Origin of the sequence: Brucella sp. BE17, from assembly GCF_039545455.1 — a bacterium.
Taxonomy (GTDB): Bacteria; Pseudomonadota; Alphaproteobacteria; order Rhizobiales; family Rhizobiaceae; genus Brucella.
This window is the reverse complement of record NZ_CP154468.1, coordinates 1,432,501-1,490,171: the sequence shown is the minus strand read 5'-3', so window position 1 is coordinate 1,490,171 and position 57,671 is coordinate 1,432,501. Positions and strand designations below refer to the sequence as shown.

Here is a 57,671-nt window from a genome sequence, read left to right as displayed (position 1 = left end):
CTCAAGAGATGGATCAGATGCTTTCTGAGCACTTACAGAATATGAGAAAGCTCTTTGCATCATTGGCAACTGCCATATGGAGAACCCGGCAATTGCCAAAAGGACAAGCGCTCCTGAAAACAGAATAGCAGATTTCATTCGCTTCAATTTCTTCTTCTCTTCTTCTGATTCAGGCGTCATTTCTTCATGCCCCTCACGGGACATGATCCTGTCATATATGGATTTGCGAATCATTTGTGATTACCGTTCAGTTGATCACTGCCAGAGCCTGATCAAGCCCCTTCAATGACGTTTTGACCTTAATGATAGTCCCTGATGTGTCCGGATAAGAAACATGGGGCTCCTGTCAACGGCGGACTAAAAACAGGCCAAATGGCGGCGTAAAATTAGTGACGTTGCCCCCAAGTTTTATTCAGTTTTGAGTTTGCTCCAGCGGTTTTGGGTTGCTGTATTTGGGGCGGTAGCGGCGGGTTGGGGTGCGGAGTCGTTCCGGCTGCGCAGCACCGCATCCGCTCGCGAAGGTCATGGTCATCGCTGCGCCTGGTTTCGTAACGGATCGTCATACGGCAAAAGCCCATGGCTTTACACGCCCGCCGTTCGCTCATCTGGTGGTAATCCATCACATGAGCGACAGCTTTACGCCTTGCTGCGGGCGTCACCACTTCTTTCCCAAAAGGTCTTTCAAAGCGGCGTTGTCGAGCATCGCATCGGCCAGGAGCCGTTTCAGCTTCGTGTTTTCGTCTTCCAGCGTCTTCAACCGCTTTGCCTCGGACACGTCCATGCCGCCGAACTTGGCTTTCCATTTATAGATACTGGCATCGCTGACGCCGTGCTTGCGACAAAGCTCCGCGACAGGCGTGCCCGTCTCGTGCTTCTTCAGAATGCCGATGATCTGTTCGTCTGTAAAACGGTTGCGCTTCATTCTCTGGGCCTCTCAATGAGCCAGAGCTTACTTCAAAATGAATTATTTCAACGGGGCAAGGTCATTAGGCCAGTTTACGCCGCAATCGGGGAACGTCGGAAGGGCGTAGCCCGACCAGAGTTAGCCGATTGCGGCGGCGATAATTTTGTGTGTGTTTTAGCGGTGCTTTTTGGCTCGGCTTTGAGCGAGGCGATAGCTGTCGCCGTTCATTTCAAGAATGTTGACGTGGTGGGTGATGCGATCCAGTTGTGTAGCGGTCAACCGCTCGGATCCGAGTGTTTCCGTCCATTCGTCAAATGGCAGATTGCTGGTGATGAGAGTTGCGCCTCGCTCATAGCGTTGCGAGATCAGCTCGAACAGCAATTCCGCTCCAGTCTTTGACAACGGCACGAAGCCCAGTTCGGCAATGATCAGCAACCTATAGGCCGCCATCTGCTTCTGGAACCGCAACAGTCGCCGTTTATCACGCGCTTCCATCATCTCGCTGACCAGGGCAGCTGCCGTGTTGAAACCGACGGATAGGCCCTTTTGGCATGCGGCCAAACCAAGCCCAAGCGCCACATGAGTTTTGCCCGTGCCACTGGGACCAAGCGCGATGACGTTCTCACGCCGTTCGATCCATTCGCAGCGTGCCAGTTCCAGTACCTGGATCTTATTGAGCTTCGGGATGGCTGAGAAGTCAAAGCTGTCGAGACTTTTGACTGTTGGGAACCGTGCTGCCCTGATGCGGCGTTCGACTTTGCGGCGCTCCCGCTCGATCATCTCGCGTTCAGCAAGACGACTGAGATATCCGACATGATCGACCCCTTCGGGGGGCGCATAATCTGGCCAGCTTCTGGTACTCGCGCTGGAAGGTCGGCAGCTTCAAGGTCTTGAGATAATGGGACAGCAGGATCTCTGGTGCTTCAATGTTCATGCCGCTTCTCCTGCATCCGACGACAAGAGGCGCATGTAGGCTTTCGCCGACGTCTTCTCGACCGTTGCTTTGGGTAGGTAAGGATAGATCGACAGATCAAGCCGTGGCGGCCGACGCTCCACCCGACACAGGACAAGATGTTTGACAGCGTCGAAGCCTATTGGCTCCAAGCTGCAGGGCCTGCTTCACCGCTGCATGCAGGTCGGCGAGATCGAAACTTTCCAGCAGGCGCAATATCTGCACATATTCCCGTTTCCCATGCTTTGCCATGCGGCCTTCCATCAACCGACGCAACGTAGCGAACTCTTCGGGCAGAGCCCATCCTTGAAGAGGAGCTGCCTGATCCAGCGCATTGATCTTCTTCTCAATCAGCGGCAGGTAATGTAGCGGATCAAAAACGACATCTTCCCGCCCCCAATTGCGCACATGGCGCGCGATAGTCTCACCGCCGCAGCTGATCACCACCTCATCGACATAGCCCCGTATCCAGACCTGCCTGTGGCCGTAGGCAACCGGTACGGAATAGTCGTTCGTCTTGTAGCGAACCAGAGCTTGAGCCGTTACTGTGCCGCTGGCCTGATCACAGGTGTCGAATGGCGAAGCCGGCAATGGACGCATGGCAGCCAGATCCCGTTGCAGTCGCTCACCGATAGTCTCATTCTCACCGCGCAGCCTGTCTTGTTGACGCTTGCGGCATTGCTCTTCCAGCCAGATGTTGAACGCAGCCCATGTCGCAAACTGCGGAATGGGAACCATGAAGTTCCGCCGTGCATAACCCACAAGGCCCTCAACGTTCCCCTTTTCGTTGCCTTTCCCCGGACGCGCATAACGATCCCGGATTAAGTAATGGGACAGGAAGCCGCTGAACAGCGTCGCGCGCTGACGCGTGCCATCGGGCAATATCTTCGATACCAGGCAACGATCATTGTCATAGACAATTGACTGCGGTACAGCTCCGAAAAAAGCAAAGGCGTGAATGTGGCCATCGACCCAAGCCTCCGCCACGGCCGCCGGATAGGCCCGCACGTAGCCGCTGTCGCTATGTGGTAAATCCAGCACGAAGAAATGCGCCTTCTGTTCAACACCACCAATCTCCACCATCGCCTCACCGAAATCTGCTTGCGCATGGCAGGGCTCATGCGGCAAAGGCACAAACACCTCCTGTCGGCGCTGCTCGCGTTCGCGGATATAGTCCTTGATAATCGTGTAGCCGCCGGTGAAACCGCATTCCGCGCGAAGACGCTCGAACACACGTTTGGCCGTATGGCGCTGTTTGCGCGGAACCTTCACGTCCTCATCAAGCCAGTGATCAATCGTCGCTGTAAAGGCATCAAGCTTCGGACGACGGATCACAGCTTTGCGACGATAACCTGGCGGAACCGAATAGGAAATCATCTTATCAACCGTCGAGCGGGAAAGGTTGAAATGCTTCGCTGCTTGCCGACGGGTCATCCCTTCAGAACAAGCAAGTCGAACCTTCAAATATAAGTCCACGGTGTAAATCCTCTAACCCTCCCGCAATCATCGCAGAAGGATAAATAGGTGGCCGGATTTTACTCCGTCCTCGACAGAAATATTCCGCCGATTTCGTGGACTAATTTTGCACCGCCGTTCTCATTGCGGTCTGACCTCTCGCCCAGGAGATGGCTTCGCCGACGACATCGCGTCCTTCGGCGATGGCATCGACATCGATCTGCAGGTTCGGCCAGAGCGTTCGGGCGCGGACGAGCTGCTGGCGCGTGATTGCCGAGCAACTGCCGGCCAGGATGGCGGTGCGGACGCCGGCGGCTTTGCCGGTTTCGCCGGTATCCTTGTCATTGCGAGCGATGCCGAAGTTGGAGGGTAAGCCCATGGCGACGGCTGAACCGCCGGTGATTAGCGGATGTGTGGCCGCAGCTTTACCAATGGCACGCAGGTCCGCCTCCGACGAGGCATCAACCACGCGATAATGCACACCGTCGCCGGCAACTGCATCACCGATTGCATCGGCGTCAGCGGATGATCCTTCATCGGCGAATCCTGTAGCAACTGCCGGCCGACGAAGAGGTGGCCGTTGAACACGGTACGGCCATTGGCAGGAAAGGCAGGGCAGACGATGACCGCCTTCGCGCCGAGCGCATCGCTCAGGGCGTCTGCGACCGGCCCAATATTACCCTCTGGTGTCGAATCGAAGGTCGAGCAGTATTTGAAGAATATCTGCCGCGCGCCATGGCCCTGCAGCCACTGGAGCGCCGCAAGAGACTGGGTAACGGCATCGGTCGTTGTGACGGTGCGCGATTTTAGCGCGACAACGACGGTATCCGCCTCCTCGATCACTATTGACGACGAGGATAATTACATCCCGAGATAAAATAACTTTAGCAAAGCAACCATTTCGGTGTGACAGACTTGCTGCATTTGAAGGTCAATCGGGTGCTTGCGTAACGAGCGAGCAGTCTCGTTTCTACCGATTGCACACAGTTCTGAAAGCGACAGGTGACGCGTCTTCGAGGATAATCCGAATTAATCTACTCGCTCTGGAACTTCTCCTTCTGCGCCTTTCTAATGACATCGACAAACGTACGCACGGCAGTTGATGGGGAGGAGAACCGTTCACTTCCACGCCGCCAGAAAACGACATATTCGTAGGTTAGGTCAGGTACGAAGGGTATGATCATCAGGCCGAATATGCTGTAGTGTTGTGCTATAAAGCTATTGTCTAGAGCGTGTCCGCTTTACTGGGGGTCATATCCGCACGATTTGAAGTAATTGGCGCATTCTTGTGGTTCGAACAGCGTAACGATTTGGCCAACGGTATTCCATAAGCCGTCGACCGTTCGCTCGGCTTTTGCGCGCAAGACGGCCTTGAGCTTCGCGAATGCCTTCTCGATTGGGTTGAAGTCGGGACTGTATGGAGGAAGGTAAAGCAACCGGCATCCGGCGTCTTCGATTGCGTGACGTACTCCTTCCGCTTTGTGTGCAGGCAGATTATCCATGATGACGATGTCGCCCGGCACCAAGGTTGGAATGAGAACCTGCTGGACATAGGCCTGGAATGCTACCCCGTTCATCGCGCCGTCCAAAACCATGGGTGCGGTCATTCCAGATAGCCTGAGGGCTCCGGTAAACGTCGTCGTCTTCCAATGGCCGTGCGGGACCGGTGAGCGGCATCTATCTCCGCAAGGGGCCCGTCCACGAAGCCGGGACATCTTCGTGCTCAGGCCGGTTTCATCGATGAAGACGAGCCGCGCCGGATCGAGATCGAGTTGGTCGTCGAACCAATCCTGACGACGTTTCAGCAGGTCAGGACGCTCCTGCTCCAGTGCATGCGCGGTCTTTTTTTGAAAGTCCAACCGCGCTTTCGCAGCCAGACGTCAAGCGCGCTGCGGCCGATCGATACGGCTCTGTCCTCGCGCAATCGCAGAACCATCTCGTTGAGCGTGATATCCTTTTCCTCTTCGATTATGCGGATGATGAAGTCCTCGTGAGCATCGAGGCGTGAACCACCGCGTCGGCCCTGCTTGGCAGGCGTCAACTGGGCCGCCCGTGCGCTGGCAATCCAGGCGATGGCCGTTGAAATGCCAATTCCAAATCTGGCTGCCGCCGATCTCGCCGACATGCCATCGCGTGACGCAGCCAGAACGCGGCTACGCAAATCATCACTGAAAGCTCGGGTCATATTGCCTCCGACCAAATCACCAGTCGAAGCGATAGAATCAGAATTCGGAAGCCAGGGGAATCCTCAACCCGATTCCGCGTTCAATGGACGTGCTCTAGTGCGAGACCGATGCCTTGTGCCACAAAGGAAGCATCCAGGCCGATAGATTCGGTATAGATCTTGTAGTTCAACGACACCCCCCGGCGACTAAATGTCAAAACGCCGCCTTTCCTCGATGCGTATCACGCTCCAAAGCGACTATCGGCTGACCTGCTATGTCATCGACGGTGATCACATGTTTGCGGGCAAGGGGATGATCAGTGCGCAGTACGCAGACGCTGCTGGCTTTCGACACCACCTCCCACTCGAAGAAGCGCTCGTCGAGAGGCAGGGGAGAGATTCCGATATCAGCTTCCCCCGTCAGAATACTCTGAACCATTTGATCGTAGCGTTGCGCCTTTAGATGAAACTCATAGGATGGATCGTTTTCAATCAGCACTGAAACGATCCGAGGCAAGAGATTCAATGACAAGACGTGCGGTGCGGTGATGCTGAGCGTGTTTCGTTTGGTCCGAAAAGAGTCAGCCAGTTCTGTTTCGATTTTCCGAGAATCTCCAGATATCTACCCACCCCCAACTTCTTTACAGGAGCGCACAATTTCCACTCCCCGTTCGAATTTCTGCCGATAAACGCGTTCGGGTCGTCGTATAACGTCGCTCTCCGGATTTGTGAGTTAGCTGCCTTATCGGTGAAATAGTCATGGAGCTTTGAATTCAGGTACAGCTGCGAATTCTGCGGTTCGAGTTTATTCTTGATGATATCTGGCTTGCCGCAACAAACTGCCGAGCTCAAACGGCTCCGTCGAGAAAACGAGAGATTGCACGAGAGGGATATCCTTAAGAAGGTGACGGATTTTTTCGTTGGAGAGAAAAATTGATGACGTTTCGTTTCATCAATCAGGCGAAGAAAGAATTCGCTGTATATTGTGTTTACAATGTCGTGAGCGTCAGCCAGAGCGGCTATTTTGCCCGGAAGGGCCGGCTGGCCAGCCGACCTCAGCGCGATGATATGGTCATACTGAGCATGTGCGCAAGGCCCGGTCTTTCTTGAATAAACCTATGACAGCCGCCTCAATAACTAGCAGCATTTTATCAAGATGGTGAAGCCGGAGACCAAGCTTTGGCTGCGGTTGTCGGATGGAAGCGCATCTAAATCTCATACCTTCGAAATAGTCCTCACAACAAGCGTCCAATAGAAAATCTCCGATTGCAATCGAAGGTCATGTTGCCCTGTGAATCAGGGGCCAGTTTGGGCGCCGATAATCCCTGAAATGGGTTCTTATTCCATGCTTAATGACACAAGGCAGTCTCCCAGGGGCTGACCAGTACGAAAGTATTTGTCATAAGGTAACAAATTGCTATTCGCGGACCTCGGTTTGCGTGATGTTGTATACTATGAGGTCCGAGCATGAATGAGATTAAAAAAAAACGAGCGCCACGGTTCAGTCGGGAGTTGCCGGCTGTACGCCGGCGAATGCTGGTCGAGGCTGCGACACGCTGCCTTGCCCGCGGTGGAATTACAGCGTTAACAACAGATAATATCCGCAAGGAAGCAAAAGTCTCTATTGGCCTTGTGGCACATCATTTTTCGGGAAAAGATGAAATCCTTTCCGAGGTTTATCAGGTTTCGCTCTATGATGATGTTCATCGTCAGATAATTGAGGCCCGCGAGAGCCGTGATAATGCCTCCAGCAACCCTGAACAGCGGCTGTGTGCTCTCATCCAGGCACAGTTTTCCGAGAAGCATTTTTCAAAGGACAACCTCCACATCTGGTTATCCCTTTGGGGTGAAATCGACAAGAACGAAACGTTGAGAACCCAGCACCGGCAGCTGTGGCGCGCATATCGTGAAGCGCTTCAGCTGGATATAGCTGCGCTTGCCACTGAACGTGTCCTCGATGTTAATTCTGAGCAGCTTGCAATAAATTTTATTGCACTTTTTGATGGGCTTTGGCTCGAATGGTGCCTAGATCCGACGGCAGTCTCACGAGAGGACGCCATAGAAGGGTGCTATTCTCTTCTGGAAGCGCAACTCGGTCCACTGAACCGCCAAACCATGAGCCGCAAAACCGGTTCCGAAGATGTTAGTCAGTCTCAGGATGCAGCTGCAGACAAATCGATCTGACAGCTATGCTTCGTCCGGCGTGTTTCCGGAGTGAGCTGAGGCAAACTAAAAAATGCTCAATTTCACTCTAACTTTCCTGTCTCAACCCCTGCTGACGCTTAATGATAGGTTCCCTTTTCGGGGGAACCCAGGCAGCGGGCAATTGGCTCCATCTCCCTCGGATATTGCGTTATTTAACGTTGGGTATCGTCATAAACTACCCAAATATCTGAAATTAATGAGCAATATATACATAATCCTGATCTGTATTACCACGAAGGCGTGTCCGCAAGCGCAACAGTAAATTCTTATTGAAAAAATTTTCAATAAGGGATATGTGTTGATCAAGAACAGCGAAAAGCAGGCGCCTGGGAGTATCATAATGGCATATCAAACACCGAAATCCGTGTCGTAAACGCTGAGCGTTTTGCTGCGGGTTCAGTCTGCGTGAAACAAAAGAATGAACATCGCAGAGCTCAAGGTCAGCCGTTTCAGGTTCTACTAAAAATTAAACATTATAGCGAGATGCTGTATTATGATGGCCAATTCTTCACCATTGAACATTCCTTTTGATGAGGCATCACGTTTACTGCCGATGGCAGAGTTGATTGAGCGTTTGCGAAATGCTTTCGTCCGCGGATGTGAAGCACCGCAAAGACATCATCATACAATTTCGGTTCAGGATGAACCAGACGCTACATTGCTCTTGATGCCATCGTGGCAAAAGAATTCAGGCTGTGACGGTTATCTCGGTGTTAAGATCGTAACGGTGTTTCCCGGCAATGTTCGGCGTGGGATTCCCGGTCTCACATCCTGCTATCTGCTGTTTGACAGCGGTAGTGGAATTCAGCTCGCGACGATCGACGGCAATGCCATAACAACCCGGAGAACTGTTGCTGTATCAGCATTGGCCGCATCTTATCTCGCGAGAGAGGACGCAGATAACTTACTGGTTCTCGGTTCCGGCCGTGTAGCAAGTCTCTTGCCAGAAGCTTATGCGGCGGTGCGAAATATCCGGCGTGTAAGCGTCTGGGATATCAATGCTGAAAGTGCGGCGATAATGGTTAGCCGGCTACAGGAGGCTGGGTTTGACGCCTATGTGGCATCTGATCTGGAGAGGGGCATCCGTGAAGCCGACATTGTAACATCTGCAACTTTGGCGACTTCACCGCTTATCCGGGGGGAGTGGCTGCGACCCGGCACGCACGTTGACCTGATCGGTGCTTTTACGCCAACAATGCGGGAGGCAGATGACGAAACGCTCGCACGCTCAGCTGTTTATGTCGATACAAAAGAGGCCTTGCATGAGGCTGGCGACTTTACGCAACCAATAGCAAGTGGTGCCTTTGTGCCATCCAGCCTGAAAGGCCCCCTGAGAGAACTATGTGCCGGACGGTTGGAGGGGCGAAGCTCACCCGCGCAAATTACAACCTTTAAGGCTGTTGGAACGGCTCTGGCCGATCTTGCCGCAGCGGGTATGGCATATGAGCTATTCCGTTCTTCTGATGATCGCTGCTAGCCAGTCAAGCTGCTTAAACATTCAGCCAAATTTAACAGAAAGAGATCGTGCGGATCTCGAATAAGGGGAAGTTGAAATGAGAATATCTAAAATTGTCACGCTATCGGTTATGGCGATCGGTCTGGCTTTATCTTCCGTCACGGCAAAGGCTGATGACCTTGAGAAAATTCAGTCTTCGGGAAAACTATCAAATGCTGTATCTGGTGTGTTCCCACCGTTCAGCTTTGTGGATGAAACGAATACACTGGTTGGATTTGACGTTGATATCGCTGCGGAAATCGCACGGCGTCTGAATGTAGAGGCCAATACTATCACGACATCTTGGGATGGAATTATCGCTGGTCTGGTCACGGGTCGATATGACACGGTTATTGGTTCGATGGGGATTACAGAAGAGCGCAAGAAAGCAGTTGACTTCGTTGGACCTTACTATCGAACGGGACTGGGTATATTCGTTCGCAAAGGTTCAGAGGCAAACAAAGCAGCGGATCTTGAGGGAAAAACTGTCGGCGTAACGCTTGGCGAAGCCGCTGAGAAGTGGGCTCGCGAGCAGAATAAGTTCAACATCCGTACGTATAAAGGTCTTCCCGAACTGCTTCTTGACCTGAGCGCTGGCCGGGTTGAAGCGATCGTTGCCGATGACATTCCAGTGTACGTGGCAATTTCCAAAAGCAACGCGCCTGTTGAGCAACTCAAGGACGAAAACCTGCCTCGCTTCGATGTTGGCTTCGCTATTCGCAAGAATAACCCGGAGCTCGCGGCTGCCATGAAAAAGGCGCTCGACGAGATGGTTGCTGATGGCACTTATGATGCTATCGCGAAGAAATGGGTCGGTAGAGATATTCGATAATCGGCATTCAGGGCGACTGATTAGGGCCGCCCTGATCCTTCTTTCAGCAATATATGAAGGCGTAGTGCGATGATCGTAAGTTCGATACTGTTCGCGTCTCATATCGGGAAAGCCTGTAAATGGATATTGCACTGGTTGGACGGATACTCCCGTTCATAGCTGAAGCTGCCCTTGTCACGATTGGTCTTACAATCGTTTCACTGCTTATCGGTCTGGCGGTGGCTATCTTTCTGACGTGGTCGCGATTTTCAGGGGCCTCCGTGATCCGGTGGTTTGCTACTGCGTATGTCAGTGTCGTACGCGGTACACCGCTTCTTGTGCAGCTGTTTCTCGTGTTTTTTGGCGGACCGCAAATCGGCCTTGAAATGTCTCCCTTCTTAGCCGCCGTGCTGACAATGGGCTTTAACATTGGCGCTTACATGTCCGAAGGTATGAAAGGCGCCATACTCGCCGTTGAGCGGGGCCAAAGTGAAGCGGCGCGGTCTCTGGGGTTCAGTCGCTTTGATACCATGAGATTGTTTGTCCTGCCTCAGGCTGCTCCTTTGATGATCCGGTCACTCGGCGTCAACACCATCATTCTGGCTAAAGGAACAGCATTGGTTTCAACGATCGGTGTGGTGGAGCTGACCTATAGTGCACAGCGGTTCGTCACATCTACTTATAAGCCTTTTGAGGTATTTGCTCTCGCTGGCTCAGCATACCTTATCATCATTGCTCTCATCTCAATCATCGTCCGCTTTACAGAAAGCAGATTTGATGTACAGCGAGGAGCGAACGCATGAGTCTCGATTTTGGCGTCGTCCCATCATATTGGGGCATATTGTTCACAGGGCTGATGTGGACTGTTCTCATCACCGTTCTGGCGGGGACGCTGAGTATTGTTCTGGGAATCCTGGTCGCCCTTGTGACGCTTTATGCGCCAAAAATTGTCGGCTTGCCGGTTCGGGGCGTTGTGTTTCTGTTCATGGGAACTCCGCTGCTTTTGCAGCTCTACCTGCTCTATTATGGCCTCTCACAAATTGGCATCCTGCTCCCAGCATTCTGGACCGGAGTCATTGGTCTTGGCATACACTATGCCGCGTATAATGCGGATATTTTCCGCGCATCCCTACAGGGTGTTGATCCGGGCCAGACGGAAGCGGCGCGGACACTTGGGTTTGGTAAAATTTCAACTTTACGTCACTTCATTGTTCCTCAAGCTATTCTGACTGCTTTGCCGCAGGTCGGTAACAACAGCATCATCCTTCTCAAAGACACAGCCGTCCTCTCAGTTTTGGGAATCACCGAACTGGTCCTTACTGCCCAGCGCGGTATCAGTGAAACCTATCGACCATTTGAATTCTACTTTGCCGCCGCCGTTCTGTACTACATTGTGAACCTCGCAATGGAGTTTGGACTGAGCAGGGTCGCCAAGAAAGCGGAAGCTATTCGATGAAGCAGCAAACTCCCATGATTGAACTGCGGAAAATTCGCAAATCTTACGGGCAGCATGAAGTGCTCAAGGGTATCGACCTGAGCGTCGCGCGCGGGAAGATCGTATCCATTATCGGGCCAAGTGGGTCAGGTAAGAGCACGCTTCTGCGATCAATTAATATGCTTGAAGAAATCTCAGGCGGCGAAATATGGCTTGATGGAGCGCAGGTAAACCGTCCCCTGAAGGGACGCGCCTTTGAAAGACATATCAATCACATCCGTCAGGAGATGGGTATGGTATTTCAGCAGTTTAATCTCTTTCCTCATCTCAGCGTTCTTCAGAATATCGTCATAGGGCCGATGCGGCTCAAAGGTTTGAGCAAGGCGGATGCGCTTGACCGTGCCAACGACCTCCTTGAAAAAGTCGGTCTTGCCGATAAGGGAAACGCTTATCCCGCTCGTTTGTCAGGCGGTCAGAAGCAGCGTGTCGCAATCGCGCGTGCACTTGCTATGCAGCCTAAAGTCATGCTGTTTGATGAAGCAACATCGGCACTGGACCCGGAACTCGTCGATGAAGTTAACCTGGTCATGAAGCAGCTTGCTGCCGAGCATATGACAATGCTTATTGTGACCCACGAGATGCGTTTTGCAGCTGAGGTTTCAGATAACGTAATGTTCATGGACGGCGGGGTTGTGGTGGAACAAGGCCCTCCCGCTCAAGTGCTTGCTGATCCGCTGGAGGAACGAACGCGATCGTTCTTGCGTAAGCATTTGTCGCAATAAACGACGCCCGAACATCACATCACGGTCCGACTTTTGGATGCAGCTTCATTGAAGCAGGGAACCATCATGTTTTTAAATGCCGATCAGTTATCCGATATTGTTGCGTTTCGCCACGCGTTGCACCGCCGACCTGAAGTCTCAGGCGAGGAGGCTGAGACAGCGGACGCGATCGTTTCACAGTTGAGGAAAACCGGTGCTGATGAAATAATTTCCGGGTTGGGTGGCCACGGTGTAGCTGCAGTTTACCGAGGGCTGCAAGAGGGGCCGACGGTGATGATCCGCTCAGAACTGGACGCGCTTCCTATACAGGAAATTTCCGAACTGCATTACCGATCGGAAATCCCAGGAAAAGGCCATCTTTGCGGTCACGATGGGCACAGCGCTACTCTTGTTGCACTGGGCGTTGGACTTGGTGAGAACCGCCCTGCGCGGGGCCGGGTTGTTTTGCTGTTTCAACCTTCTGAGGAGAACGGTGCAGGTGCTGCGGCAGTGATTGCTGACCCAAAATTTGCATCCATCGCACCCGATATGGTGCTTTCGCAGCATAATTTTCCTGGACTGCCTTTGGGGTTTGTTGCGCTCAAGGATGGTGCTGTGAATTGTGCAACGCGCGGCATGAAAATTACGTTCTCGGGTAAGACAGCCCACGCAGCGTCGCCTGAGGAGGGTATCGCACCAACGTTGGCAATCGCACGACTGCTTGGCGCACTGTCCGCAGTGGGTAATGGAACTGTTGTGAATGAGGACTTCCGCCAGGCGACGGTCACACATGCTTTCATTGGCGACGAAAATTTTGGGATCAGTCCGGGCCATGGTGAAATCTGGGTCACCCTGCGCACCATGACTGACGAGAAAATGGATGAGTTGATGGCGGCGACCGAAGAGCTTGTGCAGGAGCAGGCAAAGGCCGCAGTTCTTGAGGCTCGCGTGTCATACCATCAGATATTCCGCCAGTGTTTCAATGCAGCGGAGCCAGTTGCGGCTCTCCGTGAGGCGTTGGATGAGCTTGGAATTGAGCATGGTGAAAGGAAGGATATTCTTCCGATACGACCGGGAGAAGATTTTGGTCTTTTCAGAAGCGTGGCACCGTCAGCAATGTTTTTCCTTGGGGCAGGGGAAGGGCATTCGGGTCTGCATAACCCGGATTACGACTATCCAGATGCACTGATTGACGTTGGCGCTCGTATTTTTATGCAAACCATCCGCAACATTGTCGGATGATTGTGTAGCGAGACAAGAACACCGTCCATTTGCAGACAAGCAAGCGTCCGAATTGGCTCGGCATGTCTGATTATGCCTGCGGCCATAGATATTGGAGAAAACGTTGAAGATGGCACCCAAATACAAGTCCGGATCAGGCTGGAACGCGCTCTTGCCATCAAGAGTCACAAAAACGCTTCTCCCAACCTCCCGGCGGTTTCGAAACATCGTTATCGGAGCTGGGTACACTGGCCTTGCCACCGCACGGCGTCTCGCTGAGCTTCATCCCGATGAGCCGATACTCTTGCTGGAAGCCTCAACTATTGGCGAGGGCGCTTCAGGCCGAAATTCTGGCTTCTTGTTGATCAATCCGGGTGAACCCAGTGCAAATGCTGAGGGTTTCGCCGAGGATTGGGCCGCACGACAGATGAACATTGTTCAGGCTGGTCTGGATGAGCTGAAAATGCACGTTGATCGTTACGCGATTAATTGCGATTGGGACGAAAACCCATTGGCAATCACCGCTGCAGCGACCCCGCGCGTCGAAAAGAGCGCTCGGGCTACAGTTTCCACCTACCTTAAATGGGGTATGAACCCTCGGGAATACTCGCAGAGCGAACTGACAAGCATTATTGGCAGCGACTACTATCGATACGGGCTGGAGTCACTAACGAAAGTTCTTATCCAGCCCGCAGCGTTGCACAGAGGACTGGCAGACAATCTTCCCTCGTCAGTGCATTTGGTTGAGAACATCGTCGTTCAGTCCGTATCAAAGAGTTCACCGTTCCGCGTCCAGACGAACGAGGGTGATTTCATTGCTGATCGTGTATTTATCACGAACAACCTGCACGCTCGGGAATTGGGGATTGTTCGCAACCGGATGATAGGCATCCTGACATATGGCGCTTTCACGCCTGAATTGGATGATAGTGAGTTGGCACGCTTAGGTGAAGAACCCAAGTGGGGCATACTCCCCGCTCACCGTATGGGCACCACCATGAGAAAGACGAACAGACGATTGCTCATTCGGAGCGGAGATTCTTACGAGAACGAGCTTGACCCCAAAAAAGCGCGGGCAATGCTGACTGATCTTTATCGAAATCGATTCCCCCATATGCGAAATCATGAATTTGAGTTTGTATGGGGCGGATTTACAGCAGTCACACACAATGGTGGTTTCTATTTTGGTGAAGCACGCCCAGGGATGTTTGTCTCGGTCGGCTGTGGTGGTGCCGGCGTGCTTCGTGGTACGAGCCAGGGGAGACTCCTTGCAGAGCTGGCTTCAGGCGTGGAATCTCAGTTGCTCACGGACCGACAGAGTATGGCCGGTCCTAGCTGGATACCGCCCGAACCCTTTTCGATGATCGGCGCGAAATTGCAGATTGCCTTTGAACAACTCCAGGCAGGAAGAGAGAGGTAATTGCTGACGATAAGTCTGATTTCATTGATGCAAAGATGGTAAGCGTACGCTGATCCTCACCTTCCAATTACGGTTCTGATTGTCGCATTAGTCTTTTGAGATAATTAGGACGGAGTTTCTCCATGGACACTCCATTGGAGGTTCTACGAGTTGGTGGCGGGAGCTGCGGGAACCGAAAGTGGCCGGATGAGGTGAAGGCGCGGATTGTAGCAGAGACGCTGCTGCCTGGCGCTACGGTGAGTTCTGTTGCGCGTTGGCACGGTTTGCTTGCAAATCATGTATCGACGTGGCGGACTCTTGCGAAAAAGGGGCAGCTTGTGTTGCCTGCGCCAGAGGATCCGGTGGAGTTTGCAACCTTAATGGTTGGGTCGACCACTAGGTCAGCGTGCATTGATGTTGATGTTCCCTCGCGCCCGGAAATCGTGGTAGGCGCAGTGGTCATTCGTCTGACGGCTGGTGCTTCGGCGCACCTGATCTCCGGTGGTCTGCCCACGGAAGCAACGCTGGCCCATGTCCTGGTCAGCAAGTATGCGGATCATTTGCCATTGTATCGCCAGAGCCAAATACTGGCACGGGCAGGCCTTGATCTGCACCGCGCCGTTCTGGCTGATTGGGTCGGCAAGGCTGCGTTCCACCTGAAACCGGTGGTCGACCGACTGGCCGCTCATCTGAAGCGGTCTGGCAAGCTGTTTATGGATGAAACCACCGCCCCGGTGCTGGATCCGGGGCGTGGGACAACGAAGAACGGATATTTGTGGGCACTGGCCCGCGATGACAGGCCATGGGGCGGCGAGGACCCGCCGGGTGTAGTCTATTTCTACGCCCCAGGTCGCGCGGGCGAGAATGCCGAAGTCTTCCTGAGCGGTTTTGACGGCATTCTGCAGGTCGATGGCTATCAGGGGTACAATCGGCTGACCAAACCTTCTCGAAAGGGTGGCAGTCCCATTCGGGTGGCCTATTGCTGGGCGCAAGCTGAAGGAGGTCTTCGACCGCGACGGCTCTGAAATCGCCGCCGAAGGCCTGCGCCGGATTGCGGAGTTCTACGCTATCGAGGCTGATATACGCGGCATCTCACCTGGCCAGCGCCTGTCTGCCCGCCAGACCCGCACCGCGCCCCTGGTCGCCGCCTTCGGTGAATGGCTTCAGACACAGCGTTGCAAGGTATCCGCCAAATCCCGTCTGGGAGAAAAGCTCACCTATATCCATAACCAATGGGAAGGCCTGCAAACCTTCTTAACGGATGGTCGCGTAGAGATCGACTCCAACAGGGTTGAAAACCTCATCCGGCCTATCGCTCTCAATCGCAAGAATGCGCTCTTTGCAGGTCACGACGAAGGCGGCATCGCTTGGGGCCGCATCGCTTCGCTGATCGAAACCTGCAAAATCAACGATGTCGACCCCTTTGCTTATCTCAAAGAAACACTCACTGATATCGCAGCCCGGCATCCCCAAAGCTGCCTCGACGACCTGCTCCCATGGAACTTTAATACGTCAAGCTAAGAAACATGTGCAACGCAGCGAACGCTTACGAAGATGCCTTGCTGCTCTCGCATCATGTCAATGCGCTCAATGCCAGCGGATGTGATATTGGCAGCGGCTTCTGACTTGAAACCCAGCAAGGAAGGTATCCGCTGGTTGACGCGGCGATGATCCTGCTCAAACGTGTTGTTCATATATCTGCTCGAGCGGATCGTGATGGGATGGCCAGAGTGTTTTCAGCCTGTTTTCTTTGCCGCATTGCAGGATGGCAATGCGATTGGGTTGGCCGCCATCGATAGTAAGCCGTTCTTTAGTTGACCAGCTGAAGAAAAGCTTGCCATCCTACCGCGCCGCTCCATTCAGACTACGAAATCAAACTGAACGAACTTACCGTCGCCGTATCATTTATTCCAATTAGAAGCTTCGGGTCAAACAGCTGGTCGCCGTCATTTCTGTTCTCGCCGGGGAAATACAGCTGAGTTGTGAGGACACGTCCGCCGGAACGCTGGACCTTGAAGTGGAAATGGCGGGTGCGGCCAGGATAGAGAACTCGGACTATTGTTCCTCTTTCGAGTGTCGTTAAATTCGCTGACCTATTCGAGACGCTGGCCGCCATCTGCTGAGAAGAGGTGGACTGCTGCTGCATCCGGCATCACATTGATGACGGTTCCCGGTGACAATGTCACACGGTCACGAAACACACCAATGACCTGGGTATCGCCAAGCCTCATCGTGATCTGCGTCTCTGCCCCCGTAGGCTCGACCAGAAGAACTTCTGCAGGCACGCCAGCGGAATCGAGCCGGAGATGTTCGGGCCGGATACCCAAGATAGCCGAACGGCCGACATGAGTGCGAGTGTCAGCCGGCAGAGGCACGGTCAGACCAGCCGTAACAAAGCCATCGGAGGTTATTGTTCCTTCGAGAAAATTCATCGAAGGTGAGCCAATGAAGCTGGCGACGAAACGGTTGGCGGGGCGATCATACAGATCGAGCGGCGCGCCGATCTGCTCAACCTTTCCGCGGTTCAGAACGACGATGCGGTCGGCCATGGTCATCGCCTCGACCTGGTCGTGCGTGACGTAGACTGTGGTGGTCTTCAGCTTCTGATGCAGTGACTTGATCTCACCGCGCATGACCACGCGTAGCTTGGCGTCGAGGTTCGACAGCGGCTCGTCGAACAGGAAGACCTGCGGATTTCGGACAATCGCCCGGCCCATCGCCACGCGCTGGCGCTGGCCGCCGGACAGCTGGCGCGGATAACGCTCGAGCAGGGCTTCGAGATCGAGAATACCGGCTGCCCAGTTCACTCGCTCCGTAATCTCGGCCTTGGTGGCACCGCGATGCTCGAGCGAAAAGCCCATATTTGTGGCAACCGTCATGTGCGGGTAGAGTGCATAGCTCTGGAACACCATGGCGATGTCACGATCTTTCGGATCAAGATCGTTGACGATGCGTCCGCCGATATCGAGCGTTCCTCCGGTGATGGTTTCGAGCCCGGCGATCATCCGCAGCAGCGTGGACTTGCCACAGCCCGATGGACCGACGAGCACGACGAATTCGCCGTCGTTGATGCCAAGATTGACACCATGGATGACGTTGGTGGAGCCAAAGCTCTTGCGGATATCGGAAAGGGTGATCTGAGCCATAATAGGATCCCGTTGTTCAGCCCTTCAGGCCGGTATGCGCCAGCCCCTCGACGAACTGTTTTTGTGCGATGATGAAGACGATTAGAACAGGCAAGGCCGTCAGGGTGGCCGCAGCGAGCTGGATGTTCCACATCGGCCCGCCATAGGCGTCGGTGTATTGCGTCAACGCCTGTGGCAGGGTGAATTTTTCGGCGCTTGATAGGAATACGATTGGTTCGAGGAACAGGTTCCACGAGTGCAGGAAGGTGAAGATCGCCACCGATGCCAAGGCCGGTTTTGCCAGCGGTAGTGCGATCTTTCGGAATATCTTGAAGCGGCCGAGACCATCGACCCGCGCGGCTTCCTCGAGCTCCGCCGGTAGCGTCACGAAGAACTGCCGCATCACGAAGGTTGCGAACACGCTCGGTGCGCCGAAGATCGGCACCAGAATCAATGGCCAATGGGTGTTGACCATTCCGGCCTTCAGGAACATCTGGAACAACGGCACAATTGTCACCTCGGACGGGATCAGGAGGCCGAGCAGAACGATCATGAAGATCGTGTCGGCATAGGGAAACCTGATCCGTGCAAAGGCGTAGCCGGCCATGGACGACACGATCATCGTACCGATGGTTACGACAGCCGCGATATAAGCCGAATTCCAGTACTGCTGCACGAAGGGCTGCAGCTCGAACACCTTGGAATAGGTCGTCCAGTCATAATTTTGCGGGAACAGTTGCGGGGGGAACGCAAAGATGTCGCTGATGGGCTTGATCGACGAAGTTACCATCCACCAGGTCGGAAAAACGAACGGAATCAGCAGCACGCACATCAGCCCGTAGAGCGCCACCCGCACACGAGGGGAAAAATCAGTTTTCATAGAACACGATCCTCTTGCGCATCTGCCACTGGGCGAAGGTCAGAAAGGCGACGATCACAAAGAGCAGGATGGACAGTGTCGAGCCGTAACCGAAATAATGGAACTGGAAGGCCTGCTGGTAGAGGTAATAAACAAGCACTGTGGTAGAGAGACCCGGCCCGCCCTGGGTGAGCACTGCGATCTGCGCAAACACCTGCAGCGAACCGACAATGGTAATGATCGAGGTCAGCAGGATGGTCGGGCTGATCAGCGGCAGGGTGATCCGGCGGAACTGCTTGAAGGCCGGAGCACCATCGATGCGGGCAGCCTCATAGAGTTCCTTCGGCACACCCTGCAGGGCGGCAAGAAACAGGATCATGTTGAGGCCGACATTCTTGAATACCTGAACGACGATGACCGAGATCATCGCGGTCACGTCCTCGCGCAGCCAGTTAGGGCCCTCGACGCCGAGCATCAGCAGCATGCCGTTGATGCCGCCGTTCTTCTGCAGGAGAAACCCCCAGACGATCGTCCAGGCGACGAGCGAAACCACGACCGGGGAAAAGAACAGCGTTCGGAAGAAGGCAATGCCCGCGAGCTTCTGGTTGAGCAGGACGGCGAGCAGCAGCGCCAACGACATGTTGAGCACGACGAGGCCCGCCGAAAAGATCGCCGTGGCGCCGAGTACCTCGAGCAGATTGGTATCCTCGATCACCATCTTGTAGTTTTGGCTGCCGGTGAAGGTAAAGGTGTTGGCCAGCACGTTCCACTCATGCAGCGAATACCAGAACACCAGGCCGAGCGGCACCAGAACGAAGGTGATGATGCCGATCAGTTGCGGCGCAATGAACAAGAAGCCAGCGAGGCTGTCGCGCCGCGCGATTGTCCAGTATGACGATGGTGCGCCAGTCCTCGACGATTGATGATGGTGCGCGACAGCCATGACGATCTCCTCAGCGCTTCAGCAACGGGCCGATCTGGCCGCAGATCTTCTGCAAGGTGGCCGGCACGTCCGCTTGCGGGCGCCAGATGGCGTCGAGGTTCGAGCGGACAGCCTGCTGTATCTGGGCAAAGCCGCTATGCCCCGGCATGACCTTGCCGGTAGCGATGCCAGCGATCACCACATTTTCAATCTGCTCAAGGCTCAGCAGCGGATTTGTCTTCTTCAGCACCTCGGCATTCAGCAGGGACTTGCGTGCCGATGGGAAGAACTGGCTCAGTTTCGCCGAATTTTCCGGGTTGGTCATGTAGGCGACGAACTCCGCGGCGGTCTTGGCATTCTTACCCGACTGCATGACGCCGATGCCCGCCTGGCCGATCAGCGCATATTCACCGGCTGGCCCCTTCGGCAGCGGCACGATGTCCCAAGAGAATGACTTGTCCTCAGGCAGCAGCGAGGCGCGGCTGATCTGGGTGATGGTCATTGCCGCGTCGCCAGCGAAGAAATCGACCGTCTCTCCGGGGCCGGGCATCGCCTTGCTGGTGAAGATGGCGTCGTGGATGAACGACAGGGCGTCCACCATCGGCTTTTCGGCCATACTGCAGGTCTTGCCGTCCTCGCTCCAGGGCGATGCACCCCAACCGTTCCAAATCGAGGTCAGGTACTGCCAGTTCTGATAGTTGAAATCGCGTACAACCAGACCGCCCTTGCCGGATTTTCCGACGGCCGATGCGGTGGCGATGGCGTTATCCCAGATCCATTCATCGCTCGCGATCATCTCGGCCGGCGTTTTAGCATCGGCAGCCTTGATGACATCGTTGTTGACGAACATTGCAAATGGTGAAGTCGAGAACGGATAGGCATAGAGCACACCGTCCTGCGTCCAGCGCTCAATTGCACCGGTGCTGACCTCCTCGAGGTTATAAGCCTCGGCCGCCTTCAGCGTGTCGGTCAGCGGATAAAGCGCTCCCGACTTGACGAAGTCATAGGCGGAGGTCTCGAAGATCCAGGCCATGTCGGGGGCGTTGCCACCAGCAATCTGAGTGGTCAGGGCAGTCGAATAGGTATCGAACGGTAGCGACTCGTAGGTCACGGTTACGTTCGGATGCTCTTTCTTGAAGTCGGCGGCGATCTCGTTGAACAGTTTCAGATGTGCCTCGTTGGCACTCCAGATGGTCATTCGCAGATTCACGGCGTCCTGCGCCTGAGCAATGCCGCTCAGTCCCAGAAAAGCCAATGCGAAGACAGTCGATTTTAAAGTCCGGTGATAGGGCATTCCCAGTCCTCCTCCAAAGATGGGTTCGATCTCAAATGGTATCTCGTCCTAATGTTGTGGCTTTGAAGCTGAAACTCTATCCAAGCCTTCCTCGGAAGTGATACGAATTTCAGTTTAGCCTCATTAATAGGCCCCGATCTCGGGCCAGCGTATTTCAATGCCCTCGCGGGTCAGAGCTGCCTGAAAGTCGTGAAGGTGCTTGTCGTCGGCCTGCACCTGATGCGGCGTCAGGCGTTTTTCGAGACTGAAGGCGGCCAGCATTCCTGCAACTTCGCCGATATTCCATTCGACCGGATGCAGGCGGTAGCAGCCATTGGTGATATGGGTCGTGCCGATGTTCTTGCCGGCCGGGATGAGGTTCTTCATCCGTTGAGGCAGGAGTGCGCCAAGCGGAATTTCGAACGGGCACGACGGCACGTCTACATAGTTGTCGCCACCAGTCGATGGGTGCAGGTCGATGCGGTACATGCCTATGCCGATGCTGTCACGGTAATGAACTGCGCCCTTCTCGCCCCGAACTGTATAGGACAGATCCTGTTCGACGATGCGGGTGACCGGCTTGATGCGCCTGCTTTCGCGTATATAGGGCGCCATGGCGAGCCCATGCTCGGTGCCGGTAATGTCGCCACGCAGGCGCAGGCCCCGATAGCCCTGGCCACCATCGAGGCGCGGTGCTTCCGTCTGCAGCCAGTAGAAAACCGAATAGGATAAATCGGCTGCGGACTTCAAGTGCCTCGCCTTTTCCTCCTCGGACACATCGATGATGGTGCCGTCCAGGTAGTCGATCATAGGCCAGTTCACGAGGCAGATGTCTGACTGGTAGAAGCCGGGGTTGAAGTTCTTGCGGGCGGCGATGCGCCGGAAAATCCAGAGGTTCTCGTCACCACCACCCTTGCGCTGGTCGGCATCGACGAGAAGTGGATCATCGTCGGGGTTGGGGGTAAAGGACCGGGTCGTGTGCTCCAGTGTGCGCGGGTGCGGCGCGGTAAAGCCCAGCATCGGACCACCCCAGAAATGCGGCTGGTATTGTTTCCAGTAGTCATAGTTTTGAGGCTTGTCGATCGTCTGGTCGCCATCCACGTGGTCGATTGCAAAGCAGATCGACACGGCCTGGACATTGTCCGGCTGCGCCTCTGACGGGGCGCTGGGCTCGCCGGTATCGGATTGAGCCTCGAAACCCTTGGCATATTCGGTGCCGGTCATCGGCAACAGATCGCCAAGTTCGGTGGCATCGAGAATGTATTCGGCGGTAATCACGATCTCGGCACCGCTGTCACGGTGGCGCACGGTAACGGAACGGACAACGTCTCCGTCAATGTCTGCGGCGACCGGCCGATAGGGTTTCAGTACCGTCAACCGGTCGGCGCCTTTATAGGGTGCAAGCATGCTTTCCATGACGGCGAGGCTGACGCGCGGCTCGGCACAAATGCGGCTGACCCAGCCAGCACCGGGATTGAGGTCGTCCCAGGCGCGGGCACCTTCGGTTAGCGGATAGTGGTCGCGGTAATACTGGCGCACACTCTGGCGCAACTTTCGATAGGACCGGGTAATGCCGAACTGCTCGACCCATGTATGCTCATCGGATGGCACGGCCTGGCTCGTAAGCTGGCCACCGATCCAGTCGTATTCCTCCGTCATGATCACGCGTTTGCCGGCCCGCGCAGCGCCAAGCGCTGCCGCGACCCCACCAACACCGCCACCCACGACAAGAATATCTGCTCGCATCTCTTTCACGTCATTCCATCCGTTGTTTTGCTGGATCTGAAGGGCAAGGTCCCAAAGTTTCTCCCACGACGGGCTCGCAGGTGAGAAGTATCTGGCTGCCGGCGTCGCGCGTCTCGATACGGTTCACGAGCATGGCGGTCGCCTGCCTGCCCATTTCTTCGCGCGGGATCTCATAGGACGTGAAGCGCACCGCGCTACGTCCGGCGCGAATGTGGCTGCCAAGGACGATCATCGACAGATCGCCAGGCACTGAAATTCCTCGCTCGCGAGCCCGGATCTCTACGCGAACGGCATCGGCCAGCTCGATGAAGAAGACAGCCGTTGCGCCTGACGACAGGACCGTGTCGAGTATCTCATCGGCTGGACGGTTGACAGTAGCGATATGGGCTACCAGTTCCGCACCGGAAGCCAAAAGCGCGGCCTCATAGCCGACCCAGCGGTCGGCGATAGATTCGGCCGGACCTTGCGGGCCGACATAGGCCAGCTTCGAATGCCCGAGTGAGCAGGCCTTCTCCACCAGCGCACGGGTTCCAGCGGCATAATCGCCGCCGACATAAGGAACGGGGCCACCAGCATCATCACGTCGGCCGATCGCTACGAACGGGTAATCCTCTGCCACCAGTCGGGTGAGTTCCTTGCGATCGAATTCACGACCGAGAACAAGACACCCATCGGCAATGCGCGACCGGTTGCCTTCGGAAAAAATCTTGCGGTTGTTGCCAACGCCGGCGCTGGTCAGAAGCAGCAGGTCGTAATTCTGTTGCTGCGCTTCTTCCTCGATGCCGAGCAGGAAGGGCGTGAAGAAATCCGCCTGGGCACTTGGAAAGGCTGGCTCGTAGGTGAAGACGCCGAGAATGCGGTTCAGCCCCTTGGCCATGCGTCGCGCAATCGGGTCGGCGACATAACCAGTGCTCCGGATGACCTTCTGGACACGCTCTCGCGTTTCCGCAGGGATGCGGGCCAGAGCCGTCGGCGCACCATTCAGGACGAGCGAAACAGTGGCCTGACTCACGCCCGCCAGTTTCGCAATATCGTGCTGTGTTAAACGCTTGGTTCCTGTCACATTCCCGATCCCAAAAAAATCTGAAATCCGCTAATACGTATTAGCTGCTAATACGCATAAACAACGATAACTCTCTCTTGTCAAGAATGAAATGGCAGGCTTGATCAGAGCGGCCCTCAAGCTCCGCTGCTCTTTGGAACGAATAATATCTGTGAGTTGTCGGCACGAATGAGATGGGATCTTAGGCTACCGTTCTGACGCGGCCTGACCTGACGGGAATTTTTGCGAAAACTTAAAAGCAGCCATACGGCTTGCGCAATAATCTCTGCTGGAAAACAATTACGGTGATAAAGCAAGTAAGGGCATTCTAAGATACCCTCTTCTTGCTCAGACGATTAGGCTTGAGTTGACGTAACTGTCCCAAAAATACCCGAAACTGTTCAGGCAAACCCAGCTACTTCGTTCCATCTGATAGGAAGCCGAAAAAACTATATGGACAACTTCACTCACTGGCGCACGAAAAATCGTATCGCTAATGAACTATCCACACCATGAAAAAGGCCGTGGGGGAGGCTTTTCATGCAAGGGAGTATAGTGGGGTGAATTTGGTATTTGAATACTGGATGCATACCTACCTGTTCAGATGGAAAATTCGGAGAATCCACCAAAATTATATACTTGGCTAGTGGGCTTAAGATTCCAACGTTTGCTGGTGGCCGTTGAGCGGCGGATGCAAATGCTGGCGTCAGATCAGTAGGCAGCCATCAATCGGATCACGCTCGACCTTCATCATATTTGCTGCAGGAATGCAGACAAATGCTGCGGAACACATTGACGCGGCAATAAAAACTGTTAAGAAAGCGACCGAAAGTAATTCGGTAGCAAATCGGTAGCAAACGTCGATTTGAAGCTTTTCCCAAAATGGGAAAAAAATTTAATATCAATTACTTGGAGGGGTGGCCGAGCGGTTTAAGGCACCGGTCTTGAAAACCGGCGTGCGAGAGATCGTACCGTGGGTTCGAATCCCACCCCCTCCGCCATAACTAGATGAAACAATTTTTCGAATTTTGATGGTTTAGCCGTATCTCTGCAAAAAATTTGTGCAAAGCTGCAGCAATGGGGCAAGAATTTTACTGTTGCAGATTATATCCGTGTTAGTGCAGCCGCGCCTCTTCAGGATTAGCGAACATCAAACGAGTTCCGCCGCGAAGATATGAATTCCGCTGCCCGCTCTCCCACCATAATTGCCGGTGCGTTGGTGTTGCCAGACGGAAGAGATGGCATAATCGATGCGTCGGCGATGCGAAGATTGGCGATTCCATGGACGCGCAACTGCGGATCGACAACCGCCATCTCGTCTTCTCCTATGCGGCAGGTTCCAACCGGGTGGAGTGCGCCATTGGCCTGTTCAAGCACGTAACGGCGGTAATCGTCTTTCGTTTTCAGCGGATAACCCGGAAGATGCTCTCGCTTGAGCACCTTTTGCAGCGACGGTTGCGACATGATTTCTTGTCCAAATCGAACGCCCTCAGCCATCGTATCAAGGTCATACTGTTCAGAAAGGTAGTTGGGAGCAATCAAAGGGTTCACATTTGGATCTGCAGAACGAAGTTCGAGATATCCTCGTGAGCGTGGCCGCGTTTGACATGCATTCAGTGTGCATCCGTGACCGCTCGGCACTGGCGCAACACCATCCTCAACCCCTGAGCCCGCAAGAAACGCATATTGCATATCACAGTTGGGGTCGTCTGGATTAGCATGCCAAAAGGCTCCTGCCTCGATAACGTTAGAGCAGACTGGCCCCTTGCGAAACAACGCGTACTGGAGGCCTGCCCAAGCTTTACGATGAACTTTCTTATATTGGTCATAGCCATAACGTCCGTTTAACTCGTAGACGAGATATACGTCCATATGATCCTGCAAGTTCCTTCCGACACCAGGAAGGTCATGCACGACCGGTATGCCAACTGCTTTCAGATGATCAGCTGGTCCAATCCCCGACAATAGCAAAAGTCGAGGGGTATTGATCGCTCCGGCGGAGACGACGACCTCCCGGTCAGCATAAATCCTCTCGAGCCTGCCATTCTGATTAACCTCAACGCCTTTTGCGCGTCCGCTTTCAATAATAATTCGGACGACTTTACATCCTGTGTGAATGGTCAGATTTTTCCGCTGTCTAGTGGGCTTGAGATAGCAAACGGCTGCACTTGACCGGCGACCGTCACGGAGTGTCATCTGATAGTACCCGCACCCCTTCTGATTGCCGCTGTTGAAATCCGTTACATAGTCCAGACCGGCTTCTTGAGCACCTTTCAACCAAATCTTCGTAAGGTCGCTGACATGCTCGGGGCTGGAAACCTTGAGCGGGCCGTCTATGCCATGAGCATCGCCTGAGATAGAGTCGTTATTTTCAGCCTTTTTGAAGAATGGCAGCACTTCTTGATATGACCATCCCGGCGCCCCGTTCTGCGCCCAGAGATCATAATCGGATGGGATGCCGCGTACATAGAGCATCGCGTTGACCGAGCTGCCACCGCCGAGCACCCGCGCCTGAACCATCACACGCTGATCACGCTTTGGATGTCCTGGCGTGGCTTCCTGCTCGAACCGCTGTAGCAAATTTCCAGTCGCAGTCTTATACACCATCACTGGCAAATGAATCGCAATATTCCGATCAGATGGCCCTTCCTCCAACAGCAGTACGGAGACGGACGGGTCTTCCGATAGCCGCGCAGCAACAACACATCCTGCGGAGCCGCCTCCGACGATTATGTAGTCATACATTCAAGTTACCTCGTGGGAATGGTTGCAACAAAAAACTGTTGCAACCAACCTGATTACCTAGCCCTTCACGGGTACAGAAATCAGCCCGCCTTAAATTCATTCCACGCTGCGACCCAGTCTGCGTATGTCGCATACTCGTCAGACTCCAGCGGCGGTATACCGATGAGCGGAGCGGCCTTGAATATGCCGTCGATGTCCGAGTAGTCGAACAGGGCTTTCGTCTCAGGATCGAGCAACTCGACAGCCTTTTTCGAGACCACGCCGCCCATGTTCCGGCCTGCGACTTTCGCCTGAACTTCGGGCGAAATAGCCAAGTTGATAAACTCGTGTGCGGCCTCCTCATTGTCAACTGCCGGCGGCATAAACCATGCGTCACTCCAAGTCGTCGCACCCTCCTTCGGAATGGTATACGCGGTTTCCAAACCTTGCTTCTCCGTTTCCTTTGGGATACCGGTCCATCCAGTCAAACAGGCGGCGACTTCACCTGACACCATCAAGGATACAACGTCGCCATAGGTCAGACTGATCGTACGAGCCTGGGCCCGGTAAAGCCTCAGATTTTCGAAGGTCTTTGCCATCTCGTCCTTTGTCAGGTTCGGGAAGGACTTGTATCCCGCGAGCACGGCAGCCAACGGCCAGGTGGCGAGAGTATCGTCAGCGATGACGATCTTGCCCTTCAATTCCGGCTTGAGAAGGTCAGTATAGGATGTCGGCTTTTCCATCATTTTCGGATTATAGACAAGCGTATTGAGGCCCCAGGCATAAGCTACGCCGTGCAACTGTCCATCGCGGAACCATGTTGGTTTGTCATAAAAAACGTCAAAAAGGTTATCAGGGCTGTAATTGGGGAGCTTGGACTTGTCCAACGGCTTCGTGATTTTCAAAACATCGATGTAAAGATCAGCATATCCGTGGTTATATTCAGCCGCATCGAACGGAGGAGGCGAAGCCGTATTGAACTTGGCGGTAACATCATCCTGGTTGCCGATTGCTGTGACTGTGATCTTCACACCGGTTTCGTCAATCCAGCCCTTCAGTTCCGGTATTGGTTCCCATCCTTCCCAAGCCATGATTTGCAACTCGCCGCTCGCTGCAGCTTGAGCTACACCCGGCAGAAACGGGCCCGACAGGGCGCCCGCTGCAAGGACCGTCGAGCCCGTCAGAAACGATCGGCGGTTAAGAGTAACCGAATTGAGGATATCATCGGTCGACCAAATTTTCTTCATTTCACGTTCCCTTCTTGAGTTATTTATCGGCTTCTCTCTGGAGAGTGCGATCATTGATGCGGCCAACACTTATTTTGTATGTATTGGTTGCGCGGCTATTTGCTTACGTAGCTGGCAAAAAAACTAGGCTTTCAGGTTCCCAGAACATCTGAGCGGACTCACCGACAGCCGGAAGTTTGGACCGTCCGTTTCTTTGTACCTGGAGGCGTGCTCGCGTGTTATCTGGAAGACCCACGGTGTAGAACGAGCGGCTTCCAATGAATGTGACGTCTTCGATCTTCACATCTGCAGACTGGGAGGATCCCGCCGGGCTAGGCTCAAAGCTAAGAAGCTCCGGCCGGATAGAAACAAACATCTTCTGCCCTGGTTGGCATTCGACCGTTTCAGGGCTCTCAAAAACGGAGCCAAAACCAGACCGGACTTTCACACGATTAGCCAAAGCATCGGCAACAACGCACTCGAAGATGTTCGTCTCGCCAAGGAATTTGGCAGCGAACAGTGATTTCGGACCCGAATACATCACTTCCGGACGGTCAACCTGGACAATCCGGCCGCGATCCATGAGCGCAACGCGATCAGAAAGGATCAACGCTTCATCCTGGTCGTGCGTGACGTAGATGAAAGTTGCGCCCGTCTCCATGTGGATACGCTTCATCTCGATAAGCATGTGTTGGCGGATCTTTAGGTCGAGTGCGGCAAGTGGTTCGTCGAGTAACAGTACTCTGGGGCGGTTCACAAGCGCTCTAGCTAAAGCAACGCGTTGGCATTGGCCTCCGGAAAGCTCGTGAATATAGCGATTGGCAAAGTTATCGAGCTGCACGATGTGGAGCATGCGCGTGACGCGCTCCTTGATCTCTGCCTTTTCAACGCCTTTTACCCTCAAACCAAACGCAACATTGTCAAATACGTCCAGGTGCGGGAACAGAGCGTATCTCTGAAACACCATGTTGACCGGTCGATGCTCCGGCGCAGTGCGGACCGCATCGCGTCCATCGATCTTCAGACCGCCCTCCGTGAGGTTGTCGAAGCCCGCGATCATTCGCATGAGCGTTGTCTTGCCGCAGCCTGAGGGGCCGAGCAGTGTTAGAATTTCACCGTCTTTGATTGAAAGGTTGATATCAGACAGCGCTTTTACAGCACCAAAGGATTTTTGCCCGTTTGTGATCTCGATAATCGGGGCCGTGGTTTGAATTGAGGCGTTCATTGGGGATCCTCTGAGAGCAGTCTTCCTGAAAGTGCCGATGATTTGCGAGCCTTTTGAATCAGCCAGGCACCAAGTAGAATTATGATTGAGAAGCCGAGAGCCAGCGTAGATACCGCATTGATGAGTGGCGTGACCGTGCGGCGCATCATTGACCATACATACATTGGGAGCGTTGTCTCAGTTCCAGCTAAAAAGGATGTGACAACGAACTCGTCGAACGACACAGCGAACGCGAGGATAGAGGAGGAGATCAGCGTGGGGGCTATCAATGGCAGCGTCACACGCCGGAAGGTCTGCAGCTGTGATGCTCCAAGGTCGCGTGCGGCCTCCTCCAACGAGGGATCGAACAGGGTGAGCCGTGCACGCATGGCAACGATCATGATCGGGATGGCTAATACGACATGAGAGATAACGATCGTAACCGTCGAGAGCTGAATACCGGCCTGTGCGAACAGAGTAAGGAGCGCTACGCCAACGAAGAGACCCGGCAACGCGATAGGCGTGATGCAGAGAGCCTCAATAATGCCGCGTCCAACTTTGCCTAGACGCACCCAGGCAAGCGAGGCTGCAGCACCAAGAAAGAGGGTCACCACCGCCGTGAGGAATGCGATGAACAGGCTCTTCAGAACAGCGCTGCGAAGCTGATCGTTGCCAAAGATTTCCCCATACCATCTCAGGCTGAAGCCGGTAAATGGAAAGCTGAGCGACGGCGAGGCATGGAAGCTGAACAGCACGATGATCACCAGAGGCGCCAGTAAAAAAGCCATCGTTAGCCAAACAATAAATCGCAACATAATAGCGTATCTCCGTGACTTACTTGCGGAAGCCGCGCTTGGGGATCAGACCTAAAAAACGACCTGTAAAGAGGAGAACCTGGTAGATGAGCAGAGAAATGATGAACATAATCACTGCCTGAGCTGCGCCGAGCGGCCAATTCCCTGTTTTGCGGAATTGATCTGCAATGAGCAGCCCGGTCGTTTGTCCTGACGATCCTCCAAGCATTTGCGGGGTCACGAAGTCGCCTGCGACCAGAATGAAGGTCAACATGAACGCGCCGAGTAGACCGTTGGAGGCATTTGGAGCGATGACCTGAAAAAAAGCTCCAAGGTTTGATGTCCCTAAATCTCGGGAAGCATCAAGCAATTCGGATTTGATTTCGCTAAACGAAGCGACAACCAGAAGAATGCAGAATGGCAGATAAATGTGCGTGAGGGTCAATATCACAGCGAAAGAATTGAACAGGAAGGCATCAATTGGCGCGCTGATTACCCCGATTTTCATGAGAACCGTGTTAATCACGCCATTTGTGCCGAGAAGTGTTCGCCAAGCGTAGATCCGAACCAGATAGCTGGAAAACCAGGTTATGAGCACGAGGTAGAGGATCATCTGCGATTTGGAGACGTAGACGAGATAATATCCGAATGGGATCGATACGGCCAATGTGATTGAGGCCGTCACCACCCCGATGAAGATCGCATTCCATGTCAACTTGAGAAAGACAGGCGAGGTGATTGAAGCGATGTAGTTCGTAAATACAAAATCTGGAACTGTCTTATAGAAAACTGAAATCCAGAAGCTATAAATGAATAGAATAACAGCGGGTGCTGCAAAGAACAGCGTCATATACATAATCGCTGGCCCAGCCAGTATCCCGCCTGTGATAGTCTTAGAACGAGTCATTTCAAACTCCAATTCGTACACCGAGCGTTAAGAGCGTTCGCCTGACGGACTTGCCGACTGACGGACACTAAAATGCATGATCTCTCGATGTGTCGTTCCCTTGCCGCACCGTCACATTATTTTTCGGTATTAAGCGCGCTAGCCGAACGTTAGTGCGACATAGCTCGGTCGGACAATTGCGCGAAAATCGTCTTTATGACGCATAACTTCGCACCTGATGCGACACTGTGATAAGTGTCATGCGTTTTGTTGACCTCCCGCACTTCTTCAATACGGCGAAAGTTACGTCGCGGTGAGAGGCAACGCTCACTGCCCGCAAGGGCGGATTGCTGGGTGATAACCGCCGGTTTGAGCACGTCGCTCATCCCACGAGCCGGGATACCTGCTGAGCGGCTGCCAATTGATCTTATGTGAAGAGATTGATGGATACTTACCTGTCGAATGGAAGCAAAGTGGCGCGGATCAGCTTAACGTCGCGCTCAAATTTGGCTTGCTGCGAAATCCCCATGCAATCCCTGTATTTTTACAATAGGCGCGCTGAAGCAACGGCACTGCGGGAAACAGAGGCAAAAATGGAACGTAACGGTTGGGCTGTCATAGGAGCGAGCACAATAGCTCGTGAGTACATTGTGAATGCCGTCCGGCTCTGTGGAGGAGACATTCGATGGATCGTCAGCTCCGATCTTGGCCGCGCCAGATACTTTGCAATTGAGCTGGGCATACCTTTCGCTACCAATGATCTCTCGCAAGCCTTAGACGATTGTGAAGTAGACCATGTTTACGTCGGTTCCGCTAACTCGAGCCATAAGGCGCAGGTCATCGAATCCGCCAGGGCAAAGAAAAACATTCTCTGTGAAAAGCCAATAGCGACCTCCCTGGTGGACGCCGTTGAGATGGTAGAAGCATGTGCTGAATCTGGCGTCGTATTGGGCATCAATCATCATTTACGAGCCAAAAGCGCACACGAGCAAATCAAACGGTCCCTTCAATCGGGCCTGATCGGCGACGTCCGCTCGATGACGGTACTTAACGCCTCACTTCTAAGGCCGTCTTTGCAGACATGGCGTATCAAAAATGTCGAAGAGGGCGGAATCTATCTAGATTTGAGCGTGCATAGTATCGATCTAGCGCGGTACCTTTTAGAGCAGGAGCCGACGTCTGCATCTGGTATTGGCGGAACTCTTATGCTTGGTGGCAACGGTATACATGACCATATCATGTATACGATTAAAATGAGTGGTGGAGCTTTCCTGCAATGCCACGAAAGTTTTGTTTCAGCCAACGTTACCACTCGTTTGACAATTCTTGGATCAGAAGGGTCGATTGTGGCCGAATCGATGATGGGTCAGAGTTCAGGTGGGCGGCTGTTGCATCAATCCAACCGTGGCATCGCTGAGATACCCTTCGAATGCAATGATGCTTATGTCGGGACCATACGCTCATTTTTGAACGCGATCGCGCACGGTACAAGTCCGCTCGCTACCGGCGAAGATGCTATCAAGGCGCTGATCGGAGCCAGCGCGGTTCACAGGGCAGTATCGCTTGGGGAAACGGTGGAAGTGGATGTAATACGCGCAACATTCGCGAGGTCTTCCGGGTTTGGTGAACACGCTGCGATGTAGCCGATTAAAAAAAGGCGAGGCGAGTATGGGGCCGTGACGAGAAGGGGATTGCTTTTACATTGGTTGTCAGAATAAATCACATTTATAGTGATTAACATTATTTCTGCGGTATCCGATTGACGCCCTCTTTTTTGTAAGCTAATAGCGATTCTAAATCTGTAAGGTGACCAAACGAGCGCTTGACGCGCTTTCTTTTTTGGATCAATGCACAACCATAAGTTGATGATAATTTAGCGATATTTGTTGTGGTTTTGACGTTGCCAACATCTAAAATAGCGGAAAACAGAAGCATGCGTCGTAAGTTTTATCTGGCTTCATGCGCTTTTCTGCGACTTGTAAAGAAGCTCTGTTTCTTGGCGGTTCTTTATAGTGCAGGATATTCTGGCAATACGGCATCGGCGCAAAGTAAAACCACCATCGATGTTCCATTGAGCAGTCCTGCTTATAAGGTCGCCAATGAGGCCTATGCCGGCTTCAACCGCGCCGATTACTGCACAGCCATCATAAAAGTACGTGAAGCCATTCGCCAAAGGCCCGAAGTGCTGCGGGTGCATACATTGCTGGTCGACGCATTGCAGCGCGCAGGACGGTCTGAAGAGGCAACGACTGCAGCGTCTGAACTGGCACGACTACAAAAAAATGCGCCGAACCAGCTTGAAAAGCCTGTTGTGTCCGATGCGGAATCTGCAGGGCACAGCGCCGATCAGGTCTATCGCGCCCTTGAGCGTAACAACTTCGCGAGCGCTAAAAAACGCGCTGAAGAAGCTGTGCGACTGGCCGCGGATGTAAAATCGTATCGATACCTGCTGATCCATGCGCAACTTCAAGAGAACGATTTCGCAGAGGCAGAGATAATGTCGACCGAAGTTCTGGAAACGAATTCCGGTGATCCGGTTGCCTTGATGTTTCGTAGTGCATCGCGGCTTAAGCTGGGAGACGTCAGTCAGGCAAGGGCGTGCCGATGCGAAAACGGCATTACAAGAAAACCGTCTCAGCCCGAAAGATATGGATAATCTCCGTTGCGGAAAACGGGAAGACACTAAACAGGGTGGAGATAATGCGAGTAATGTCGGTATTCGGGACGCGTCCCGAAGCGATCAAGATGGCACCGGTTGTCAAAGCACTTGCGGCACAAGACGGGATTGAAGCCATAACCTGCGTGACCGGTCAACACCGTACCATGCTCGATCAGGTTTTGACGCTGTTTGACATCAAGCCGGATTATGATCTCGAAGTCATGGCGCCAAATCAAACGCTTAATATGCTGACAAGTCGGGTTATTTCGCGGCTGGATGAAGTTCTGGTCACAACCAGACCGGACTATGTACTCGTACATGGCGACACCAGTTCAGCCATGGCCGCATCTCTTGCCGCTCAACACCGCAATATCCGTGTCGGCCATGTCGAGGCGGGATTGCGTACCTATGATTTGAACAAGCCCTGGCCTGAAGAGATGAACCGCCGCCTGATCGACATTGTCTCGGCAAAGCTTTTTGCGCCCACTGACACCAGCGCCAGCAATTTGCGTGAAGAAAAGCTAGCCGGTGAGATTCTGGTAACAGGCAATACTGTGATTGATGCCCTCAAGGAAACGGTTTCCCGTATCCAGAATGATGCGGTCATCAAGGCAAATCTTGAGAAGACGTTTTCCTTCATTGATCGATCGCGGCGCCTGTTACTGGTGACAGGCCACCGCCGCGAAAGTTTTGGTGATGGTTTCCGCAATATCTGCAAGGCTTTGGCGGAGCTGTCGCGCCGGGAAGATCTGCAGATCGTCTACCCTGTGCATCTAAACCCTAATGTCAGCGGTACGGTGCATGAACTGCTGAGCGAACGCGATAACGTTCATCTTATCGCACCGCAGGAATATCTTGCATTTGTCTATCTCATGGAACGGGCCGACATTATCCTGACCGATTCCGGCGGTGTGCAGGAAGAAGCGCCGTCGCTCGGCAAGCCGGTTCTCGTCATGCGGGATGTCACTGAAAGACCGGAAGCCGTGACCGCAGGCGTAGTGCGCCTCGTGGGAACTGATGCTGACCGCATTGTCGGTGAGGTTATGCGTCTCCTCGAAGACGCCGGCCACTATGACACTTTCGCACGCGCCGTTAATCCTTATGGCGACGGCCTTGCTTCCCAACGCATTGCAGCATCCTTACTGGAAATGCCTCTCCCGGCATTTCAGGCATGATTTATTTAGGTTTTCTCGAAAAGGCACGGGCAATCATGGTTCAGTCTGTATTCAACAAACATCGTCTGCTCAATTCCACCATAATGGGTTCAATTGCAGGAAGCCTGCTCATCACTTCGCTTGGCGGTGCCGCAAATGCAGGAGAAATCAGCAATGCTTTCCAGTCGCTGGTCTCGCCCACCAGAGTGACTGAAAAAGTCAGCCTCAAAGACCTTGGCATTGATGAGGCGCTCTCTCTGGCTTCAAGTAGTGCAAGCCGCGAAATCTATTTGCCTGTACCGGCCAATATCGCGCTTGAAAACCCGGCGATTGCGGTCAATGGCGACTATATCAGAGCCGACGGGGGCCGCACCACCTATACGCTGGCGTTGGATGGCAATGTCGTGGCTGCGCGCGGCCTGACGGAAGATGCAGGCAAGACAAACATCGCAATCGGCGTTGATGGTTCGCCGCGACCCAGCGGCTTCGTGCGCATGGGCATCAACTGGTCGTCGGCGATCGGGGAACAGCTTTGTCAGGACGATAGGGCAATCGGCAATGTGTTGAAAATCTCGCCGGACAGCTATCTGGAATACAGCTACGACCCTTCCCAGATTAAGACTGTGGCCGATGTCTGGTCTGCGTTGCCGCGCAAGGTCGTCCTGTTGGTGTCTTCGGACGCGCCGGGTACACAAAGCTACGATGCCGCGTGGCGGATCGGTGTCGCACTGGTGCGTGCGGGTAAGGAAGTGGAGGTCGTTGCCGCACCGAAAGTCGGTGACACGGTGAATACTGCCGGCTTACAAATCCCGACCGAGTTGAGTTCCGTCCCGTCCGTCGCAGTTCTTTCGCGGGGCGGTAAAGTGACGCTTGCAAACGAAGCACAGGCCGGTGCATGGCTTCTGCTGAATTCAGGTGGCAAAAAGGCCAACATCGCCATTGCCGATGAAGCCCTGACAACGCCACTCAAAGGGGCCATCGCAGCACTGGGGCAGGAACTGACGACGGCAGACCCGGAAACGCAAACAGTACTGGATGCGTTTTCTGAAAACACCAATTCGCTTCTCGCCCCAGTCGAACCCAAAAGCTTGACCGTAAGAAGCTTCGCAGGACGACCCGTTATTGCCGTTGCACCGGATGCGGCAACCAATGCCGCAAGCATTTTTGACAGCCTCTGGCGCCGTTCCACTCAAGCAAGCCGTCTCATACTGAACACCGTTTCAAAGCCAGAGAATAATGCCGATAGCGTATCGCTGGGCGCACTCAATCAGGCGAGCAGCACGATCGACGTCGTGGCGCGTGGCGACTGGACAACGACTTTCGATCTTGGCGATGGCCTTGTTGCTGGAAAAGTTCCATCTGGTCTGGATATCAAAGTCTCCGCGGCACCGGGTGCAACGCAGACTTTGCCGGTCGCCTCGGTGTTCCTCAATGATTATCTGCTCGGCGCACGGCAGTTGGATGCCGATGGCCGCCCGGAACTGATTTCGGTTGATGTGCCCGCATATGCGCTGCTGCCACGCAATACCGTGCGCGTGCAGTTCCAACGCCAGCCATCCAGCGGCTCATGCAGTGAGATTCCGCAGGCCTATCCGGTAGCAGTTCTGCCAGACAGCACTATGCGACTACGGGAAGCTGGCACGGCGGAAGACTTCGGCACGCTCATATCGCATCTTGCGGGCGAATCCGTTGTTCTCGCGGACGAAAACTGGGGCAAAACAGCAACCGAAAGCCTGCCGGTTTTGATCGATGTTGCTGCTGCATCGGGTATTTCTCCCGCGATGGCCGAGTTTAAATTCGTTGCCAATTCGGCAACGGTCACGCCTGAAAAGCCTTTTTTAGCCTTCGATCTTCCCGTTGCGGGCGGCGTGGATTCAGTCAAGGTCAGCGGGGATCGGCTTTCCATTGCAGATCGCAAGGGCAATGTTTTCTATGATGTTGCGGGACTAAGCGATGTCGGCGTCCTTCAGGCCGTTACCAAAGGATCAGAGCCGGGCATTTCCTATAACTCTGTTGGTACTGGGCCAAAGTTTAATAAAGCTTTCGTCTTGCCGCGTGGTGATATTGCGGTCGTAGGTGATCAAGGTGCGATTGCTTCCGTCAATAGCGCTGGGACACCAACATATCTAAGCGCCGGTGCTTCTGGTGACGGGCGTGGCGGCACCTTGACTATGGAAAAGCTGCTTAATCCATCCAACTGGCTTAACAATCTAACCTGGCTTCTTACATCAGGTCTGATCGTAGCGTTTCTTCTTGTCTTTGTTCTGGCGCATCTTGCGCGTAAACGTGCGAAGAACGACTGAAAGGCATAGGATAAATGTCTCTCTATTGGCCGTACCTTTTTGCTGATTATTATCAGTGGCTGGAATATGCGGCGATTACGGTCTCTATTATTATCCTTATTTCCAGCATCGATGATCTTTTCATCGATGTCTGGTACTGGGTAAGAGAGATTTATCGCACGTTCACCATCAAGCGGCGCTATCAGCCGCTGCGGCCTGAACAATTGCGCAATCGCCCCGAACAGCATATTGCGATCATGGTTCCGGCATGGCTGGAATATGACGTCATCGCGCCCATGCTGGAAAACATGGTGCAGACGCTCGATTACCGCTCCTATACGATCTTTGCTGGCACCTATCGCAATGATGCCGCAACGATCAAGGAAGTCGAAAGGATGCGCCGCCGCTACAGGCAGCTGGTGCGCGTGGAAGTGCCGCATGATGGCCCGACCTGCAAGGCAGATTGCCTGAACTGGGTCGTGCAGGCAATTTTTGCGCATGAGCAGAAGCATGGTATCGAATTCGCCGGTGTGGTTCTGCACGACAGCGAGGACGTTCTGCATCCGCTTGAACTGCAATTCTACAATTACCTGCTTCCCCGCAAGGACCTGATCCAGATCCCCGTTGGCTCACTGGAACGCAACTGGTATGAACTGGTGGCTGGGGTCTATATGGATGAGTTTGCTGAGTGGCACGCGAAAGACCTTGTCGTGCGCGAAAGCCTCGCAAAAACCGTTACATCTGCCGGTGTTGGTACCTGTTTCTCTCGCCGTGCGCTGTTGACGTTGGCTTCCGAAACGGACAATCAGCCGTTCAATACACAGACACTGACCGAAGATTACGATATCGGCGTACGCCTTTCCGCACACGGCATGCATTCAATTCTGGCGCGTTTCCCCGTCGAGTATCGTGTCATGCGCAAAAGCTGGTTTGGTTATGGCCGCACCCGGGAAAAGACCTTGAGCATGCCTTTGAGCGTGCGCGAATATTTCCCAAATACATTCCGCACTTCTTACCGCCAGAAGGCTCGCTGGTCGCTCGGCATATGCTTTCAGGGCTGGGCTTATTTTGGCTGGCGCGGATCAATGGTGGACCGTTATTTTCTTATGCGCGATCGCAAGGGCATGGTCACTGCCTTCATCGCAATCCTCGCCTATTTTCTCGCGGTACAATATATCATCTTCCAGGTCGCCTTCGTGACCGGACTGCTCAGCATCCAGTATCCGCCATTGCTTGCGTTGCAGGGCTGGGTGGGTGTTGTCCTTGGTCTCAATGCGATAGCTTTGATTCTTCGCCTTGTGCAGCGGGTCTATTTCACCGGTCGTATGTTTGGCTGGGAACATGGACTTTTGTCCGTTCCCCGCATGATGGTCGGCAACATGGTGAATTTCATGGCAATGTCGCGCGCCTGGAAGCAATATATTGTCCACAGAATCACAGGAAGACCGCTGGTCTGGGACAAGACCATGCACGATTTCCCGACCTCCGAGGGGCTCGTCGGGACCGGAGAAAGGCTTGGCGATCTGTTGATGTCGTGGCAGGCAATCGATGAAAATCAGCTCAACTCTGCGCTCGACAAGCAAAAAAACAAGAATACTCCACTTGGCCGCATTCTTGTTCAGGAAGGCTGGCTTGCAGAAGAAGTTCTGGCGGAAGCCGTGGCTTTTCAAGCCGGTCTGGAAATGACCTCCGTCAGCGAGGCCGAGATTCTGGCGGGCAAAGCGTTTCTTCCCGCCGATCTGAGCATCCGCTTGCGCACTCTTGCTCTTGCACCCGATGAAGCGGGTAAGGTAGGCCTTGTGGTATCGGTGCCTCTGTCTCCTGAAGGGGTGAGCCAGGTCACGGCCGTTCTGGGCTATAAGCCGCAGCAGTTCATCGTGCGTGATCGTGACATCAACGCGGGGCTGCGTATCCTGCGTGGAAATGGTTCAGACAAGATCGATGCAGGCGTGCCACTGCTTGGCGCAATGCTGGTTGATGAAGGCATCCTCACGCAAAGTGCGCTTGAAGCAGCTATGCATGATTATTCTCCGAGTCGGGACGGTCTGGTGGGAGCCTATCTGGTGGCACGCAACGTTATCAGCCAGAACGCACTCGATCAGGCGCTGACTGTCCAGTCGCGCCTGTCAAAAGGCATGATGCCAAGCTGAAACAACTGTATGGGGCGTGCCTGACAGAGGAGATGCTCCGTCGACAAAAGCTTTGATGGGAGTGCTCCTATTGATACCCCGGCAACGAAGGATTCTATGGGCTATTGTTACCCTTGTTCCGGCTGTGGTTCTAGCCGTTGCAGCGATAGTTTCTTATTGTATCTGGAACGGTTCGCTCACGCCGCTTTGGAGGGCGGATGAAATGCCGGTCAAGGGAATTGTCTGGCAGGTTGATAATGCGACGGCTGCAATCAAAGGCGATTGGGACAAGCTTGGAGCCGACACGCTCCTGGTACAATGGTCGCAAGTGGACAATATTTCTTTTCTCGGCGGAGGAGGCGACCCGAAGTCCCCCATCGATTGGTTTGACATCTCTCAACAGCCCTGGGCGAAAAATGTAATTCTTGGCCTTGCCGGACGTTTTTCGGAGCCGGAAGCGCGCGCAAATGTTCTCGAACTGGCCGAGCAGTCGGCCAGATTAGCGCGCAAAAAGCTACCTGTTAATATTACGGGTTACTATTTTCCTGTCGAAGTGGATTCATCATGGCACGATGCGCCGCAACTGATGCCAAAGGCGCTCGCACAATTGCCACGCCCGTTATGGATCAGTGTCTATGAAGGCCACAATATTGGCGCAAAGGAGTTTGCAGATTGGGTGGCTAGCTGGCTGCCGCCAGATGTTGGAATTTTCTTTCAGGACGGCGTGGGCGTGGAAGTCCGCTCTCCCGCTGTTGCGCGGGACTATGCTGATGCGCTGGTAAAGCGATTAGGAAAACAAAGGGTAAGGATTATTGTCGAAGCATTCCGACCGATTGGAATTAGGGGATTTCGCCCGGCCACGGCCGATGAGCTGCTACCCCAGATCAAAGTCATGAGGGGATACAATATCTTTATTTTTGATGGTCCTCACTATATTAAGTCAGAGCTTATTGATGAACTAATTAAACACAATTTACTTAAATAATACATCATCAAAGATAAACATATTTTCGACGTTATTGGCCCATGGATGGATTGATTAGAGTCAAATTAACAGCCTGTTGAAGGCAGGTGGAGACGCCGAATGAAGGAATTTCTAGAACGGGCTGCAAGAGCGACGGGCTTCACCGCACAGCAGTTCCATATAATTCTTGATGCATTGCCGGTTCCCCTTTCTTGGGCCTCCTTGTCCGATGGAAAGATCAGCTTCACGAACCGTGCCTTCACCACAACATTCGGCTATGAAGAAAAAAGTTTTGAGACTGTTGATGACTGGATTGACAAGACCTACCGGCGTGAACGCGACCGAGAAAGAGCCAGAACCTACTGGCAGGATCTCTGGCAAATGCACGAGCACGGCATTTCAGAAATTGCCCCCTTTGAAATTGAAGTTTTGTGCCGCAACGGTGCAATAAAGACCGTTGAGCACTGTGGTGTTCTTCTTCATGAAATGGGGCTTGGTATCGCTATCTTTAACGATGTTTCTGATCGCAGGATTGCCGAGCAGGCTTTACGGCAATCGGCATTTGAAGACATAATGACAAAACTTGCCAATCGCCGCATGTTACAGGAGCGCTGGGATCAGCTGGCCCAATCGGAAGCTGCGCAAGGGACAATGACCGGAATTCTGCTGATCGATCTTGATGGCTTTAAAGCTGTCAATGATCGTTGGGGACATGAGGCGGGAGATCAAACACTCATAACGGTTGCGACCCGGTTGCGCGACAGTGTGCGCGCCGGTGATCTGGTTTGCCGGATGGGCGGAGACGAATTCGCGGTTCTTCTACCAGATATCCGCACGCCAGAGACAGCGGAACAGGTCTGCTCGCGCATCGCCGCCGCCCTGTCCTTGCCGATAAATCTCGGCACCAATTCTGTCAGCATAGGTGCCAGTATAGGTGCCAGCCTTCTGCCACAGGACGGAACAGATTTAAAAACTCTCTTGCGGTGTGCTGACCAGGCGCTATATCGTAGAAAAGCGCTCAACAAGGGTGGATGGGAATGGTTTGTTAAGCCTGAGGCAGCCTGATACACAAAATTTAAATAACGACGAGCGGGCGTTTCCGTTTTTGACACTATTTTCATGCTAATCGGCCAAAAGTACCTTGTTCTATCGTGATCGATGAAAAGGAATGATACGTGTCCGAGTATGCGCTTCATGATTTTGTTGTGTTTTTAAAGAGGGTTGAGCCTCTTGCTGCGAAAATGTCCTCTTCGTGCGCAATATTGTCCATTGATATTGATCGTTTTCGCCGGTTGAGTCTCTCGCTTGGTACAGACGATGTCGACATGCTTTTTCTTCAACTGGTTCGCCGTCTCAAGCATGAAATCCGCAGCCATGATATTTTGGCACGAACCGGTCGAGACGGATTTGTGATTTTCGTTAATGGCACGACTTCTAAAAATTCAGTCATAAAGCTGTGCAAACGGCTTCTGGCGACAGTTCATGAGCCCTTCCTGTTAAAAAGCCGGGAAGTGCTGATAAAGTTGAGCATTGGTGTATCTTATCAGGATGCAAAGCCGCTTCCGGTTAAGGAGCTGGTGCGTCGTGCTGATGTCGCCTTGCAATTTCAAAAGGTTTCTGGCGGCTCCAATTTCAATACATTCAAAGCATCACTCGATAAGGAATTAAAACGCCAGCAGACAATTGCAGACGATCTGGCAACAGCTCTGGAAAGCAAAGATCAGATTGTTGTGCATTACCAACCATTGTTCTCTCGCCGCGATCTTACCCTTGTCGGTCATGAGGCGCTTGTGCGATGGCGCCATCCGACAGATGGCTGGTTGAGTCCGGCAGAGTTCCTGCCACAGGCCGAGGCAACAGGCCTGATCAATCAGCTGGGACAGCACGTCCTTGAAGCCGCAGCCCGTGTTGCCCGTCATCGTCCTGGAGAATTCGTGGCGGTGAACGTCTCCCCGCAGCAATGTCGGGTTGCATCGTTCGCAGAACAGGCAGAGGCGAGTGTGAGATCATTTGGTTGCAGTCCTGAACAGTTTGAACTCGAACTGACCGAACACATTATGATGGATGACGAACAAAGTGCGCTTACGGTGCGAGATCTTCGTAAGCGTGGCTTCCGGATCGTCCTTGATGATTTTGGCTCAGGTTACTGCAGTATCGCTTATCTGCGTCGCTTTATGATCGACAAACTCAAAATCGACCGGCAATTCATCGTCAATATCGATGAGGATGAGAAGTCAATCAAAATTGTGCGCGGGATCATCGGCCTCGCACATGCGCTTGATATTCAGGTTACAGCAGAAGGAATTGAAACACAGCGTCAATTGTCTCTCATGCAAGAGACGGATTGTGATGAGCTACAAGGTTTTCTGCTGGGAAAACCGGTACCTTTAAAACCAGAGGGACAGGGCATCCAAATATAGGCTTAAGTGTTTAGTCCCGGCATTTGGTGGATTGGACTAGTCTGACCCGTTCCGGTTGTTGCGGGATCGCTGGCTGGAGCGCGTAGAGGCAGTCATCAATCGGCAGCAATGTATGTCTGTGAAAGGCGACGTTGGCGGCTTCCTCTTCCAAGGACAAAGCCGTGGAATGTGGGTCTCCCACACCGGACGGAGGTCGGCCACGGACGTTCGCTTCTTCCATCTGGCTACTGTCTTGTGGTTGATCCTGTAACGCTTTGAAAGTTCCCTCATACTCTCTAGACGATTGTACATTACTCGACGGGCTGTCTCAGTCGTCGTGGTGCTTCCGTGTAAATCTGGCCCATAGCGCACACTTCCATTCACGGGAAAATAATGCACCATTGAATACCGGGATCAAACACGAAAGTTCAGCTCCTTGTTTTCCGGCTACTCTCCCGATGTTGGCCCTATGGCTTCCTAAACCTCCTATCCGCAAAAATTCAATTGACAGATTTAAAACTCCCGTCATACTGGAATTACCAGAGTGGTTAGACCAATTTCGGTGGCGCCGCTTGTTGAGCTTCATAATAAGAAAAATGGGATTAATTCGTGAGTACTACAGATTTTTCGACATATGCTGAAATCGGTTACATGTCGGCCATTGAGCTGACGTCAGCATATGAAAGCTCAGCCTTGTCGGCGACTGAAGTCACTAAGGCCATTCTTGATCGTATCGAGGCGATCAACCCGCATCTCAATGCCTTTTCGGTGATCACGGCAGATCAAGCGCTTGCCGAAGCCGCCAAGGCGGATCAAGAGCGTGCGCGCGGTGTCTCCAAGCCATTGCTCGGCATTCCGGTTACAATCAAGGATGCCTATGATCTCGCAGGCTTCAAGACGGAGCAGGGATCGAACTGGTATGCTGAAACAACTGACGTCGCCACCGAAGATAACGTTGTCGTCAAGCGTTTGCGGGATGCTGGTGCGGTGGTTCTGGGTAAAACAACGACTTCTGAAATGGCTTGGTCCGGCCTCAGTTACAGCCCGCGTTTGGGCATAACCCATAATCCCTGGGCAAAAGGAATGAATGCTGGTGCATCTTCTGCGGGTGCAGCAGTTGCTGCATCCGCTGGTTTTGGTCCGCTGCATCTTGGTTCGGATGGTGGTGGATCTATTCGTATGCCAGCCCACTTCTGCTCCATTTTTGGGCTCAAGCCAACCTATGGTCGCGTGCCGCATGTGCCGGTGTCAAATAATGATTATGGCACTCATATTGGCCCCATGTCCCGCACTACGGCTGAAAGCGCCATGATGCTGCGCGTGATGTCTGGCCCGCATTATCTCGATCACACCAGTTCGGAGGCCATGCCGCCGGATTATCTGGCCAATCTGCAGACCTCGATGAAGGGCAAGAAGATTGCCTTCAGCATCGACCTTGGTTTTGCTCGTGTTGATCCCGACGTCGAAAAGGCAATTCGTGCAGCGGCAGAAGCCTTCAAAGCGCTGGGTGCAACGGTTGAAGAAGTCACGCCGTCATGGGGTCCGAAGGGCGAAGATCTCGCCCGGTTCTTTTGGACAGCCAAGGACGCACGTCGTCTTCACATCCTGCCGGAATGGGAAAGTCGCATGGGTGCCGATTACGTGGCTTGCATGCGGGCTGGTGCCCACTACACATCCTCGGAATGGCTAAACCGCCGTCAAGAGAAGTATGACTACCTCGCCGACATGCAGAGCTTCCTTGAGAATTGGGATTTCTTCCTGACGCCTGCGTGCTCAGTTACCGCCTTTCCGCCCACTCAGATGCGTCCCGACCACTGGCCGCAGCATGACTGGGACTGGATGGCTTGGGCAGAGTTCATGTATCCGTTCAATTTCTCCGGAAATCCGGCCTCGGTCGTACCTTGCGGGTTTGATAGCGCCGGCCTACCGATTGGTCTGCAGATCGTTGGCAAGCGGTTTGACGATCTCGGCGTTTTGCAGGTCTCCCAAGCCTTTGAAGAAGCTGTGCCTGTTCACCGGCAAAGGCCCGATTTTGCAAGTTTCCAGTAGTCTCATCTATTCATCACCCGTGCGTCCGGCATTCCCGGCCACAGGACAGCCAAACCCGCGTGAAAAGCGGAAAAAGAGGGGTAATGCCATGAAATTTTTAAAGAAAACCATGCAAGCGCTTATCGCGGTCGCAGCCTTCACCACCGTCACGATGCCAGCCCAGGCACAATCTGCGCTCGACCGTATTCTTTCGGCGAAAAAGATCACCATTGCCGTTCAGAATGATGTGCCACCTTACAGCCAGATCGGTGCCGACAACCAGGTTGAAGGAATGGATATCGACATCGCAAAGGCTATTGCCAAGGATCTTGGTGTGGAATTGGATATGGTTGTGGTAACCGGCGCAAACCGCGTACCGACGCTTGTCACCAACAAGGCGGATCTGGTTATCGCCACTGTCGGCATCAACCCGCAACGTGCCGCCACCATTGCACTTTCCAATCCTTACACATCGTATCCGATGGTGATGATTGCCCCAAAATCCAATGAAATGAAGGATTTTGAGCAAACTGAAGGCAAGGTCATAGGTGTTACACGCGGCACCATGCAAGACGATATCGTTACCCGTTTTGCCACCAAGGCAGATATACGCCGTTATGATGATGACGCAACTGTCATCCAGTCGCTTGCCACCAACCAGATTGATGCCACCGTGTTCGGCACAAGCGTCGCGGCTGACCTTGCCAAGCGTTTTCCGGACTTGCAGCTTGAACGCAAGTTTGATGCGTTCTCAGTTTATGCTGGCATTGCCATGCGCCGTTCCGATGCGGATCTGCGGCAGTGGGTCAATACATGGATCTTCTTTAATGAGAAGAGCGGCTTTCTTGGAGAGCTCCATCAAAAGTGGCTAGGTATCGATATGCCGGCCCTGAACTGATTTTCGCTAAAACCACTATGCCACACATCTCTGTCCCTGGCAGGCGTGTGTGGCAATCCTCTTCCGAATTCAGGATGTTCTGATGGATTACGTCTTCCAGTTTGGCGCCGTTTTCCAGAGATCCGATCTGATCGTCAGCGGCCTGCTGATGACGATTAAACTCTCTGTTATTGCCACTATTTCTGGGTTCCTGCTTGGGGTTCTTTGCGCCAAGGCTCGCTCAGAGGGTGGGCGGGTTTCACGAGCTATCGCCGCAACCTATGTCGAAGTTATCAGAAATACGCCTTTCCTGGCTCAGCTTTATATGGTCGCCTTTGGCCTGCCTCAGCTTGCCATGTGGGCCGGTTTTCCCATCCGGCCATCGCCCTACATCTTGGCCAGCATCGCGCTCAGCATCAATCTTGGAGCCTATATCACCGAGATTGTGCGTGCTGGTCTGGAATCCATTCCGCGGTCGCAGATTGAAGCGGCCGACAGTCTGGCGCTGAAACCCTATCAGGTTTTCTTGTACGCCAAGTTGCCACCGGCTCTTGCCAAGGTATTTCCGTCGCTCAACAGCCAGTTCGTGTTGCAAATGCTGGGCTCCAGCGTGGTATCCGTCATCGCGGTACAGGAACTGACCGCTGTTGCCGGTCGCATTCAGTCGGAAAGTTTCCGCACCTTCGAGACCTATCTGGTTATAACAGTTATTTATTTTGCGCTCGCATTTGTGCTGCGTGGCATCCTGTCGATGCTGGCTGCTTTCATCTGGCCATGGCGCTACAGCGGCGCACGCCGCCCTAAAGCGTGAGGGGACCGAGCATATGCGTTATTTCGGATCCAATGATGTTTTCTTTCTCATCCAGGCAGCCCAGTGGACATTGTATCTGTCACTGTTGACTTTTGCGTTGGGCGGTATCGTAGGCTTTGCCGTTGCGTTGTCGCGGGTTTCTTCGTCGCCAATCTTACGCACTATAAGCGGCGCGTATGTGCAACTGTTTCAGAACACACCGTTGCTGATGCAGCTTTTCCTGATTTATTACGGTTTGAGCCTCATCGGGTTTTCACTTTCGCCGCTCGTGGCAGCCGCTATTGCTCTGACGTTTTTTGCCTCGGCCTTTCTGGGAGAAATATGGCGGGGCGCAATTGAATCCGTGCCACGAACCCAGTTCGAGGCGGCTGAAGCCCTGGCGCTCACTCCGTGGCAGCTTTACCAGCATGTCGTCCTGCCGCAGGCAATCCGCATCGCCACGCCGCCAACCGTCGGTTTCTTCGTACAGATCGTCAAAAACACGTCGTTGACCAGTATTGTTGGAATGATGGAACTGATGCGCGCGGCCGCCATGATGAGCAATGCCACCATGGCCCCCATGAAAGTTTTTTCGGTAGTCTGTGTCATCTATTTTGTCATTTGTTTCCCGCTGTCGCTGCTCAGTCGCAAACTGGAGGTACGTTTGAATGCCGGTCGTTAAGGTCAAAGGGCTGAAAAAAGCTTACGGGGATGTTGTTGTCCTTCATGAAATCAACTTGGAAGTGGCGGCAGGTGAGGTGCTTGTTTTGCTGGGCCGCAGTGGATCGGGTAAGTCCACCTTGCTGCGCTGCCTGAATGGTCTGGAAAAAATCGAGGCTGGCAGCATCGAGGTTGCATCCCACATCATGAATTACGAGCCGGCGTCACTGCGGGCACTGAGACGGGACGTGGGTATTGTATTCCAGCAATATAACCTGTTTCCCCATATGACCGTGGGTCAGAACATCATGCTGGCACCCAAGCTGGTGAAGAATATTTCAAAGTCTGAGGCAGAGCAAAAGGCGAAGGCGGTTCTGGCCAAGGTCGGGCTGCTCGATAAATTCGATGCCTATCCGGATCGTCTGTCTGGCGGCCAGCAGCAGCGAGTCGCTATTGCCCGCTCTCTGGCCATGGAACCGAAGCTGATGTTGTTTGATGAGGTTACCTCGGCACTTGACCCGGAACTAACAGGTGAAGTGCTGGGTGTGATGGAAGATCTGGCCCGCTCCGGCATGGCCATGGTGGTCGTCACCCATGAAATGAGCTTTGCCCAGAAGGTCGCAGATCGCGTCATCTTTATGCATGGTGGCAATATTCTGGAAAACGGACCGCCGGAGGAAATCTTCAAACGCCAGTCAACGCCGGAATTCCGCTCGTTCCTAGCCGCCTGATGTCACAAAGTTCCATGCGGGGCTGGCCGCGCACGGAACACCATCCATTAGCCTATTCGTCAAGCCGACCAGACCGCATCGGTGAAGATTCTTTCAGAAGCGTGTCCTTGATGTTGCGAATGTGTTTGAGCATCGCACTGCGGGCCGCGTCAGGGTTCTTTGCCTGTAAGGCCTCGAAAACACGCTGATGATCGGCCAGCCACATCGGCCAGAAGGAACGCATATGCATGCTGCGGTGAATTTCGGTCCAGATACGGGAATCAAGCTGGGTCTTCCACAGTTGATCAACAATGCTCACCAGCGTGGCATTGCCGGTGGCGCTCGCAATGGTTACGTGAAAACGGCGGTCGCCCACATCCGCCTCGCGGCCTTGTGCATGTTCCCAGCGCATCATGGCAATGGCGTCAGCAAGCTGCGCCAGCGTGGATTCGGTCATCTTGCCCGCCGCAATCGCACAGATCTCGGGTTCGACAGCAATGCGCGCATCAAGGTTTTCAAAAGGGCCGGTGCCAGCTTCGGTTATATTGGCCATCTCCTGGCGGCTGGTCACGTAGACACCGCTGTTTTTGCGCACTTCCACCATACCTGCCAGCGAAAGGCGCAGCAGCGCCTCACGCACGGTTGGCCGCGACACACTGAAACGGGTCGCAAAATCGCGTTCGGCGGGCAATTTGTCGCCTATTTCATATTTGGCCTGAATCATCGCCGCAATGTCATTGGCCACACCCTCATAGGCCCGTTGGGGAGGAGCTTCCTTGGAAGTCTCGTTGCCGTTCATGGTTTCCGGGGTGTTACTCAGAGCCATACAAATTGTTCTCTCATTTCTTCCGACTCGCCAGATTATTACAATCAGCAAGCCTGTGTAAGCAAAAACCTTGTCTATCCGAATCCTTCGCAAGCACAAAGTGCAACTTGACAAAAGTGGTAAAACCAAATTGGATATACCACAAAAATAAGATCATTCGAACCTTGGTTTCAAAAGATTCGATTCCCGCGAAAGCAGTTACCCGTTGGGGCGCTAAAGAGATGCTACCCGTCAGCGCGCCGTGATTGCCATTTAGCCGTCCCTGCAACATAGAGGCCTTTCATGATCATTTCCGGCTCCAACTCGCTCCGTGATCGCGACATTAGATACACGTTGCACTCCCAGACAAACCCGAGCCAGCACGAACAGTCAGGCCCCTTTATTATCGCCAGGGGTGATGGGCCGTACGTGTTTGACAGTGACGGAAAAAAGTATCTGGATGCCATGGCCGGCTTGTGGTGCGCCTCTCTCGGGTTTACCAACGACCGTTTGGCCCAAGCCGCGGCAAAGGCTTATGAAACGCTTGGTTTTTACCACACCTTCGGCGGCCGGGCTTCTCCCGCTGCCATTACCGCTGCCCAAGACATTGCCGAGCTGGTGCCCATTGAGGATGCGCGGGTTTTTTTTGCCACGTCCGGTTCCGAAGCCATTGAAACCATGGTCAAGCTAACATGGCTGCATTTCAAGGCGTTAGGACAGGAGGGGCGCCGCAAGATCATCGCCCGCGACCGGGCTTTTCACGGCTCCACAATCTTCTCCGCCTCGCTCACCGGTCTACCGCACATGCATCGCGAATTTGGCTTGCCGGGCGAGGGTATTGTGCGAGTGGCTTGCCCGGATCCGTATCAGGGCCCGGTGGCAGGAGAGAGCGAAGAAGACTTCTGCATACGTCTGGCAACGGAACTGGAAGACGCGATTTTACGCGAAGGACCGGAAACTATTGGTGCGTTCATTGCCGAACCGATCAACGCCGGTGCTGGTGTGATTGTTCCACCGGAAAGTTACTTCACCAAGGTTCAGGCCATTTTGAAAAAGTACGGTATCCTGTTTCTGGCAGATGAGATCGTTTGCGGTTTCGGTCGCACCGGCCAGTGGTTTGGCTGCGATACCATGGGAATCAAGCCGGATATGATGGCTATGGCCAAGGGCCTGTCGTCGTCTTACTTTCCGATCTCGGCGGTTGCCGTGTCTCAGGAGATCTACCAGTCCGTCAAAAGTATTAATAGCGGCAGCACCAATTTCGGCCATGGCTTTACTAATTCCGGACATCCGGTCGGTGCGGCCATCGTTACCGAGGCCATTGCTCTTTACCGGGAAATGGAGGTTTTGAACCGCGTTTCAACGCTTGGGGACAGGTTGATTGCCCATCTGCAGCGCATTGCAGAAAATTACTCAATCGTTGGCCATGTGCGTGGTAAGGGATTGTTGTTGGGCGCGGAAATAGTCGCCGACAGACAGACGAAACAGCCTTTTGCGGCTGAACGGCAGGTTCTGCAAAAGATTGACCAGCGTGCCCGAAATGCCGGTATCATTCTTCGCCCACAGGGTAATACCATTACATTCTGCCCGCCCTTCATCATCGATGAGGAGCAGGTGGATGAGATTGCCGCGGTGTTTGAAGAGGCTGTCTCCCACACTGAAAATAATCTGGGATATTAATGGACTGAGGTGAGATGACCGTGGCGTATACTCTATTCGATCTTTCAGGCAAAACGGCACTTGTGACTGGCTCCAGTCAGGGCATTGGCTACGGACTAGCGGAGGGCCTGAAGGCAGCAGGCGCTAATGTCATACTCAACGGACGCGATGCAGACAAGCTCGCCCGAGCCGCAGCAAAGCTGGGTGAAGGTGTGTCGACTCTTGCGGTCGATGTGACTGACCACTTCGCTGTACGTGATGCAATTGACAGGTTAGAGGCTGAGGCGTGCGCGATCGACATTCTCGTCAACAATGCCGGCATCCAGCATCGTTCACCCTTGGAGGATTTTCCGGCCGACGCTTTTGAACTTCTGCTGAAAACTAATATCTCGTCAGTTTTCAATGTTTCTCAGGCTGTTGCAAGACACATGATCACGCGTAAGTCCGGCAAGATCATCAATATCGCAAGCGTGCAAACCGCGCTGGCGCGTCCCGGAATCGCGCCCTATACGGCAACCAAAGGCGCTGTCGGCAATCTGACCAAGGGCATGGCGACGGACTGGGCACGCCACGGCCTGCAATGCAATGCCATTGCACCGGGGTATTTTGATACGCCTCTGAACGCCGCACTGGTTGCGGACCATGAATTTTCCATATGGCTCAAAAAACGTACCCCGGCCGGACGGTGGGGGCAGATAGAAGAACTGCAAGGTGCCTGCATATTCCTCGCATCAGACGCTGCTTCCTTCGTCAACGGTCATGTGCTGTATGTCGACGGCGGCATTACGGCCTCTCTCTGAGACGGTTCATTCTAGACAGTGCCTGTGTGGGTGCAGAAGTATTTGGTGTGGTTTTGATTGGTGGCTTAAACCTACGCAATGGCTATTTTCTGTTCGGCGACGCCAATAGTTTTCTCTGCCTTGATCCGGACGATGCGGGGCTTATGGCTTTTGTCGACAAGTCCGTTGCGCATGAGGTGAGGGAAATGAACTGAAACAAACGCCTCGCCAACGGCGAAGCACTTTTTTTCGTTTATCGTGATTTCAACTCCAAGCGGCGGCGGTGTAGCACTGGCTCTGTATAGCCGTTGGGCTGTTCGCGGCCCTTAAAGATGAGATCGCAAGCTGCCTGAAAGGCAATCGATTGATCGAAATCCGCAGCCAACGGGCGATAGAGCGGATCGCCTTCATTTTGCCCATCGACAACTTTGGCCATGCGTTTCAGGGTTTCCATGACCTGGGCCTCTGACACGACGCCGTGGTGGAGCCAGTTGGCGATGTGCTGGGCGGAAATGCGCAAAGTGGCGCGGTCTTCCATCAGTCCGACATTGTTGATGTCGGGCACCTTTGAGCAACCGATACCCTGATCGATCCAGCGCACGACATAGCCAAGTATCCCTTGTGCATTGTTGTCGATTTCCTTTTGGATATCCTCCGGCGTCCAATTTGGGCGCGTTGTGACCGGCACCGATAAAATATCGTCGAGACTGGCGCGCGGCCTACTTTTGAGTTTTTCCTGCACATCTGCAACATCGATCTTATGATAATGCGTGGCATGAAGGGTGGCGGCGGTGGGCGAGGGGACCCATGCCGTATTGGCACCCGCTTTGGGGTGCCCAATTTTCTGCTCCAGCATCGCTGCCATGAGGTCGGGCATAGCCCACATGCCCTTACCGATTTGCGCATGACCGGACAGTCCGCATTCAAGACCGATATCGACATTCCAGTTCTCATAGGCGCTTATCCACGCCGACTGCTTCATGTCGCCCTTGCGGATCATCGGACCAGCTTCCATCGACGTATGGATTTCATCGCCAGTACGGTCGAGGAAGCCGGTATTAATGAAGGCGACACGATCTTTTGCGGCGCGGATCGATTCCTTGAGATTGACTGTGGTGCGGCGCTCCTCGTCCATGATCCCCATCTTGAGCGTATTCGGCTTCATACCGGTTAAAGCTTCAACGCGGGTAAAAATCTCGTTGGTAAAGGACACTTCCTCCGGCCCGTGCATCTTGGGCTTGACGATATAGACCGAACCTTCGCGTGAATTCATGTGGCGACCATTTGCGCCGATATCATGCAGCGCGATCAGGCCGGTGAAGGCAGCATCCATTATGCCTTCCGGCACCTCGTTGCCGTCGGCATCGATAATGGCCGGATTGGTCATCAGGTGACCGACATTACGTACCAGCATCAAGGAGCGTCCCTTGAGCGTGAGGATTGATCCGTCAGGGGCCGTATAGCTGCGATCTTCGTTAAGGCGGCGGGTGATCTGCTTGCCGCCCTTCTCGAAAGTGTCTTCCAGCTTGCCGTTCATCAGGCCAAGCCAGTTGCGATAGACGGTAACCTTGTCTGTCGCATCGACGGCTGCAATCGAATCCTCGCAGTCCTGAATGGTGCTGATGGCGGATTCCAGAACCATATCGGCAATATGTGCGGGATCGCTTTGGCCAATCGGATGGTCGGCATTGATGACGATATCGACATGCATGTTGTTGCGCGCCAAAAGCACATGTGTCGGATGTGCAGCATCGCCATTATAACCCTTGAACTGACCTGCATCCTTCAGGCCGGTAGTCGAACCATCAGAAAGCGTGATGGCAAGTGTTCCATCCTTCACCGCAAGGCCAGTCACGTCCGCCCATTTGCCCGCGGCCAAGTGTGCGCTTTCATCGAGAAAATTCTTCGCCCAGACGATGACTTTTTCGCCACGCTTCGGATTGTAGCCTTTGCCCTTTTCCGCACCATTGTTTTCAGCAATCGCATCGGTGCCGTAAAGCGCATCATAGAGCGAACCCCAACGCGCATTGGCGGCGTTCAACGCATAACGCGCATTCATCACCGGCACGACCAGTTGCGGACCGGCAATATGGGCGATTTCCGGATCGACATTGGCGGTCGAGACTTTGAAAGCGTCACCTTCCGGCAGCAGATAGCCGATCTCTTTCAGAAAACTCTGGTATTCGACCGGGCTGTAGCTTCTGTCACGGTTTTGTCTGTACCAGTCATCGATCTTGGCCTGAATTGCGTCACGTTTTTTCAGAAGAGCCCGATTTTTCGGTGCAAGGTCTCGAATAATGGCGGCAAAGCCCTGCCAGAATTTTTGCGGTTCTACGCCGGTGCCCGGTGCTGCTTCCTGTGCCAGAAAATCTACCAGTTCCGGGGCAACACGCAAACCTTCGATCTCAACGTAATTGCTCATGGCCTTGGCTCCTTCGAAACGCTTTTTCTGATTGGCACTCAAGCGCTTTGAAAGACTTTCGTCAATCGCTACCAAAGCACATCATTTGTGACGCTGAGGCGAAAATACCATCAGAGTTTCAACTTTGAGCGAATGTCGGATGGTGTCCAACGCTGTGCCCGCAGGCTTTCGAAGGCCGTATCATTGCGGCTTTTGGAGAGTTTTTGCCCGTCTTCTGCAAGGATCAGCGTATGGTGATGATATTGCGGTTCTGGCAGTCCCAGCAATGTTTGCAAAAGGCGATGCACCGCGGTCGCATGATAAAGATCACGCCCGCGCACTATATGCGTTACACCTTGCAACGCATCGTCCACCACGACCGAAAGATGATAGCTGGTGGGCGTGTCTTTTCGAGCCAATATCACATCGCCCCAACGCGCCGGATCAGCGCGGATCATGCCTGTTTCATCCTCTGGTCCGGCACCGCTTTCATGCCACAAAAGCGCATCATTCAATTGGGCAAGCGCCTTGTCCATATCAAGCCGCCATGCATAGGGTGCGCCGGAGGCGATGCGGTGCATGCGTTCCTTTTCGCTCAAACTGCGTTCGCCTTGCGGGTAATGCGGCGTACCATCGGGATCGCAGGGCCATTTATTGCCCGTGGCCAAAACTGCTCCGATGCGCTCGCGCACTTCGCCACGGCTTAAAAACGCCGGATAGACAAGGTCCATATCGGCGAGACGAGTCAGCGCATTGCGATATTCGGCAAAATGCTCCGATTGACGGCGCACCGGCTGCTCCCATTCAAGGCCAAGCCAATAGAGATCGTCATAGATGCCCGCTTCAAGTGCGGGCGTGCAGCGTGCCGCATCGATGTCTTCCATGCGCAAAAGAAGACGCCCGCCCGTATCTTTCGCCATGCGCTGGTTCAACAGCGCGGAAAAGGCGTGGCCAAGATGCAGTCTGCCATTGGGGCTTGGCGCAAAACGATATACGGGGCGAGACATGAGTTGTGCCGAGTCAGTTGATTGTCATTAACTTCCATTGCTACGCTGACCATTAGCAGAATGAAAGGTGGGATCATGCAGCGGATCGAGACATTGGACGATGTTGAAGCGGGGCTTGATGTGCTTGTTCTTCTCGACACGCGTCTTGCAGCAATCCGCGCTCGCGCCAATGCGGTGCAATTGCGTCGCTCGAAACCGGGGTTCGAAAGCCTTGCTTCGATCATCGTGGCCCAACAGGTCTCGACCGCGAGTGCGAGCGCGATCTGGGGCAGGCTCAAACAGGTAGTCGACCCGCTGACGCCGGAAACTTATGTCGCTGGCGGCGAGGAGGCTTGGCGGCTTGCCGGACTTTCGCGGCCCAAACAACGTACGCTGTTGGCTGTCAGTGAAGCGCTCACTAATAATGCAATTGACCTGCATGGTCTTTGCGATCTCAATGCGCAAGAAGCCATTGCCGTACTGACTGAACTCAAAGGCATCGGACCATGGACCGCAGAGGTCTATTTGCTGTTTGCAGCCGGTCACACTGATGTGTTTCCGGCGGGCGATGTGGCGCTTCAGGCAGCCGTTGGGCATGCCTTTGCCTATGATATTCGCCCGGATGCGGCGGCCTTGCGCGTGCTTGCGGAAGGCTGGTCGCCATGGCGCGGCGTGGCAGCCCGTTTGTTCTGGGCTTATTACGCTGCAATCAAGGGGCGTGATGCGGTGCCGCTTCTGTAAAACTTGCGTGTTATGAAACGGATAAATACGTTTCTGCTTCACAATCCTGTCACGTCGCGCTTACATTATTTCCATCAGGTGATGACGGTATTTCGATTCGCAGATCCTCGATCCTCTGTGCATTGTGATGCCGCCTTAACCAGATTGGAGCGTCGTGGGTTGCGCCCATGAAGGACGCGAGGCGCTCGGATGAAGAGTATGTCCCGAAACGTGTGAAACGGTGTTCGGGAGATGCTCTGAAGGAGGTGCGCCTTTGAATGTTGCCGTCTCTCCCCGGACCGTATCGAGCAGCAATTATCCTGCGCTGGTCCTGAATGCGGATTATCGTCCGCTGAGCTATTACCCTTTATCGCTCTGGTCATGGCAGGACGCGATCAAGGCGGTTTTTCTTGAGCGCGTCCATATTGTGGCCGAATACGATCAGATCGTGTCCTCCCCGTCGTTTTCCATGCGTGTTCCAAGCGTCATCTGTCTCAAGGACTATGTGAAGCCGCCAAACCATCCGGCTTTTACGCGCTTCAATTTGTTCCTGCGCGACCGTTTCGAATGCCAATATTGCGGCTCCCCCCATGATCTCACCTTCGACCATGTCATTCCACGCTGTCATGGCGGCGAGACGACATGGGAAAATGTGGTTGCCGCCTGCTCCCCCTGCAATCTGCGTAAAGGTGGCCTGATGCCCGCCAGCGCCCGCATGTGGCCACGGCAGAAACCCGTCATGCCCAACATGCAGAACCTACACAATAACGGACGTCTTTTCCCGCCCAACCATCTGCACGAAAGCTGGCTCGATTTCCTTTACTGGGATGTCGAACTGGAGCCGTAGCCCGCAGTCTTTGTTTCCTTATTTCCGACCCTTTGCAAAAGCCCCATAGTAGCCGACGGCTGCAAACAGAAAACTTGCGACGACATTCCATCCGGCAAAGGACAGGCCAAGGAAATGCCCCGGCGCACTGTCGCATGAAGGGGGGCGTGTGGCGTTCAGATCGCTTAAGAGATTACCGGCATCCTGCGTGATTTTAATCGAAGCAGCACTGCAATCTGCTGGTCCCGCCCAGTATTTGAGTTCCACGCCGGTATGAAAGATTGCCATCGCCAGACCATAGGTCATCAGCAGTGCGGCGATCAGGATAAGGCCACGGATCAGGATGGATCGCCATTTCAATCCACTTGAAATCCACGCCACGGAAATCCACGCCAATGCGGCAATCGGGATACCGATATAATAAGGCGTGCGTTGTTCGAGGCAGAGCTTGCAGGGCATGAAGCCACCAATATGCTCAAAGCCGAGCGCGGTGCCGACTGTTGCCGCAAGCCCCAGCGTTAAAATTCCGGCAGTCCAGAATTGTATTTTTCCGGTCGGATTATTGAGTGCGAATGCCATGTAAAACGTCCTGTCGCGGCTTAAAGCGTGTCGCATTTTATCCTGATCCGCTTATCCATGAAGATATTTTACGGCGAAAAAAAGCGCGATCAGAAAAATCGCAAAGAGACCGGCAAGAAGTCCCAGACGTTTTTCGATGAATTCGCGGATCGGTTCACCATAACGGCGTAACAGCCAGGCAAGCAGGAAGAAACGCGCACCGCGTGCGATCACTGCCGAGACGATGAACAGCCAGATATTGATCCCTGCAGCACCCGACAAAATTGTCACCACCTTGATGGGCGGCAGGTGCGAGAGGCCGGATGTGATGAGCATCAGCAAGATGGTGTCGGCGCTGGTGGTGCCACGCAATTGCTCGAATGTATCGAGCTTGCCATACATTTCCAACACAGGCTTGGCGATCTGCTCATAGGCATGAAACCCGAGATACCAGCCTGCAATGCCGCCCAGAACCGAAAACAATGTGGCGACGAAGGCGTAGCGATAGGCGCGTTCAGGGCGGGCCAGCGCCATTGGCAAAAACAAAATATCTGCGGGGACCAGAAAAACCGAGCTTTCCACGAAAGCGATAATGGCGAGCCACCATTCGGCGGATTTTCGTGCGGCAAGCGAAATAGTCCAGTCGTAGAGGCGGCGTAACATGGAATGTCCGGATATTTTGCGGCGAAGCGCCGTTGTTGCGGTTGTGCCGTCTATAAATAAAAAAGGCGGCGCGAACAATGCGCGCCGCCGCTTTCTGTCACTGAGGTCCTTTATCGTTTATAGGCGCTGCAGATATATTTGGTTTCCAGATATTCCTCGATGCCGTATTTCGAGCCTTCACGCCCGAGGCCGGATTGTTTTACACCGCCAAACGGCGCAACTTCATTGGAAATCAGTCCGGTATTGTGCCCGACCATGCCGTAGTCGAGCGCTTCACCGACCCGAATGGCGCGGCTGAAATTCTCGGTATAGAAATATGCGGCCAATCCAAAGATCGTATCATTGGCCATTTTGACGACTTCTTCTTCGCTGTCGAAGGCAAACAGAGGTGCCAAGGGGCCAAAAGTTTCTTCTTTGGCCACGATCATGTCCGACGTTACGCCGGTCAAAACGCCCGGCTCGAAGAACAGTCCGCCCAGTTCCTTGCCGCCGGTCACCAGCTTTGCACCTTTTGAAACGGCGTCTTCTATATGGGCTTTGACCTTGGTGAGCGCTTTTTCTTCGATCAGCGGGCCGATCACGACACCGGGTTCCGTACCGTTGCCGACTTTGAGTTCCTTGACTTTGGCGGCAAGCTTTTCGGCAAACTGATCATAGACTCCGCGCTGCACATAGATGCGGTTGGCGCAGACGCAGGTCTGGCCCGCATTGCGGTATTTGGAAGTCATCGCACCATCGACGGCTGCGTCAAGATCGGCATCATCGAATACGATAAAAGGGGCGTTGCCGCCCAGTTCCAGTGACAGGCGCTTGATGGTTGGCGCGCATTGTTCCATCAAAACACGGCCCACTTCCGTGGAACCAGTGAAGGAAAGTTTACGCACCACTTCACTTGATGTGAGTTCCGCACCAATCTCACGGGATTTTCCGGTGACGATCTGCAAAACGCCTGCCGGAATACCAGCTTCTTCTGCCAGAACACCCAGTGCCAATGCGGTCAAGGGTGTTAGATCGGCTGG

The 57,671-nt window shown here is 53.7% G+C and carries 48 protein-coding genes, 1 tRNA gene and 9 pseudogenes (2 of these 58 only partly in view); 30 read left to right on the top strand and 28 right to left on the bottom strand.

Translation table 11 applies throughout. From position 1 onward, the window contains the following. The 8 genes and pseudogenes from AAIB41_RS18260 to AAIB41_RS18225 all read right to left on the bottom strand — a co-directional run. On the bottom strand, window positions 1-234 hold the 5' portion of the coding sequence (locus AAIB41_RS18260; RefSeq protein ID WP_343315373.1) for a hypothetical protein. 99 nt of this gene lie to the left of the window's left edge; the window shows 234 of its 333 coding nt (coding positions 1-234); it begins with the start codon at window positions 232-234; its stop codon lies beyond the left edge, outside the window. A 269-nt stretch (window positions 235-503) separates the two neighbouring features. Next, window positions 504-922: pseudogene (locus tag AAIB41_RS18255) on the bottom strand (transposase); the annotation flags it as partial. 156 nt (window positions 923-1,078) lie between these two features. Next, window positions 1,079-1,838 (bottom strand): annotated as a pseudogene (istB, locus tag AAIB41_RS18250) (IS21-like element helper ATPase IstB). Further along, window positions 1,835-3,290, bottom strand: a pseudogene (gene istA, locus AAIB41_RS18245) (IS21 family transposase). Before istA ends, istB begins: the two co-directional pseudogenes overlap by 4 nt. A 142-nt stretch (window positions 3,291-3,432) precedes the next feature. Then, on the bottom strand, window positions 3,433-3,690 hold the full coding sequence (locus AAIB41_RS18240) for a nucleotide-binding domain containing protein (protein WP_343315372.1): 258 nt from the start codon (window positions 3,688-3,690) through the stop codon (window positions 3,433-3,435). Between the two features lie 23 nt (window positions 3,691-3,713). Next, window positions 3,714-4,154 carry a four-carbon acid sugar kinase family protein gene (locus tag AAIB41_RS18235; RefSeq protein ID WP_343315371.1) on the bottom strand — a complete coding sequence of 147 codons (441 nt, stop codon included), beginning with the start codon at window positions 4,152-4,154 and terminating at the stop codon, window positions 3,714-3,716. 398 nt (window positions 4,155-4,552) lie between these two features. After that, window positions 4,553-5,496, bottom strand: a protein-coding gene (locus AAIB41_RS18230) for an IS630 family transposase (RefSeq protein ID WP_343313482.1) whose coding sequence is annotated in 2 segments (ribosomal slippage) — window positions 4,553-5,172 and window positions 5,172-5,496 — 945 coding nt in all. Because the reading frame shifts where the segments join, the coding sequence is not laid out codon by codon here. A 193-nt stretch (window positions 5,497-5,689) separates the two neighbouring features. After that, window positions 5,690-6,064, bottom strand: a complete 375-nt coding sequence (locus AAIB41_RS18225) for a LysR substrate-binding domain-containing protein (RefSeq protein WP_343316127.1) — start codon at window positions 6,062-6,064, stop codon at window positions 5,690-5,692. Window positions 6,065-6,088: 24 nt separating this feature from the next. Between AAIB41_RS18225 and AAIB41_RS18220 the strand changes: the two are divergent. From AAIB41_RS18220 to AAIB41_RS18170, 11 genes and pseudogenes are all read left to right on the top strand, one after another. Then, window positions 6,089-6,232 (top strand): annotated as a pseudogene (locus AAIB41_RS18220) (peptidase T); the annotation flags it as partial. A 710-nt stretch (window positions 6,233-6,942) separates the two neighbouring features. Continuing rightward, window positions 6,943-7,659: a TetR family transcriptional regulator C-terminal domain-containing protein gene (locus AAIB41_RS18215; protein WP_343315370.1), complete on the top strand. Its 717-nt coding sequence runs from the start codon at window positions 6,943-6,945 to the stop codon at window positions 7,657-7,659. 517 nt (window positions 7,660-8,176) lie between these two features. After that, window positions 8,177-9,157: an ornithine cyclodeaminase family protein gene (locus AAIB41_RS18210; protein ID WP_343316126.1), complete on the top strand. Its 981-nt coding sequence runs from the start codon at window positions 8,177-8,179 to the stop codon at window positions 9,155-9,157. A gap of 76 nt (window positions 9,158-9,233) precedes the next feature. Next, window positions 9,234-10,007 carry a transporter substrate-binding domain-containing protein gene (locus tag AAIB41_RS18205; protein ID WP_343315369.1) on the top strand — a complete coding sequence of 258 codons (774 nt, stop codon included), beginning with the start codon at window positions 9,234-9,236 and terminating at the stop codon, window positions 10,005-10,007. Between the two features lie 119 nt (window positions 10,008-10,126). Continuing rightward, window positions 10,127-10,789, top strand: a complete 663-nt coding sequence (locus tag AAIB41_RS18200; RefSeq protein WP_343315368.1) for an amino acid ABC transporter permease — start codon at window positions 10,127-10,129, stop codon at window positions 10,787-10,789. After that, window positions 10,786-11,442 (top strand): amino acid ABC transporter permease, encoded by a 657-nt coding sequence (locus AAIB41_RS18195; protein WP_343315367.1) that lies wholly within the window; start codon window positions 10,786-10,788, stop codon window positions 11,440-11,442. Before AAIB41_RS18200 ends, AAIB41_RS18195 begins: the two co-directional genes overlap by 4 nt. Then, window positions 11,439-12,203 (top strand): amino acid ABC transporter ATP-binding protein, encoded by a 765-nt coding sequence (locus AAIB41_RS18190; RefSeq protein WP_343315366.1) that lies wholly within the window; start codon window positions 11,439-11,441, stop codon window positions 12,201-12,203. Before AAIB41_RS18195 ends, AAIB41_RS18190 begins: the two co-directional genes overlap by 4 nt. Window positions 12,204-12,269: 66 nt before the next feature. Then, window positions 12,270-13,424, top strand: coding sequence for an amidohydrolase (locus AAIB41_RS18185; protein WP_343315365.1), 1,155 nt, complete (start codon window positions 12,270-12,272; stop codon window positions 13,422-13,424). Between the two features lie 109 nt (window positions 13,425-13,533). Next, window positions 13,534-14,823, top strand: coding sequence for an FAD-binding oxidoreductase (locus tag AAIB41_RS18180; protein ID WP_343316125.1), 1,290 nt, complete (start codon window positions 13,534-13,536; stop codon window positions 14,821-14,823). Between the two features lie 122 nt (window positions 14,824-14,945). Beyond that, window positions 14,946-15,104, top strand: a pseudogene (locus AAIB41_RS18175) (transposase); the annotation flags it as partial. A 189-nt stretch (window positions 15,105-15,293) separates the two neighbouring features. Further along, window positions 15,294-16,323: pseudogene (locus tag AAIB41_RS18170) on the top strand (IS66 family transposase); the annotation flags it as partial. Here the strand turns inward: AAIB41_RS18170 and AAIB41_RS18165 are convergent. The 8 genes and pseudogenes from AAIB41_RS18165 to AAIB41_RS18130 form a co-directional block, all read right to left on the bottom strand. After that, a pseudogene (locus tag AAIB41_RS18165) lies at window positions 16,320-16,611 on the bottom strand (DDE-type integrase/transposase/recombinase); the annotation flags it as partial. The pseudogenes AAIB41_RS18170 and AAIB41_RS18165 sit on opposite strands and share 4 nt — an antisense overlap. A 50-nt stretch (window positions 16,612-16,661) precedes the next feature. Beyond that, window positions 16,662-16,864 (bottom strand): annotated as a pseudogene (locus AAIB41_RS18160) (intradiol ring-cleavage dioxygenase); the annotation flags it as partial. A 31-nt stretch (window positions 16,865-16,895) separates the two neighbouring features. Beyond that, window positions 16,896-17,948: a sn-glycerol-3-phosphate ABC transporter ATP-binding protein UgpC gene (gene ugpC / locus AAIB41_RS18155; protein WP_343315364.1), complete on the bottom strand. Its 1,053-nt coding sequence runs from the start codon at window positions 17,946-17,948 to the stop codon at window positions 16,896-16,898. Between the two features lie 16 nt (window positions 17,949-17,964). Further along, window positions 17,965-18,807 carry a carbohydrate ABC transporter permease gene (locus AAIB41_RS18150; protein ID WP_343315363.1) on the bottom strand — a complete coding sequence of 281 codons (843 nt, stop codon included), beginning with the start codon at window positions 18,805-18,807 and terminating at the stop codon, window positions 17,965-17,967. Further along, window positions 18,797-19,729: a sugar ABC transporter permease gene (locus tag AAIB41_RS18145; RefSeq protein WP_343315362.1), complete on the bottom strand. Its 933-nt coding sequence runs from the start codon at window positions 19,727-19,729 to the stop codon at window positions 18,797-18,799. The genes AAIB41_RS18150 and AAIB41_RS18145 overlap by 11 nt, the downstream gene beginning before the upstream one ends. A gap of 10 nt (window positions 19,730-19,739) precedes the next feature. Further along, window positions 19,740-21,002 (bottom strand): sugar ABC transporter substrate-binding protein, encoded by a 1,263-nt coding sequence (locus tag AAIB41_RS18140; protein WP_343315361.1) that lies wholly within the window; start codon window positions 21,000-21,002, stop codon window positions 19,740-19,742. Window positions 21,003-21,125: 123 nt separating this feature from the next. Continuing rightward, window positions 21,126-22,727 (bottom strand): FAD-dependent oxidoreductase, encoded by a 1,602-nt coding sequence (locus AAIB41_RS18135; RefSeq protein WP_343316124.1) that lies wholly within the window; start codon window positions 22,725-22,727, stop codon window positions 21,126-21,128. A 10-nt stretch (window positions 22,728-22,737) separates the two neighbouring features. Next, window positions 22,738-23,790: a LacI family DNA-binding transcriptional regulator gene (locus AAIB41_RS18130; protein ID WP_343315360.1), complete on the bottom strand. Its 1,053-nt coding sequence runs from the start codon at window positions 23,788-23,790 to the stop codon at window positions 22,738-22,740. Between the two features lie 890 nt (window positions 23,791-24,680). On the opposite strand from AAIB41_RS18130, the gene AAIB41_RS18125 reads away from it, so the two are divergent. After that, a tRNA-Ser gene (locus AAIB41_RS18125) sits at window positions 24,681-24,770 on the top strand. A gap of 139 nt (window positions 24,771-24,909) precedes the next feature. Here the strand turns inward: AAIB41_RS18125 and AAIB41_RS18120 are convergent. The 5 genes from AAIB41_RS18120 to AAIB41_RS18100 all read right to left on the bottom strand — a co-directional run bounded on the left by AAIB41_RS18120 (window position 24,910) and on the right by AAIB41_RS18100 (window position 30,624). Next, a complete protein-coding gene (locus tag AAIB41_RS18120; RefSeq protein WP_343315359.1) occupies window positions 24,910-26,514 on the bottom strand; it encodes a GMC family oxidoreductase N-terminal domain-containing protein in 1,605 nt (534 codons plus the stop codon). An 80-nt stretch (window positions 26,515-26,594) separates the two neighbouring features. Then, window positions 26,595-27,740 carry an extracellular solute-binding protein gene (locus AAIB41_RS18115; RefSeq protein WP_343315358.1) on the bottom strand — a complete coding sequence of 382 codons (1,146 nt, stop codon included), beginning with the start codon at window positions 27,738-27,740 and terminating at the stop codon, window positions 26,595-26,597. Window positions 27,741-27,843: 103 nt separating this feature from the next. Then, window positions 27,844-28,944 carry an ABC transporter ATP-binding protein gene (locus AAIB41_RS18110; RefSeq protein ID WP_343315357.1) on the bottom strand — a complete coding sequence of 367 codons (1,101 nt, stop codon included), beginning with the start codon at window positions 28,942-28,944 and terminating at the stop codon, window positions 27,844-27,846. Next, a complete protein-coding gene (locus AAIB41_RS18105; protein ID WP_343315356.1) occupies window positions 28,941-29,738 on the bottom strand; it encodes an ABC transporter permease in 798 nt (265 codons plus the stop codon). The genes AAIB41_RS18110 and AAIB41_RS18105 overlap by 4 nt, the downstream gene beginning before the upstream one ends. Window positions 29,739-29,757: 19 nt before the next feature. Then, on the bottom strand, window positions 29,758-30,624 hold the full coding sequence (locus AAIB41_RS18100; protein ID WP_343315355.1) for an ABC transporter permease: 867 nt from the start codon (window positions 30,622-30,624) through the stop codon (window positions 29,758-29,760). A gap of 422 nt (window positions 30,625-31,046) precedes the next feature. On the opposite strand from AAIB41_RS18100, the gene AAIB41_RS18095 reads away from it, so the two are divergent. From AAIB41_RS18095 to AAIB41_RS18060, 8 genes are all read left to right on the top strand, one after another. Beyond that, complete coding sequence (locus AAIB41_RS18095) at window positions 31,047-32,246, top strand: Gfo/Idh/MocA family oxidoreductase (RefSeq protein WP_343315354.1); 1,200 nt, start codon at window positions 31,047-31,049, stop codon at window positions 32,244-32,246. Window positions 32,247-32,536: 290 nt separating this feature from the next. Then, window positions 32,537-33,259 (top strand): hypothetical protein, encoded by a 723-nt coding sequence (locus AAIB41_RS18090; RefSeq protein WP_343315353.1) that lies wholly within the window; start codon window positions 32,537-32,539, stop codon window positions 33,257-33,259. 53 nt (window positions 33,260-33,312) lie between these two features. Next, entirely contained in the window at window positions 33,313-34,437 is a 1,125-nt protein-coding gene (gene wecB, locus AAIB41_RS18085; RefSeq protein ID WP_343315352.1) for a UDP-N-acetylglucosamine 2-epimerase (non-hydrolyzing), read from the top strand. A gap of 35 nt (window positions 34,438-34,472) precedes the next feature. Further along, window positions 34,473-36,719 (top strand): cellulose biosynthesis cyclic di-GMP-binding regulatory protein BcsB, encoded by a 2,247-nt coding sequence (locus AAIB41_RS18080; protein ID WP_343315351.1) that lies wholly within the window; start codon window positions 34,473-34,475, stop codon window positions 36,717-36,719. 14 nt (window positions 36,720-36,733) lie between these two features. Then, window positions 36,734-38,848, top strand: coding sequence for a glycosyl transferase family protein (locus AAIB41_RS18075; RefSeq protein ID WP_343315350.1), 2,115 nt, complete (start codon window positions 36,734-36,736; stop codon window positions 38,846-38,848). A gap of 202 nt (window positions 38,849-39,050) precedes the next feature. Beyond that, the gene (locus AAIB41_RS18070) at window positions 39,051-39,812 is read left to right on the top strand and encodes a hypothetical protein (protein WP_343315349.1); all 762 of its coding nucleotides are present in this window, start codon (window positions 39,051-39,053) and stop codon (window positions 39,810-39,812) included. 99 nt (window positions 39,813-39,911) lie between these two features. After that, window positions 39,912-40,856 carry a sensor domain-containing diguanylate cyclase gene (locus AAIB41_RS18065; RefSeq protein WP_343315348.1) on the top strand — a complete coding sequence of 315 codons (945 nt, stop codon included), beginning with the start codon at window positions 39,912-39,914 and terminating at the stop codon, window positions 40,854-40,856. A gap of 110 nt (window positions 40,857-40,966) precedes the next feature. Then, window positions 40,967-42,211 (top strand): bifunctional diguanylate cyclase/phosphodiesterase, encoded by a 1,245-nt coding sequence (locus AAIB41_RS18060; RefSeq protein ID WP_343315347.1) that lies wholly within the window; start codon window positions 40,967-40,969, stop codon window positions 42,209-42,211. 61 nt (window positions 42,212-42,272) lie between these two features. On the opposite strand, the pseudogene AAIB41_RS18055 reads toward AAIB41_RS18060, so the two are convergent. Then, a pseudogene (locus AAIB41_RS18055) lies at window positions 42,273-42,592 on the bottom strand (hypothetical protein); the annotation flags it as partial. A 207-nt stretch (window positions 42,593-42,799) separates the two neighbouring features. Between AAIB41_RS18055 and AAIB41_RS18050 the strand changes: the two are divergent. From AAIB41_RS18050 to AAIB41_RS18030, 5 genes are all read left to right on the top strand, one after another. Beyond that, window positions 42,800-44,239, top strand: coding sequence for an amidase family protein (locus AAIB41_RS18050; RefSeq protein ID WP_343315346.1), 1,440 nt, complete (start codon window positions 42,800-42,802; stop codon window positions 44,237-44,239). Between the two features lie 88 nt (window positions 44,240-44,327). Continuing rightward, entirely contained in the window at window positions 44,328-45,116 is a 789-nt protein-coding gene (locus tag AAIB41_RS18045; RefSeq protein ID WP_343315345.1) for a transporter substrate-binding domain-containing protein, read from the top strand. 82 nt (window positions 45,117-45,198) lie between these two features. Further along, the gene (locus tag AAIB41_RS18040; protein ID WP_343315344.1) at window positions 45,199-45,906 is read left to right on the top strand and encodes an amino acid ABC transporter permease; all 708 of its coding nucleotides are present in this window, start codon (window positions 45,199-45,201) and stop codon (window positions 45,904-45,906) included. A 13-nt stretch (window positions 45,907-45,919) separates the two neighbouring features. Further along, window positions 45,920-46,567, top strand: a complete 648-nt coding sequence (locus AAIB41_RS18035) for an amino acid ABC transporter permease (protein ID WP_343315343.1) — start codon at window positions 45,920-45,922, stop codon at window positions 46,565-46,567. After that, the gene (locus tag AAIB41_RS18030; protein WP_343315342.1) at window positions 46,554-47,276 is read left to right on the top strand and encodes an amino acid ABC transporter ATP-binding protein; all 723 of its coding nucleotides are present in this window, start codon (window positions 46,554-46,556) and stop codon (window positions 47,274-47,276) included. The genes AAIB41_RS18035 and AAIB41_RS18030 overlap by 14 nt, the downstream gene beginning before the upstream one ends. 52 nt (window positions 47,277-47,328) lie before the next feature. Here AAIB41_RS18030 and AAIB41_RS18025 read toward each other — a convergent pair whose 3' ends face one another. Next, window positions 47,329-48,081 (bottom strand): FadR/GntR family transcriptional regulator, encoded by a 753-nt coding sequence (locus AAIB41_RS18025; protein WP_343315341.1) that lies wholly within the window; start codon window positions 48,079-48,081, stop codon window positions 47,329-47,331. A gap of 282 nt (window positions 48,082-48,363) precedes the next feature. On the opposite strand from AAIB41_RS18025, the gene AAIB41_RS18020 reads away from it, so the two are divergent. From AAIB41_RS18020 to AAIB41_RS18010, 3 genes are read left to right on the top strand one after another with little or no spacing between them, the layout of a single operon-like run. Next, window positions 48,364-49,740: an aminotransferase gene (locus tag AAIB41_RS18020; protein ID WP_343315340.1), complete on the top strand. Its 1,377-nt coding sequence runs from the start codon at window positions 48,364-48,366 to the stop codon at window positions 49,738-49,740. A gap of 20 nt (window positions 49,741-49,760) precedes the next feature. Further along, entirely contained in the window at window positions 49,761-50,519 is a 759-nt protein-coding gene (locus AAIB41_RS18015; protein ID WP_343315339.1) for an SDR family oxidoreductase, read from the top strand. Between the two features lie 26 nt (window positions 50,520-50,545). Next, the gene (locus AAIB41_RS18010; RefSeq protein WP_343315338.1) at window positions 50,546-50,713 is read left to right on the top strand and encodes a hypothetical protein; all 168 of its coding nucleotides are present in this window, start codon (window positions 50,546-50,548) and stop codon (window positions 50,711-50,713) included. A 38-nt stretch (window positions 50,714-50,751) separates the two neighbouring features. Here AAIB41_RS18010 and AAIB41_RS18005 read toward each other — a convergent pair whose 3' ends face one another. Together AAIB41_RS18005 and gluQRS are read right to left on the bottom strand one after the other, a co-directional pair. After that, complete coding sequence (locus AAIB41_RS18005; RefSeq protein ID WP_343315337.1) at window positions 50,752-52,920, bottom strand: malate synthase G; 2,169 nt, start codon at window positions 52,918-52,920, stop codon at window positions 50,752-50,754. 110 nt (window positions 52,921-53,030) lie between these two features. Continuing rightward, window positions 53,031-53,906, bottom strand: coding sequence for a tRNA glutamyl-Q(34) synthetase GluQRS (gene gluQRS / locus AAIB41_RS18000; protein ID WP_343315336.1), 876 nt, complete (start codon window positions 53,904-53,906; stop codon window positions 53,031-53,033). 75 nt (window positions 53,907-53,981) lie between these two features. Between gluQRS and AAIB41_RS17995 the strand changes: the two genes are divergently transcribed. Together AAIB41_RS17995 and AAIB41_RS17990 are read left to right on the top strand one after the other, a co-directional pair. Further along, window positions 53,982-54,626: a DNA-3-methyladenine glycosylase gene (locus AAIB41_RS17995; RefSeq protein ID WP_343315335.1), complete on the top strand. Its 645-nt coding sequence runs from the start codon at window positions 53,982-53,984 to the stop codon at window positions 54,624-54,626. 253 nt (window positions 54,627-54,879) lie between these two features. Next, a complete protein-coding gene (locus AAIB41_RS17990; protein ID WP_343315334.1) occupies window positions 54,880-55,452 on the top strand; it encodes an HNH endonuclease in 573 nt (190 codons plus the stop codon). 18 nt (window positions 55,453-55,470) lie between these two features. On the opposite strand, the gene AAIB41_RS17985 is transcribed toward AAIB41_RS17990, so the two are convergent. The 3 genes from AAIB41_RS17985 to AAIB41_RS17975 form a co-directional block, all read right to left on the bottom strand. Further along, window positions 55,471-56,010: a disulfide bond formation protein B gene (locus AAIB41_RS17985; protein WP_343315333.1), complete on the bottom strand. Its 540-nt coding sequence runs from the start codon at window positions 56,008-56,010 to the stop codon at window positions 55,471-55,473. Window positions 56,011-56,061: 51 nt separating this feature from the next. After that, complete coding sequence (locus tag AAIB41_RS17980) at window positions 56,062-56,652, bottom strand: YqaA family protein (RefSeq protein WP_343315332.1); 591 nt, start codon at window positions 56,650-56,652, stop codon at window positions 56,062-56,064. A gap of 110 nt (window positions 56,653-56,762) precedes the next feature. Next, window positions 56,763-57,671, bottom strand: partial view of an NAD-dependent succinate-semialdehyde dehydrogenase gene (locus tag AAIB41_RS17975; RefSeq protein WP_343315331.1) — the 3' portion only. The gene runs 543 nt beyond the window's last position; 909 of the gene's 1,452 nt are visible here — the last part of the coding sequence; its start codon lies off the right edge, out of view; its stop codon occupies window positions 56,763-56,765.

What these genes read in the sequence shown, in the direction of transcription:
- AAIB41_RS18240 (WP_343315372.1), bottom strand. Translation starts at nt 3,690, where the DNA reads ATGGGCTTACCCTCCAACTTCGGCATCGCTCGCAATGACAAGGATACC.
- AAIB41_RS18215 (WP_343315370.1), top strand. Translation starts at nt 6,943, where the DNA reads ATGAATGAGATTAAAAAAAAACGAGCGCCACGGTTCAGTCGGGAGTTG.
- AAIB41_RS18210 (WP_343316126.1), top strand. Translation starts at nt 8,177, where the DNA reads ATGGCCAATTCTTCACCATTGAACATTCCTTTTGATGAGGCATCACGT.
- AAIB41_RS18205 (WP_343315369.1), top strand. Translation starts at nt 9,234, where the DNA reads ATGAGAATATCTAAAATTGTCACGCTATCGGTTATGGCGATCGGTCTG.
- AAIB41_RS18200 (WP_343315368.1), top strand. Translation starts at nt 10,127, where the DNA reads ATGGATATTGCACTGGTTGGACGGATACTCCCGTTCATAGCTGAAGCT.
- AAIB41_RS18195 (WP_343315367.1), top strand. Translation starts at nt 10,786, where the DNA reads ATGAGTCTCGATTTTGGCGTCGTCCCATCATATTGGGGCATATTGTTC.
- AAIB41_RS18190 (WP_343315366.1), top strand. Translation starts at nt 11,439, where the DNA reads ATGAAGCAGCAAACTCCCATGATTGAACTGCGGAAAATTCGCAAATCT.
- AAIB41_RS18185 (WP_343315365.1), top strand. Translation starts at nt 12,270, where the DNA reads ATGTTTTTAAATGCCGATCAGTTATCCGATATTGTTGCGTTTCGCCAC.
- AAIB41_RS18180 (WP_343316125.1), top strand. Translation starts at nt 13,534, where the DNA reads ATGGCACCCAAATACAAGTCCGGATCAGGCTGGAACGCGCTCTTGCCA.
- ugpC (WP_343315364.1), bottom strand. Translation starts at nt 17,948, where the DNA reads ATGGCTCAGATCACCCTTTCCGATATCCGCAAGAGCTTTGGCTCCACC.
- AAIB41_RS18150 (WP_343315363.1), bottom strand. Translation starts at nt 18,807, where the DNA reads ATGAAAACTGATTTTTCCCCTCGTGTGCGGGTGGCGCTCTACGGGCTG.
- AAIB41_RS18145 (WP_343315362.1), bottom strand. Translation starts at nt 19,729, where the DNA reads ATGGCTGTCGCGCACCATCATCAATCGTCGAGGACTGGCGCACCATCG.
- AAIB41_RS18140 (WP_343315361.1), bottom strand. Translation starts at nt 21,002, where the DNA reads ATGCCCTATCACCGGACTTTAAAATCGACTGTCTTCGCATTGGCTTTT.
- AAIB41_RS18135 (WP_343316124.1), bottom strand. Translation starts at nt 22,727, where the DNA reads ATGCGAGCAGATATTCTTGTCGTGGGTGGCGGTGTTGGTGGGGTCGCG.
- AAIB41_RS18120 (WP_343315359.1), bottom strand. Translation starts at nt 26,514, where the DNA reads ATGTATGACTACATAATCGTCGGAGGCGGCTCCGCAGGATGTGTTGTT.
- AAIB41_RS18115 (WP_343315358.1), bottom strand. Translation starts at nt 27,740, where the DNA reads ATGAAGAAAATTTGGTCGACCGATGATATCCTCAATTCGGTTACTCTT.
- AAIB41_RS18110 (WP_343315357.1), bottom strand. Translation starts at nt 28,944, where the DNA reads ATGAACGCCTCAATTCAAACCACGGCCCCGATTATCGAGATCACAAAC.
- AAIB41_RS18105 (WP_343315356.1), bottom strand. Translation starts at nt 29,738, where the DNA reads ATGTTGCGATTTATTGTTTGGCTAACGATGGCTTTTTTACTGGCGCCT.
- AAIB41_RS18100 (WP_343315355.1), bottom strand. Translation starts at nt 30,624, where the DNA reads ATGACTCGTTCTAAGACTATCACAGGCGGGATACTGGCTGGGCCAGCG.
- AAIB41_RS18095 (WP_343315354.1), top strand. Translation starts at nt 31,047, where the DNA reads ATGGATACTTACCTGTCGAATGGAAGCAAAGTGGCGCGGATCAGCTTA.
- AAIB41_RS18090 (WP_343315353.1), top strand. Translation starts at nt 32,537, where the DNA reads ATGCGTCGTAAGTTTTATCTGGCTTCATGCGCTTTTCTGCGACTTGTA.
- wecB (WP_343315352.1), top strand. Translation starts at nt 33,313, where the DNA reads ATGTCGGTATTCGGGACGCGTCCCGAAGCGATCAAGATGGCACCGGTT.
- AAIB41_RS18080 (WP_343315351.1), top strand. Translation starts at nt 34,473, where the DNA reads ATGGTTCAGTCTGTATTCAACAAACATCGTCTGCTCAATTCCACCATA.
- AAIB41_RS18075 (WP_343315350.1), top strand. Translation starts at nt 36,734, where the DNA reads ATGTCTCTCTATTGGCCGTACCTTTTTGCTGATTATTATCAGTGGCTG.
- AAIB41_RS18070 (WP_343315349.1), top strand. Translation starts at nt 39,051, where the DNA reads ATGCCGGTCAAGGGAATTGTCTGGCAGGTTGATAATGCGACGGCTGCA.
- AAIB41_RS18065 (WP_343315348.1), top strand. Translation starts at nt 39,912, where the DNA reads ATGAAGGAATTTCTAGAACGGGCTGCAAGAGCGACGGGCTTCACCGCA.
- AAIB41_RS18045 (WP_343315345.1), top strand. Translation starts at nt 44,328, where the DNA reads ATGAAATTTTTAAAGAAAACCATGCAAGCGCTTATCGCGGTCGCAGCC.
- AAIB41_RS18040 (WP_343315344.1), top strand. Translation starts at nt 45,199, where the DNA reads ATGGATTACGTCTTCCAGTTTGGCGCCGTTTTCCAGAGATCCGATCTG.
- AAIB41_RS18035 (WP_343315343.1), top strand. Translation starts at nt 45,920, where the DNA reads ATGCGTTATTTCGGATCCAATGATGTTTTCTTTCTCATCCAGGCAGCC.
- AAIB41_RS18030 (WP_343315342.1), top strand. Translation starts at nt 46,554, where the DNA reads ATGCCGGTCGTTAAGGTCAAAGGGCTGAAAAAAGCTTACGGGGATGTT.
- AAIB41_RS18025 (WP_343315341.1), bottom strand. Translation starts at nt 48,081, where the DNA reads ATGGCTCTGAGTAACACCCCGGAAACCATGAACGGCAACGAGACTTCC.
- AAIB41_RS18020 (WP_343315340.1), top strand. Translation starts at nt 48,364, where the DNA reads ATGATCATTTCCGGCTCCAACTCGCTCCGTGATCGCGACATTAGATAC.
- AAIB41_RS18005 (WP_343315337.1), bottom strand. Translation starts at nt 52,920, where the DNA reads ATGAGCAATTACGTTGAGATCGAAGGTTTGCGTGTTGCCCCGGAACTG.
- gluQRS (WP_343315336.1), bottom strand. Translation starts at nt 53,906, where the DNA reads ATGTCTCGCCCCGTATATCGTTTTGCGCCAAGCCCCAATGGCAGACTG.
- AAIB41_RS17995 (WP_343315335.1), top strand. Translation starts at nt 53,982, where the DNA reads ATGCAGCGGATCGAGACATTGGACGATGTTGAAGCGGGGCTTGATGTG.
- AAIB41_RS17985 (WP_343315333.1), bottom strand. Translation starts at nt 56,010, where the DNA reads ATGGCATTCGCACTCAATAATCCGACCGGAAAAATACAATTCTGGACT.
- AAIB41_RS17980 (WP_343315332.1), bottom strand. Translation starts at nt 56,652, where the DNA reads ATGTTACGCCGCCTCTACGACTGGACTATTTCGCTTGCCGCACGAAAA.